This is a genomic window from Myxococcus llanfairpwllgwyngyllgogerychwyrndrobwllllantysiliogogogochensis (genome assembly GCF_006636215.1).
GTDB lineage: Bacteria > Myxococcota > Myxococcia > Myxococcales > Myxococcaceae > Myxococcus > Myxococcus llanfairpwllgwyngyllgogerychwyrndrobwllllantysiliogogogochensis.
The window spans coordinates 1-56,300 of record NZ_VIFM01000026.1; the positions used below are offsets into that span (position 1 = coordinate 1).

50 protein-coding genes (1 of these 50 running past the window's edge) are annotated in these 56,300 nt (G+C 69.7%); 32 read left to right on the top strand and 18 right to left on the bottom strand.

Features of this window, described 5'->3' with window-relative positions; translation table 11 throughout:
* The 7 genes from FJV41_RS08995 to FJV41_RS09025 all read left to right on the top strand — a co-directional run.
* Positions 1-515: zinc-binding dehydrogenase (locus FJV41_RS08995; RefSeq protein WP_141642020.1), on the top strand; the 515-nt coding region annotated here is incomplete at its 5' end.
* Between the two features lie 1,011 nt (positions 516-1,526).
* Positions 1,527-2,138: a hypothetical protein gene (locus tag FJV41_RS09000; protein WP_141642021.1), complete on the top strand. Its 612-nt coding sequence runs from the start codon at positions 1,527-1,529 to the stop codon at positions 2,136-2,138.
* 194 nt (positions 2,139-2,332) lie between these two features.
* A complete protein-coding gene (locus tag FJV41_RS09005; RefSeq protein ID WP_181790503.1) occupies positions 2,333-3,889 on the top strand; it encodes an LVIVD repeat-containing protein in 1,557 nt (518 codons plus the stop codon).
* Positions 3,890-3,941: 52 nt separating this feature from the next.
* A complete protein-coding gene (locus FJV41_RS09010) occupies positions 3,942-5,462 on the top strand; it encodes an acyl-CoA synthetase (RefSeq protein WP_141642023.1) in 1,521 nt (506 codons plus the stop codon).
* A 224-nt stretch (positions 5,463-5,686) separates the two neighbouring features.
* Positions 5,687-7,219: a S1 family peptidase gene (locus FJV41_RS09015; RefSeq protein WP_141642024.1), complete on the top strand. Its 1,533-nt coding sequence runs from the start codon at positions 5,687-5,689 to the stop codon at positions 7,217-7,219.
* Positions 7,220-7,504: 285 nt separating this feature from the next.
* Positions 7,505-8,233, top strand: a complete 729-nt coding sequence (locus FJV41_RS09020) for a response regulator transcription factor (RefSeq protein ID WP_174459413.1) — start codon at positions 7,505-7,507, stop codon at positions 8,231-8,233.
* Entirely contained in the window at positions 8,230-9,618 is a 1,389-nt protein-coding gene (locus FJV41_RS09025; protein WP_141642025.1) for a sensor histidine kinase, read from the top strand. The genes FJV41_RS09020 and FJV41_RS09025 overlap by 4 nt, the downstream gene beginning before the upstream one ends.
* Before the next feature lie 27 nt (positions 9,619-9,645).
* On the opposite strand, the gene FJV41_RS09030 is transcribed toward FJV41_RS09025, so the two are convergent.
* Both FJV41_RS09030 and FJV41_RS09035 read right to left on the bottom strand, forming a co-directional pair.
* Positions 9,646-10,248, bottom strand: coding sequence for a DUF2378 family protein (locus tag FJV41_RS09030; RefSeq protein ID WP_141642026.1), 603 nt, complete (start codon positions 10,246-10,248; stop codon positions 9,646-9,648).
* A gap of 105 nt (positions 10,249-10,353) precedes the next feature.
* Complete coding sequence (locus FJV41_RS09035; RefSeq protein WP_141642027.1) at positions 10,354-11,994, bottom strand: methyl-accepting chemotaxis protein; 1,641 nt, start codon at positions 11,992-11,994, stop codon at positions 10,354-10,356.
* A 614-nt stretch (positions 11,995-12,608) separates the two neighbouring features.
* Here FJV41_RS09035 and FJV41_RS09040 point away from each other — a divergent pair.
* Positions 12,609-12,974 carry a helix-turn-helix transcriptional regulator gene (locus FJV41_RS09040; protein WP_141642028.1) on the top strand — a complete coding sequence of 122 codons (366 nt, stop codon included), beginning with the start codon at positions 12,609-12,611 and terminating at the stop codon, positions 12,972-12,974.
* Positions 12,975-13,022: 48 nt separating this feature from the next.
* Here the strand turns inward: FJV41_RS09040 and FJV41_RS09045 are convergent, their stop codons facing one another.
* From FJV41_RS09045 to FJV41_RS09060, 4 genes are read right to left on the bottom strand one after another with little or no spacing between them, the layout of a single operon-like run.
* The gene (locus FJV41_RS09045; RefSeq protein ID WP_141642029.1) at positions 13,023-14,549 is read right to left on the bottom strand and encodes a response regulator; all 1,527 of its coding nucleotides are present in this window, start codon (positions 14,547-14,549) and stop codon (positions 13,023-13,025) included.
* A complete protein-coding gene (locus tag FJV41_RS09050) occupies positions 14,542-16,587 on the bottom strand; it encodes a hybrid sensor histidine kinase/response regulator (protein WP_141642030.1) in 2,046 nt (681 codons plus the stop codon). Before FJV41_RS09050 ends, FJV41_RS09045 begins: the two co-directional genes overlap by 8 nt.
* Entirely contained in the window at positions 16,584-17,288 is a 705-nt protein-coding gene (locus FJV41_RS09055; RefSeq protein WP_141642031.1) for a hypothetical protein, read from the bottom strand. Before FJV41_RS09055 ends, FJV41_RS09050 begins: the two co-directional genes overlap by 4 nt.
* Before the next feature lie 9 nt (positions 17,289-17,297).
* Positions 17,298-17,957 (bottom strand): cobalamin B12-binding domain-containing protein, encoded by a 660-nt coding sequence (locus FJV41_RS09060; protein ID WP_141642032.1) that lies wholly within the window; start codon positions 17,955-17,957, stop codon positions 17,298-17,300.
* A 292-nt stretch (positions 17,958-18,249) separates the two neighbouring features.
* Between FJV41_RS09060 and FJV41_RS09065 the strand changes: the two genes are divergently transcribed.
* Genes FJV41_RS09065 through FJV41_RS09075 form a run of 3 tightly spaced genes read left to right on the top strand, consistent with a single transcriptional unit; the run spans position 18,250 to position 20,162 of the window.
* On the top strand, positions 18,250-18,735 hold the full coding sequence (locus tag FJV41_RS09065) for an RNA polymerase sigma factor (protein ID WP_141642033.1): 486 nt from the start codon (positions 18,250-18,252) through the stop codon (positions 18,733-18,735).
* On the top strand, positions 18,732-19,541 hold the full coding sequence (locus FJV41_RS09070; RefSeq protein WP_141642034.1) for an ActD-like protein: 810 nt from the start codon (positions 18,732-18,734) through the stop codon (positions 19,539-19,541). Before FJV41_RS09065 ends, FJV41_RS09070 begins: the two co-directional genes overlap by 4 nt.
* Positions 19,542-19,547: 6 nt before the next feature.
* On the top strand, positions 19,548-20,162 hold the full coding sequence (locus tag FJV41_RS09075) for a peptidase (RefSeq protein ID WP_141642035.1): 615 nt from the start codon (positions 19,548-19,550) through the stop codon (positions 20,160-20,162).
* A 7-nt stretch (positions 20,163-20,169) separates the two neighbouring features.
* On the opposite strand, the gene FJV41_RS09080 is transcribed toward FJV41_RS09075, so the two are convergent.
* The gene (locus FJV41_RS09080; RefSeq protein WP_141642036.1) at positions 20,170-20,673 is read right to left on the bottom strand and encodes a DUF6748 domain-containing protein; all 504 of its coding nucleotides are present in this window, start codon (positions 20,671-20,673) and stop codon (positions 20,170-20,172) included.
* 266 nt (positions 20,674-20,939) lie between these two features.
* Between FJV41_RS09080 and dnaN the strand changes: the two genes are divergently transcribed.
* Together dnaN and FJV41_RS09090 are read left to right on the top strand one after the other, a co-directional pair.
* Entirely contained in the window at positions 20,940-22,046 is a 1,107-nt protein-coding gene (gene dnaN / locus FJV41_RS09085; RefSeq protein WP_141642037.1) for a DNA polymerase III subunit beta, read from the top strand.
* Positions 22,047-22,352: 306 nt separating this feature from the next.
* Positions 22,353-23,570, top strand: coding sequence for a hypothetical protein (locus FJV41_RS09090; protein WP_141642038.1), 1,218 nt, complete (start codon positions 22,353-22,355; stop codon positions 23,568-23,570).
* 24 nt (positions 23,571-23,594) lie between these two features.
* Here FJV41_RS09090 and FJV41_RS09095 read toward each other — a convergent pair whose 3' ends face one another.
* Both FJV41_RS09095 and FJV41_RS09100 read right to left on the bottom strand, forming a co-directional pair.
* Positions 23,595-24,857: a DUF1990 family protein gene (locus FJV41_RS09095; protein WP_141642039.1), complete on the bottom strand. Its 1,263-nt coding sequence runs from the start codon at positions 24,855-24,857 to the stop codon at positions 23,595-23,597.
* A complete protein-coding gene (locus FJV41_RS09100) occupies positions 24,850-25,548 on the bottom strand; it encodes a DUF1990 family protein (protein WP_246137099.1) in 699 nt (232 codons plus the stop codon). Before FJV41_RS09100 ends, FJV41_RS09095 begins: the two co-directional genes overlap by 8 nt.
* Positions 25,549-25,614: 66 nt before the next feature.
* Between FJV41_RS09100 and FJV41_RS09105 the strand changes: the two genes are divergently transcribed.
* Complete coding sequence (locus tag FJV41_RS09105; RefSeq protein ID WP_141642040.1) at positions 25,615-25,905, top strand: hypothetical protein; 291 nt, start codon at positions 25,615-25,617, stop codon at positions 25,903-25,905.
* Between the two features lie 21 nt (positions 25,906-25,926).
* Here FJV41_RS09105 and FJV41_RS09110 read toward each other — a convergent pair whose 3' ends face one another.
* Positions 25,927-27,039 (bottom strand): DNA alkylation repair protein, encoded by a 1,113-nt coding sequence (locus FJV41_RS09110; protein WP_141642041.1) that lies wholly within the window; start codon positions 27,037-27,039, stop codon positions 25,927-25,929.
* 204 nt (positions 27,040-27,243) lie between these two features.
* On the opposite strand from FJV41_RS09110, the gene FJV41_RS09115 reads away from it, so the two are divergent.
* Together FJV41_RS09115 and recF are read left to right on the top strand one after the other, a co-directional pair.
* Entirely contained in the window at positions 27,244-29,187 is a 1,944-nt protein-coding gene (locus FJV41_RS09115; protein WP_246137100.1) for a sensor histidine kinase, read from the top strand.
* Between the two features lie 61 nt (positions 29,188-29,248).
* The gene (gene recF, locus FJV41_RS09120) at positions 29,249-30,391 is read left to right on the top strand and encodes a DNA replication/repair protein RecF (RefSeq protein WP_141642042.1); all 1,143 of its coding nucleotides are present in this window, start codon (positions 29,249-29,251) and stop codon (positions 30,389-30,391) included.
* A gap of 1 nt (position 30,392) precedes the next feature.
* Here the strand turns inward: recF and FJV41_RS09125 are convergent, their stop codons facing one another.
* Complete coding sequence (locus FJV41_RS09125; protein ID WP_141642043.1) at positions 30,393-30,791, bottom strand: hypothetical protein; 399 nt, start codon at positions 30,789-30,791, stop codon at positions 30,393-30,395.
* 395 nt (positions 30,792-31,186) lie between these two features.
* On the opposite strand from FJV41_RS09125, the gene FJV41_RS09130 reads away from it, so the two are divergent.
* The 6 genes from FJV41_RS09130 to FJV41_RS09155 all read left to right on the top strand — a co-directional run bounded on the left by FJV41_RS09130 (position 31,187) and on the right by FJV41_RS09155 (position 37,054).
* Positions 31,187-31,687, top strand: coding sequence for a hypothetical protein (locus FJV41_RS09130; protein WP_141642044.1), 501 nt, complete (start codon positions 31,187-31,189; stop codon positions 31,685-31,687).
* Positions 31,684-32,496 (top strand): MlaE family ABC transporter permease, encoded by an 813-nt coding sequence (locus FJV41_RS09135; protein WP_141642045.1) that lies wholly within the window; start codon positions 31,684-31,686, stop codon positions 32,494-32,496. Before FJV41_RS09130 ends, FJV41_RS09135 begins: the two co-directional genes overlap by 4 nt.
* A 6-nt stretch (positions 32,497-32,502) precedes the next feature.
* Positions 32,503-33,324 carry an ABC transporter ATP-binding protein gene (locus tag FJV41_RS09140; RefSeq protein ID WP_141642046.1) on the top strand — a complete coding sequence of 274 codons (822 nt, stop codon included), beginning with the start codon at positions 32,503-32,505 and terminating at the stop codon, positions 33,322-33,324.
* A complete protein-coding gene (locus FJV41_RS09145) occupies positions 33,321-34,550 on the top strand; it encodes an MlaD family protein (protein WP_141642047.1) in 1,230 nt (409 codons plus the stop codon). Before FJV41_RS09140 ends, FJV41_RS09145 begins: the two co-directional genes overlap by 4 nt.
* A 102-nt stretch (positions 34,551-34,652) precedes the next feature.
* On the top strand, positions 34,653-36,872 hold the full coding sequence (locus FJV41_RS09150; RefSeq protein WP_181790507.1) for a peptidase domain-containing ABC transporter: 2,220 nt from the start codon (positions 34,653-34,655) through the stop codon (positions 36,870-36,872).
* Complete coding sequence (locus tag FJV41_RS09155) at positions 36,869-37,054, top strand: hypothetical protein (protein ID WP_141642049.1); 186 nt, start codon at positions 36,869-36,871, stop codon at positions 37,052-37,054. Before FJV41_RS09150 ends, FJV41_RS09155 begins: the two co-directional genes overlap by 4 nt.
* Positions 37,055-37,129: 75 nt before the next feature.
* Here the strand turns inward: FJV41_RS09155 and FJV41_RS09160 are convergent, their stop codons facing one another.
* Positions 37,130-38,083: an ATP-grasp domain-containing protein gene (locus FJV41_RS09160; RefSeq protein WP_141642050.1), complete on the bottom strand. Its 954-nt coding sequence runs from the start codon at positions 38,081-38,083 to the stop codon at positions 37,130-37,132.
* 52 nt (positions 38,084-38,135) lie between these two features.
* Positions 38,136-38,300 (bottom strand): hypothetical protein, encoded by a 165-nt coding sequence (locus FJV41_RS52130; protein ID WP_174459025.1) that lies wholly within the window; start codon positions 38,298-38,300, stop codon positions 38,136-38,138.
* Positions 38,301-38,459: 159 nt separating this feature from the next.
* On the opposite strand from FJV41_RS52130, the gene FJV41_RS09165 reads away from it, so the two are divergent.
* From FJV41_RS09165 to FJV41_RS09180, 4 genes are all read left to right on the top strand, one after another.
* Positions 38,460-39,371 (top strand): zinc metalloprotease, encoded by a 912-nt coding sequence (locus FJV41_RS09165; protein WP_141642051.1) that lies wholly within the window; start codon positions 38,460-38,462, stop codon positions 39,369-39,371.
* A 113-nt stretch (positions 39,372-39,484) separates the two neighbouring features.
* Positions 39,485-40,780, top strand: a complete 1,296-nt coding sequence (locus FJV41_RS09170) for a M20/M25/M40 family metallo-hydrolase (protein WP_141642052.1) — start codon at positions 39,485-39,487, stop codon at positions 40,778-40,780.
* A gap of 109 nt (positions 40,781-40,889) precedes the next feature.
* Positions 40,890-42,050 (top strand): pyridoxal-phosphate-dependent aminotransferase family protein, encoded by a 1,161-nt coding sequence (locus tag FJV41_RS09175; RefSeq protein WP_141642053.1) that lies wholly within the window; start codon positions 40,890-40,892, stop codon positions 42,048-42,050.
* A gap of 269 nt (positions 42,051-42,319) precedes the next feature.
* Positions 42,320-42,931, top strand: coding sequence for a TIGR02265 family protein (locus FJV41_RS09180; protein ID WP_141642054.1), 612 nt, complete (start codon positions 42,320-42,322; stop codon positions 42,929-42,931).
* 51 nt (positions 42,932-42,982) lie between these two features.
* Here FJV41_RS09180 and FJV41_RS09185 read toward each other — a convergent pair whose 3' ends face one another.
* Together FJV41_RS09185 and FJV41_RS09190 are read right to left on the bottom strand one after the other, a co-directional pair.
* Complete coding sequence (locus FJV41_RS09185; RefSeq protein ID WP_141642055.1) at positions 42,983-43,708, bottom strand: ferritin-like domain-containing protein; 726 nt, start codon at positions 43,706-43,708, stop codon at positions 42,983-42,985.
* A 14-nt stretch (positions 43,709-43,722) separates the two neighbouring features.
* Complete coding sequence (locus FJV41_RS09190; protein ID WP_141642056.1) at positions 43,723-44,424, bottom strand: ferritin-like domain-containing protein; 702 nt, start codon at positions 44,422-44,424, stop codon at positions 43,723-43,725.
* 606 nt (positions 44,425-45,030) lie between these two features.
* Between FJV41_RS09190 and FJV41_RS09195 the strand changes: the two genes are divergently transcribed.
* The 3 genes from FJV41_RS09195 to FJV41_RS09205 all read left to right on the top strand — a co-directional run bounded on the left by FJV41_RS09195 (position 45,031) and on the right by FJV41_RS09205 (position 48,499).
* Complete coding sequence (locus FJV41_RS09195) at positions 45,031-45,399, top strand: response regulator (protein ID WP_141642057.1); 369 nt, start codon at positions 45,031-45,033, stop codon at positions 45,397-45,399.
* 131 nt (positions 45,400-45,530) lie between these two features.
* On the top strand, positions 45,531-47,675 hold the full coding sequence (locus FJV41_RS09200; protein WP_141642058.1) for a cation:proton antiporter domain-containing protein: 2,145 nt from the start codon (positions 45,531-45,533) through the stop codon (positions 47,673-47,675).
* Between the two features lie 5 nt (positions 47,676-47,680).
* Positions 47,681-48,499, top strand: coding sequence for a helix-turn-helix domain-containing protein (locus tag FJV41_RS09205; RefSeq protein WP_141642059.1), 819 nt, complete (start codon positions 47,681-47,683; stop codon positions 48,497-48,499).
* 10 nt (positions 48,500-48,509) lie between these two features.
* Here FJV41_RS09205 and FJV41_RS09210 read toward each other — a convergent pair whose 3' ends face one another.
* Positions 48,510-49,262 carry a GNAT family N-acetyltransferase gene (locus FJV41_RS09210; RefSeq protein ID WP_181790511.1) on the bottom strand — a complete coding sequence of 251 codons (753 nt, stop codon included), beginning with the start codon at positions 49,260-49,262 and terminating at the stop codon, positions 48,510-48,512.
* Positions 49,263-49,362: 100 nt separating this feature from the next.
* Between FJV41_RS09210 and FJV41_RS09215 the strand changes: the two genes are divergently transcribed.
* Together FJV41_RS09215 and gyrB are read left to right on the top strand one after the other, a co-directional pair.
* Entirely contained in the window at positions 49,363-49,821 is a 459-nt protein-coding gene (locus tag FJV41_RS09215) for a hypothetical protein (RefSeq protein WP_141642060.1), read from the top strand.
* A 157-nt stretch (positions 49,822-49,978) separates the two neighbouring features.
* The gene (gene gyrB / locus FJV41_RS09220; protein WP_141642061.1) at positions 49,979-52,432 is read left to right on the top strand and encodes a DNA topoisomerase (ATP-hydrolyzing) subunit B; all 2,454 of its coding nucleotides are present in this window, start codon (positions 49,979-49,981) and stop codon (positions 52,430-52,432) included.
* 276 nt (positions 52,433-52,708) lie between these two features.
* Here gyrB and FJV41_RS09225 read toward each other — a convergent pair whose 3' ends face one another.
* Entirely contained in the window at positions 52,709-53,740 is a 1,032-nt protein-coding gene (locus FJV41_RS09225; protein WP_141642062.1) for a hypothetical protein, read from the bottom strand.
* Between the two features lie 134 nt (positions 53,741-53,874).
* Here FJV41_RS09225 and FJV41_RS09230 point away from each other — a divergent pair, with 134 nt between their 5' ends.
* Positions 53,875-54,504, top strand: a complete 630-nt coding sequence (locus FJV41_RS09230; RefSeq protein ID WP_141642063.1) for an FMN-binding negative transcriptional regulator — start codon at positions 53,875-53,877, stop codon at positions 54,502-54,504.
* 767 nt (positions 54,505-55,271) lie between these two features.
* On the opposite strand, the gene FJV41_RS09235 is transcribed toward FJV41_RS09230, so the two are convergent.
* On the bottom strand, positions 55,272-56,300 hold the end of the coding sequence (locus FJV41_RS09235; protein ID WP_141642064.1) for a serine/threonine-protein kinase. 1,857 nt of this gene lie beyond the right edge of the window; the window shows 1,029 of its 2,886 coding nt (coding positions 1,858-2,886); its start codon lies off the right edge, out of view; it ends in the stop codon at positions 55,272-55,274.

The window sequence follows — 56,300 nt, forward strand, 5'->3', positions numbered from 1 at the left end:
TGGTGGGTGGGACGCACAAGGTGGAGGCGGCGCGTGCGTTGGGCGCGGACGTGGTCATCGACAAGAGCAGCGAGGACTTGTGGAAGGCGGCGGAGGCGGCGTCACCGAAGGGGTACGAGGTGGTGCTGGATGCGAACGGGCCGTCCACGCTGCGCGACAGCTACCGGCATCTGGCGTCACCGGGGAAGCTGGTCATCTACGGGTTTCATTCGATGTTGCCGCGCACGGGTGGGCGACCGAACTACGCGAAGCTTGCGTGGGATTGGATGCGGACGCCGCGCTTCGACCCGCTGACCTTGACGAATGACAACACGAGCGTGCTGGCGTTCAACCTGTCGTATCTGTTCGAGCAGCGCTTCGTGTTGGAGGACAGCATGGCGAAGCTGCTGGCGTGGGTGGAGGAGGGGAAGTTGGTGTCGCCGCAGGTGACGAAGTTCCCGTTGGACTCCGTCGCGGAGGCGCACAAGGCGCTGGAGTCCGGGACGACGGTGGGCAAGCTGGTGCTGGTGCCCTGAGCGCGGTGGGGCTCACGGTGTCGTGCGCGAACCGTGAGCCTTCCGTGAGGATTGTTGGAGCGTTGCTCCTCAGAGTGCCGCCATGTCTTCGCCCTCGGTTCGCAGTGGCACCTCCACGAGTGGGATGTGGCGGGGCGTCATTTTCTGTCTGGCCATGATGCCCGTGGGATGTGCTCCGCGAGGAAAGGTGGATCAGGCTCGGCGGGGAGAAACATCTGCCTCCACAGAGGTCCCGGTGGAACCTGAAGCTCATTGTGTGCGGGGGCCGGAAGAGCAATCTCAGTGGCCTGTCCTCTTGCCTGCGGGCGCACTGGCCGTCACCTTCAACTCTGAATTCGAGCCAGACGCCAATAGGGGCGCGCATGACAAGTCGTCGCGCTGTATGTGCTCTGAGTTCCTGCATCAGCTGGGCGAGAGACCTCTTTGGCCCGCGGCACCAGGGACGGAGGTCTACCGGTTCACCTGGGTACACTCCCTTCCCAAGCCCGTGAGCGTCCGGGTCGAGCGCTTCGGAGACATCCATCGACTTCAGGTGAGCTGGGAGCGCAGAGAGGCTGATATCCATGCCTCTGGGCCCACGCTCCATCGCACCCGCTTTCTACTGCCCAGCGAGTGGTCCGAGGTTCTGCGCAGGTTGGACGACTTTGGTTTCTGGAAGTACAGGACGCGAAAGACGCGTGGGGAGGTGATTGATCTGGATGCCTCCATCTGGTTGCTCGAAGGTGTCCGGCAAGGGCGCTATCGGGCATATCAGGTGTGGTCACCCAATGACGAAGGAGAGGGCAGGGCTTTTCGCGACGTGTGTCTCTATCTGTTGGACCTCTCAGGCCTGTCTGTTCCTCCCGACGAAATCGGCCGGCCACGTGGTCCGACTGACAGCCCAGATGCGGGTGCCGTGAATTGGACAGGCCCACGGGCCAGTGAAAGGCTTTCATCACGATGAAGAAATCGTTGCCTGTGGTGACGGGAGTCCTGGGGCTTGTCCTGGGTGCTTGGGGAAGCGCTGTGGTGATGTCCAGCCGTCACAACCAGGCGCCACCTCCGCCCGAGCCCGCTGCGGTCGCCCAGGTGGTTGTGGACGACCGTTGCCCGCGAGAGCAGGCACTCGACGGGCGTGTCGCCACGCTCGAACGTCAATTGAAGGAGGCCCAGGACGCACGGCGCTCGGCCGAGACGCGCCTTCAGGCTGTCGCGCCTTCGCCCTCACCCGCGCCACCGGCTCCCGCACCCGTGCCGCCCTCCGAGGACAGTCTCCCATTGCCCTTCCCCGCCAACGCGCCCCCTGCCTTCACGCCCAAGGGCTTCCAGGCCCTCGTGGAGCGCTCCATCCAGGAGTGCGGCCTGAAGATGAAGCTGGAGGCCATGGACTGCTCCGAATACCCCTGCATCGCCTGGACGGACTCCCAACAGGAGCGCATCAACATGGCCGAATGCGCCCCCTGGGCCGAGGCGTTCGGCCACAAGACGTCCGTGGTGGTGCAGAACGTGATCGGCGCGGACGGAGGCACCCGCGCCCTCGTCGGACTGATGGCCGTGCCCGAGGACCCCACGGAGCGACGCGTGGCCTTCCGACGCTCCAGAGAGCGGACGAGCTCCCTGCTGCAGACCTACGTCCAGCCCTGAGCCGCGCCGTCCAGGGCCTCGGTGCGCCTCACCCCTGAAGGCGTGTGGGTGTCTGGAATTGAATGGCACCCCATTTCGTCACGATATGGGAAAGGCCCGCGGTCGTTTGGTGAAAGCTATCCGGGCCGGTCTCTCTTTGATTGCGCTTCCAGATTTCGCCGGCCCCTTCCCCGGGGGCTGCCATGGTGAAGTGGATGTGCCGTGCTGTCGTGACGCTGTTCTGCATGGGGGCGCTGGGGGCTTGCAGCAGCAGGGATGCTGAGGTCGTGGAGGTGCCGGTGGACATGTCGCCCGGCGCGCCCATCGAGGACCAGGGGGACTGGGTCCCAGAGCCCCTGGCCGCGTGCAAGCTGCGGCCCGAGGCGAGCACCACCGCGGCGTGTGGCTCCCTGGAGTCTTTCGACCTGTCCGGCTGCGACGTGGAGAGCTTGCGGGGACTCACCGCCGGCGGTCCTTTCAACATGCGCTACTACGGACAAAATGTAGCGACCGACGACCAGGACCAGTTCTTCGGCGTCAATTCCTTCACGCCCAGTCCGAACCGTGATGAGCACCCGCTGTACTGGCGCACGACCCGGACGAACCGGACTGGCAAGGTCTTCATCGACGTCGAAGTGGGTTGTTCGGCCCGGGGCGCGGACCAGGTGACAGGCTGCTACGTGTCCTGTTCCCTGGGGGAGCCGGCCCAGCAATACACCTTCGAGGGCGAGCGCATCCGCTGGCTGTCCGGAGACCAGGAGTCTTCGGGAGGCTTGCGACTGGTGGGCGAGGGCGGTCTGCAATCCGGGCGGGGCGTGGATGTCTTTGTCGCCAAGGGACATGCCTACGTCGTGTCCATCGACGACTACTTCATGGGGCCAGGCGGTCTTCACGTCTATGACCTCCAGGACCGGAAGGCTCCCCGGCTGGTGAAGTTCATCCAGTTCCCCGAGGAGAGCTACTGGAACGGCGTGTGGGCCAAGGACGACGCCCTCTATGTCGCGAGCGCCGACCGGGGTGTCCTCGTGTTCGACATCACCCAGCCCGCGGACCCTCGCTTCCTGCGCGACTTGTCCGGAGGGAGCCGCAGCAATGTCCATACGCTCTTCGTGGATGGCTCCCGGCTGTACGCCATGGCCGTGGGGCCCGCTGGCGAGGTGCATGCCTATGACGTGAACAACGCACGGGAGCCGGTGCTGCTCGGTCGCTACCTCGACCCCAGCATCGGCACCGAACCGGGCTCCTACCCGCACGACGCCACGACCCTGAACTCCACGCTCTTCATCAGTCACTGGCGCGCGGGACTCGTCATCGTCGACATGAGTGACCCGGCGAGCCCGAAGCGATTGGGCGCATACAAGTACCCGCGAGCCAGCAGCCACACCTCTCGCGTGGCGTACTTCCACAACAACCGCATCGCCTTCGAGGCAGGAGAGGACTGGGGCGCCCACCTGCGCGTGCTCAACCTCAATGACCCCGCGAATCCCACGCTCATCGGCGAGTACCGTCTGCCGGGCTGGGCCTCCATCCACAACCTGGAGCTCAAGGGCAACCGTCTCTACATCGCCCACTACCAGCACGGCGTGCGCGTCCTCGACGTGTCCATCCCCAAGAGTCCCCGGGAGCTCGCCTACTTCAACACCTGGCGCGCGACGGACCCCCTCCGAGGCACGTCCTCGTGGGACGGAGCCATCGGCATCCGCGTGCCGGGCGACGGCTACGTCTATACCGTCGACTCGGTGCGCGGCCTGCTCATCCTCCCGGAGCTCTGAGGCGTGTCGGGAGCCGGGCACATCTCCCGGCGCTCGGCTAGCGTGCGGGACCATGCCCATCGTCCATGACTGGCTGGCCCGCCGCGCCGCACTGGACCCCGACCACGCCGCCCTCGTCGACTCCACCCGGGGCAGCCGCCGCATCACCTATCGCGAGTGGGACGGCGCCGCCTCGCGCACCGCCGCGTACCTGCACCACGTGCTCGGCGTCCAGCGCGGAGACCGCGTCGCCGTGCTCGCGCACAACTGTGTGGAGACGCTGGACCTCCTCTTCGCCTGCGCGAAGCTGGGCGCCATCCTCCAGCCGCTCAACTGGCGCCTCAGCACCACGGAGCTCGTCGGCATCCTCGCGGACGCGGAGCCCGCTGTCCTCGTGTATGGCCCGGAGTTGCGCGCCCAGGTGGACACCGTGCGCGCCCGCGCGCCCTTCGTGCGCCACTGGCTGGGCCTCGCCGAGCCCGACCCGGCTGAGCGCTCCTTCATCACGGAGCGGGACGCGGCACCTGCCTCCTCGCTCCCCGTGCTGGAGCTGGAGGCCGAGTCGCCGTGGGTGCTCTGCTACACGGGCGGCAGCACCGGCGTGCCCAAGGCCGCGGTGCTCACCCATGGCTCCGTGACGGCGAATGCCGTCAACACCGTGGTGAGCTGGGGCCTGACGTCGGACGACGTGGCCGTGCTCAACGCGCCGCTGTTCCACACCGGGGGCCTCAACGTCTTCACGTTGCCGCTGGTGTACGTGGGCGGCGCCTCCGTGGTGTGCAAGGGCTTCGACGTGGAGCAGGTGTTCGAGCTCATCCATCAGCGAGAGGTGAGCCTCGTCTTCGGCGTGCCCACCATGTTCATCGAGATGCAGCGCCACGCGCGCTTCGAGTCGGCGGACTTCTCCCACCTCAAGCTGCTCGTCAGCGGGGGCGCGCCGTGTCCGCTGTCCGTGTTCGAGCGCTTCTTCACCAAGGGCGTGGCCTTCAAGACGGGCTATGGCCTCACGGAGGCGGGCCCCAACAACTTCTGGCTCCCTCCGTCGGACGTGCGCCGCAAGCCGGGCTTCGTCGGGGTGCCGCTCTTCCACGTGGAGGCGCGCATCGAGGACGAGCGACAGCCGGGGGACGTGGGGGAGCTGCTGCTGCGCGGCCCCCACGTGTGCGCCGGCTACTGGCGCCGTCCCGAGGAGACGGCGCGCACCTTCGTCGGAGGCTGGCTGCGCACCGGAGACCTGGCCCTGCGTGACGGGGACGGCTGCTTCCGCATCGTGGGCCGCAGCAAGGACCTCATCATCTCCGGCGGGGAGAACATCTATCCCTCCGAGGTCGAGAGCGTCCTGTCCGGTCATCCCGACGTCGCCGAGGTCGCCGTCATCGGCGTGCCCGACGCGAAGTGGGGCGAGACGCCGCGCGCGCTCGTGGTGCTCCGTGGGGGCGCGTCGCTCACCGCCGAGTCCCTGCTGGCCTTCTGCGATGGCCGGCTGGCCCGCTACAAGATGCCGCGCTCCGTGCGCTTCGTGGAGGCCCTGCCTCGGACCTCCGCCGGCAAGGTGGACCGCCGCGCGCTGGCCTCCGCACACAGCCTGGCCTGAGAGGGATTCATCTTTGTCCATGTATTGGAGAAATGTCCGCGCAGCGGAAATGACTCCGCGCGTCCAATGTGTCGACGACTTTATTCTTCGTCCGACAAAAGTGACGTGATTTTCTAGGAATGCTTGAATTGTTTGACTTGGCTCCTGAATCCCGCTTCCGTGGATGCGCGGACCGGCCCGTTCGCCGGTGCGCTTTCCCCGTGTCGAGTCGAAAGGAAGCCCCCATGAACCGAAGACTCCAGGCGCTCTCCACCGCGACGGCGCTGTTCGCTGGTGCCGCCGTCCTCCCCATGTCCGCGCTGGCGGCCCCCACCGAGGAGGCTTCGCTCGCGCAGGAGGTGTCTCCCGAGGTGCTCCAGGCGATGCAGCGGGACCTGGGGCTGACGGCCGTGCAGGCGCGTCAGCGGCTGGCCACGGAGGCGCTCGCGGTGCGCACGGAAGCGTCGCTGCGCGGGGAACTGGGCGCGTCTTTCGGTGGCGCGTGGCTGAGCGAGGAGGGGGACCGGCTCATCGTCGGTGTCACCACCGCCGAGGGTGCCGAGGCCGCGCGCAGGGCGGGCGCGGAGCCGCGCTGGGTGACGCGCACGGAGCGCGAGCTGGACGCGCTGAAGGCCGCGTTGGACAGGGGCGCGGACGTGGCCAGCAAGGACATCCATGGCTGGTACGTGGACGTCATCACCAACAGCGTGGTGGTGCTCGCCAAGGACGCGGCGGTGGTGAACGCCGAGCGCTTCATCGCGGAGAGTGGCGCGGCGGACCGCGCGGTGCGCGTGGAGGTCTCCTCCGAGCAGCCCAGGCCCATGTATGACCTGCGCGGGGGTGACGCTTATTACATCAACGGAAACGTGCGCTGCTCCGTCGGCTTCTCCGTCGCGGGAGGCTTCGTCACCGCGGGCCACTGCGGTGGGGTGAACTCCAGCACGGCCGGCTTCAACGGCGTGGCGCAGGGCACCGTGCGCGGCTCGTCCTTCCCGAACAACGACTATGGCTGGGTCCAGGTCAACGGCTCGTGGGCCTCGCAGCCGTGGGTCTACAACTACGCGGGGGGCAACGTCATCGTCTCGGGCTCCGCCGAGGCGGGCATCAACGCGTCCGTGTGTCGCTCCGGCTCCACCACCGGCTGGCGCTGTGGCGTCATCGAGGCGAAGAACGTCACCGTCAACTACAGCGTCGGCCCCGTGTATGGCCTCACGCGGAGCAACGCGTGCGCGGAGGGGGGCGACTCGGGCGGCTCGTGGATGTCGGGCAACCAGGCGCAGGGCGTGACGTCTGGCGGCGTGGGCAACTGCTCCACCGGCGGCACCATGTACTACCAGCCGGTGAACGAGATTCTCTCCGTCTACGGCCTGTCGCTCACGACCAACGGCGGTGGCGGCGGGGGGCGCGCCATCGTCGGGCTCAACGGCCGGTGCATCGACGTGGACCACTCCAACACCGCCAACGGCACGCCCATCCAGCTCTGGGATTGCAACGGCAGCGCCGCGCAGAGCTGGACGTTCCACGGCGACGGCACGCTGCGCGCCTTCGGCAAGTGCATGGATGTCACCTGGGGCTCCACGGCGAACGGCGCGCTCATCCAGCTCCACGACTGCAACGGCAACGCGGCCCAGCAGTTCGTGCTCAGCGGCGCGGGGGACCTGGTCAACCCGCAGGCCAACAAGTGCATCGACGTGAAGGACTGGAACCCCAACAACGGCGCGCGGCTGCAAATCTGGGAGTGCGCCGGCACCGCGAACCAGAAGTGGACCCTGCGCTGAGGTCAGGCGCCTGCCTCGCGGGGTGAGGGGACCCGACGGGGCTCCGCCCGGCTGTCCGGTGGCCGGACGGGCCCTGTTGCTCGCTGTAACAATCCGTCATGCGAGGGACGCATCCCGGACACATCCCGGTGCCACCTTCACGGTGTGGCCCGGGAGCATGATTGCCCTCGGTGGACCCGGCCGGAGTCCCATGGGGCGCCAGACTCCTCCCTGCTTGCTCCTGGGCCACGGCTCCGCTGTTACTTTCCGTCTGGAAGGTCCGCGGAAGGCAGGAGGAGCACGCGCATGGAGCAGCTCAATCGTCCCCACCTGGAGGAAGCCACCATCCAGGTCCTGCTCGTCGAAGATGACGAGCGACTGGCCCGGCTCACCGCCCGCTACCTCCAGGAGCATGGTGTCGTCGTCACCCTGGCCCACACGGGCAACGACGCGCTGGTGGAGTCCAGCCGCCATGTGTTCGACGTCGTCTTGTTGGACCTGATGCTGCCCGGACGGGACGGGCTGGAGGTCTGCCGGGATTTGAGGGGCCGCACCGACGTGCCCATCATCATGGTCACCGCGCGCGGAGAGGAGGCGGACCGCGTGCTCGGCCTGGAGACGGGCGCGGATGACTACCTGCCCAAGCCCTACTCGTCGCGCGAGCTGCTCGCCCGCATTCGCGCCCAGGTGCGTCGGGCCCGGGGCAAGGCGGGTCCCTCCACGCAGCCCGTGCAGGCGGGGCGACTGCTGCTGGACCCTCGCAGCCTCCGCGCGACGCTGGATGGGCGGCCGTTGCAGCTCACCACGTACGAGTTCAGCCTGCTGCGCGTGCTCGCCGAGCGCGCGGGCCGCGTCCTCAGTCGTGAGCAGCTGCTCGACCTGGTGAAGGGCAGCGCGGACGAGGTGTTCGACCGCTCCGTGGACGTGCACATCTTCCGGCTCCGTCAGAAGCTGGAGGTGGACCCGCGCAATCCCCTGTTGCTGAAGACGGTGCGCGGCGCCGGCTACATGCTCGCCACCGGAGAGGAAACGTGAGTCGTCTGCGGACGCCTGGCCGGCTGCTGCTGCGCATCTATCTGGTGGGAATCGCCCAGCTGGTGCTGGTCGTCGCCACCCTCTACATCGCCCGCTTCTTCATCCTGGACAAGCCACTGCGGCACGGCTTCGCGCGCAATGCCGCGTACAACATCCGGGAGTGGGAGGAGCTGCTGGGGGACCCGGTGGCCCTCCAGGCGTCGCTGGACCGCGCCGCGCGGCTGCTCGAGGCCCGGGTGACGCTGCGAGATGTGTCCGGGCGGCTCATCGCCACGAACTCCGCGGCACCGTCCCCCGCCCTGGGGCCCGTGGAGCTGGAGCAGCTGGCCGCGCGGGGTCAGCGGTTCTCGGGAGGGCCTCCTCCGCACTCGCTCACGTTGCCCATTCCCGAGGAAGGGCCGGTGGAGGCCTACGCCACCATCATCACCCGTCCCCCCGAGCCTCCTCCGGGAAACACCGCGCTCGTGCTCGGCGCGGTGCTGCTGTGTACGGCCATCACCTCGCTGGCCTTCGCTCGCACCCTGGCCGGTCCGCTCCAGCGACTGGCGGAGGTGGCGCGCGCGCTGGGCGAGGGGAAGCTGGACACGCGCACGGGCATCCGTCGGCGTGACGAATTGGGACAGGTGGCGGAGGCCTTCGACGAGATGGCGGGGCGAATCACGAATCTCTTGCGCTCGCAGAAGGAGCTGCTGGCCAACGTGTCGCACGAGCTGCGCACGCCGCTGGCGCGCATCCGCGTGGCGTTGGACCTGGCGGAAGAGGGTGACGCGGCCACCGCGCGGGAGATGCTGACCGACATCACCGGAGACCTGTCGGAGCTGGAGCGGTTGGTGGACGACGTGCTCACCACCGCGAAGCTGGACCTGGCCTCGGAGGGCGCGAGCACGGGGACTCCGCATCTGCGGCCCGAGCAGGTGGAGATTCAAGGACTGGTGGAGAAGGCGGCCTCTCGCTTCCGCTCCGCGCGTCCGGAGCGCGTGTTGGAGGTGAGCGTCGATGGCACGATGCCCACGCTGGAGGCGGACCCCGTGTTGCTGCGGCGCGCGCTGGACAACCTGCTCGACAACGCGGGCAAGTACTCCGAGTCTCCGACGCCGGTGCGCCTGCGCGCCCAGGCGGACACGTTGGGGGCGCTGTCGTTGGAGGTCTGCGACGAGGGCATCGGCATCGAGCCGGAGGACCTGTCCCGCGTCGGCACGCCGTTCTTCCGCACGGACCGCAGTCGAGCGCGCCGCACGGGCGGCGTGGGCATGGGCCTGGCGCTGGCCCGCCGCATCGTCGATGCGCATGGCGGGACGTTGACGCTGGAGAGCCAGCCGGGCGTGGGCACCACGGCCCGCATCCTGCTGCCCGTCCCGTACGCCGAGTCGCGCATCGAGGGGTAGCTCGCCTCCTCCCCGCCGCGGCCGTGATTAGAGGCCGACGTGAAACGTCGTCACTGCCTGGGCCTCGTCGTGTTTCAAGAGCGTCACCCGGGCCGTGGGCGCGCCGCTGTGCTGGAACGCGAAGGTGAGCAGGCCGCGCATGAAGTGCGGCGGGTCCGCCTGCCGGCGGGGATGATCCAGGAACTCCCGCACCGGATACAGGCTCAGCTCCCAGCCGCCGTCATCGCCCCGAGGCGTCACCGAGACGTCGAGGAAGTTGTTGATGGAGCGCAGGTTGCGCGCCATGCGCAGCAGCATCTTCTCCGGGCCCACCACCTGGGCGAAGTCCACGAGCGCCGTGCCCATGCGCGCCTGGATGAACCGCTCACCGAAGCGCAGGCCCAGCGCGTACTCCGCCGTCTCGCGGTCCGTGTGGGGCGGGCTGTTCGCCGCCGCCAGCAGTTGGATGGCCTTGGGCCACACCGCGCACGGGTAGGCGGTGTGCAGGGGGCGGTGCGCGAAGAGGCCCTGTCGCTCCAGCGCCTTCAGGGTGAGCGGTGTCAGGGGCGCCGCCGTCGACAGCAGCGTCTCCAGCGCGTATCCGAACACCACGGGCTCGCGCCCGGGGGCCCGCGTCAATGCCAGCGCCATGTGTCCTACCTCCGAATGAGGGGACGGCGAGAAGCCGCGTCCCCGTGAGGAGGTGGAGACTGCCCCCCGCCGCTGTCCTGGGCGTTGCGCGGGTGTGAAGAAAGGTTAACGAGGCCCGGGCGTGGTGAAACGCGCGGCGAGCTCCTGCAGCCGCGAGGCCCTGGCCCGCAGGTCCTCCACCGAGCGGGCGATCTGCTCCACGCCCGACACGGACTCCGCCGAGCGCACCGAGAGCGCCTGGATGCGCCCCGCGATGGACTCGCCCGACGCGGACTGGCGCGCGTTCTGCTCCGCCATCGTCTCCACGCGCTCGCCCAGCTCCTTCACCCCGGACAACAGCCGCGCCAGCGCCTCGCCCGCGGCCGAGGACAGGCCCATGCCCTCGTTCACCTTCGACGTGCCCTTGCGCATCAACTCCGCGGCCGCCGCCGTGTCCGCTTCGTTCTTCGTCAGCAGCACGCGCACCTGGCTGGCGGCCTCGTGGGTGCGCTCCGCCAGCTTGCGCACCTCGCCCGCCACCACGGAGAAGCCCTTGCCGTGCTGCCCCGCGCGCACGGCTTCTATCGCCGTGTTCACCGCCAGCATCCGCGTCTCGTCCGCCACCGCCTGGATGAGCTGGAGCATCCGCTCCGTGGCCCGGCCAGACGCCTGGAGCTGCTCCACCGTGCGCGACGAGCGCTCCACCACGTCGACGATTTCCACCATCTTCCGCGACGCCTGGTCCACCGCCATGCCGCCCGCGCGCGCCACCTGCCCGTGGCCCGCCGCCGCTTCCGCCGCGTCTCGCGCCGCCGCCGCGCCCCGCGAGACATGCAGGCTCATGTCCTGCACCGACTCGGCCGCGCGCTGGAGCGACTCCGACTGCTCGCGCGTCGTGCGCGACAGGCCGTCCGTGGAGACGCGGATGCGCTCGGCGTCCGCCGCCGTGGCGCCCGCCGCCTCCACCAGCGCGGCCACCACTTCGCGCAGGCCCGTCACCATGCCGTTGAAGGCCAGGGTGAGCTCGCCCACCTCGTCCGCGGTGCGCACCTCCACCCGCACGGACAAGTCACCCTTTGCCACCTGGCGTGCCGCCGCCGCGAGCGCGCGCACCGGCCGCACCACCCGCCGCGACACATAGGCGCCCGCCAGCACCGCCAGCACCAGCGCGCCGCCCACCGCGACGAGGATGCGCTGTCGCACCGCCGCGACCTCCCGGTCGATGTCCTCCACGTACACGCCCGTGCCGAGCACCCAGCCCCACGGCTCGAAGAGCTTCACGTAGCTCTCCTTGGGGATGGGCTCCGGCGAGCCCGGCCGCGTCGCCTCGTAGCCCAGCGAGCCTTCGCCGTGCGCGCGCACCAGGGTGACGATGTCGACGAACACCGGACGCCCGCGCACGTCGCGGTAGCCCTTCATGTCCTTGCCCACCATCGTCGGCAGGTGCGGATGCATGATCAGCCGCGTCTCCAGGTCGTTCACCCAGAAGTACTCGACGCTCGAGTAGCGCAGGGACTGGAGCAGGGCGGAGGCCTGCTGTTGCGCCGCTTCGCGCGTCAGCGCTCCGGAGCGCTCGCGCGCCTCGTACTCCCGCAGGACTCCGTAGGCCGTCTCCACCGCCTGCCGCAGCCCGCGAACCCGGTCCGCGTGGAGCTGCGCGCGAAGCTGCGGCAGCACATAGCCAAGGATGGCGACGAGCAGCGGCAGGGCCACCACGCCCATCGCCACGCAGAGCTTCACCAGCAGGTTGCGCCGTCCGAGCGCCATCGCCGCCGCAGCCTAGTCCCCCCGCCCCCGGCGCGCGCGACTCCCAAGGTCGTCCTCCGCTCGAATGCCACCGGTTGTCGCAGGTCCTGCCTCCCGCTGCGTACCCCGCGTGCGGCAGGGCGAGCTCAAGAGGCGCGCGGTCCGTCGTCCTCCTTGCCCGCTCGCGGACGGCCTCGGGCACTCATCGAACGGACCCGACATGCGCCCGCGAAGCCACTCCCACGTCGCCGACGCGCGAGCCCGACATGCCACGCTCGACGTGGCGGGCGCACCCTCGCGGACTCATGACGTGGCGATGCGCCGGACTGGGGATACAACCTTGGGGGGAGGCCCTCGCGGCAGGACTCTCCGGCACCGTAGGAAAATTGCCGCCCGACGTCACAGGTCGTCCGAAAAGGGGGCCTCTCCCTCTGTATTCAGGGGGCCGGGGTGCCCCTGGAAGACCGGTCTTCCGTCGAGGAAAAGGGGCGGGTATGGAGGCACTCCGAACCCCGAAAGTCTCCCTCTGGGACGGTAACCCGCTGGGTGAACAACCTGAGGCTGACCCGACAAGTTCTGTCTGTCTGCCTCTATACGTCCTATGCCAGCGGCCAAACGTTTCGGGTCGGTAAGGCATGGACAAGAAACTGGCAACCACCATCGGAGCGGCTGCGCGAGTCGCGCGGAACCGGCTGGAGCTCACACAAGCTGACGTGGCCGAACGCATCGACGTGGCCACCGAGGTTTATGGGCGTCTGGAGCGCGGCGGCATGCTTCCCAGCGTGCAGACGCTGCTGAAGCTGTGTCACGAGCTTCATGTCTCCGCGGACGAGCTGCTGGGGCTCGTCTCGCACGGCACCGCGTCCGCGCGCACCAGCGAGCCGTCGTCAGCACCTCCCGAGCGACCGGAAGTCCGTCGCTTGCTTCGCACCGTGCGTCAGCTCGAAGCCCCCCACGTGAAGCTGCTGGGGCTGGTGGCCAACGCCCTGGGCCGGCGCTAGCGCGCCGCCCATTTCAGGGCGCCGGCCCGCGCCCACCTCCCGCCTCACTCACAGACTCGACAACAGGCGATCCAACTCGTCCGGCTTCACGGGCTTGACGATGTGCAGGTCGAAGCCCGCCTTGAGCGCCCGGTCGTGTCCCTCTGGCCCGCCGTAGCCCGTAATCGCGACGAGGCGGATGTCGCGGCCCACGCGCGAGCGCAGCTCCTGAGCCACCCGGTAGCCGTCCAGCCCTGGCAGGCCAATGTCCACCAGCGCCAGCTCCGGCCGCCGTTGCACCGCCAGCTCCACGCCCCGCAAGCCGTCCGGTGCCTCTTCCACCTGGTGGCCCCACAGCTCCAACAGCTCCCGCATGGCCTGACGCGCGTCCGGGTTGTCCTCCACCAGCAGGATGTGCCGCCCCGCGCGCGTGCGCCGGGGGAGCGGCGCGGGCGCTGTCTCCTCCATGAAGTGCAGGAGCGGCAGCCTCACCTCGAACTCGGAGCCCTTGCCGGTGCCGTGGCTGCGCGCGGTGACCTGACCCCCGTGCAACTGCACCAACTGGCGCACCAGCGTCAGGCCAATGCCCAGGCCCCCGCGCGTGCGCTCCAGGGATGTGTCCGCCTGGGCGAACAGGTCGAAGATGCGGGGCAGCACGTCCTGGGGGATGCCGATGCCCGTGTCGCGCACGCGCACCACCGCCTGCGCGCTCCCATTCACGCCCTCTTGCTCCACGCGCAGGGTGATGTGGCCGGTGTCGGTGTACTTGGCGGCGTTGTCCAGGAGGTTGGTGAAGATCTGCTCCAGCCGCGTGGCGTCGCCCGTCAGCCACAGCGGGCTGTCCGGCAGCGACACCTCCAGCCCCAGGCCGCGTGCCTCGGTGCCGGGGCGGATGACCTGGATGACCTGGAGCAGCACCGCGCGCAAATCCAACCGGCCCGTGCGCAGCTCCACCTTGCCGCGCGTAATCCGGCTCACGTCCAGCAAGTCATCCACCAGGCGCGCCAGGTGGTGCGTCTGACGGTGGATGATGCCGCGCATCCGCGCTTCCTTGAGGTTGTCGGTCGGGTTGCGCTCCAGGATGCCGATGGACGTCATGATGGCGGCCAGGGGATTGCGCAGCTCGTGCGCCAGCATGGCGAGGAACTCGTCCTTGCGCCGGTCCATCTCCGCCAGCTCGTTGGCGCGCCTGCGGGCCGCCTGCTCCGCATGACGCAGCCGCTGGAGCGAGCGCACCGTGGCGACCAGCTCCGAGGCGTCGAAGGGCTGGGTGAGGTATGCGTCCGCGCCGGCGTCCAGGCCCCGCGCCTTCTTGTCGGAGGTGACGAAGGTGGCGGACGTGTGCATCACCGCGATGGACGCGGTGTCCGGGTTGGCGCGCAGCCTCGCGCAGACCTCGTAGCCACTGATGTCAGGCAGCTTCACGTCGAGGACGATGACGTCCGGCCGGTGCTGCTCGGCCATGAGCAGCGCGGCCATGCCGGTGGCGGCCTCCAGCACGGTGTAGCCCGCCATCTCCAGGATGCGGTTGACCAGGTAGCGGTTGGCGTCGTCGTCGTTGACGTTGAGGACGGTGGCCAGTCGAGGTTCAACCACGTCTTCCCTCCTGTGGCGTGTGGGAACCCAGACCCGCCTTGGCCAGGGCGTCGCGGATGCGGCTGATGGCCACCTCGCGACTGAGCGTGTGCTTGGAGAGGATGGCGGACGTCTCGTTCGCCAGTCGGGCGCGCTCGTCCTCGCGCAGCTCGTGCGAGGTGTGGAGGATGATGGGAATCTCGCGCGTGCGTGGATCCGCCTTCAGTGCGTCCAGCACGTCGAAGGCGGTGATGTCCGGCAGGATGAAGTCCAGGAAGATGAGCTGCGGCACCTGCTCGCGCGCCAGCCGGACACCGTCGACGCCGCCCGCGGCCTCCAGCAGCGCGTAGGGCATGTCCTTGAGCAACTGCTTGAGCAGGTAGCGGTGCACGTCGTCGTCATCGATGATGAGGATGCGCTCCACCGGCCCGCTGCGCGCCAGCTCCTGGAGCTTTCGCTGCAGGCGGCCCTCGTCCACCGGCTTGAGCCAGAACTCGTCGGCGCCCAGCGCGCGCGCCTTCTGCTCGCGGTCCGTCACCGTGACGACGAGGATGGGGATGTCCCGCGTGGCCTCGCCGTTCTTCATCTCCGCGAGGAAGTTCCAGCTCGTCTCGCCCTCCAGCATGACGTCCAGCACCATGGCGGCGGGACGCACGCGCTGGAGCACCCGGCGCGCCTCGTCCGTGCTGCGCACCGGCAGCACCTGGAAGCCCGAGCGCGCCAGGTACTTCTCGTAGAGGAACAGCGTCTGCCGGTCGTCCTCCAGCACCAGCACCGGCGCGCGGCCCGGCTCCAGGTGCTGGCTGCGCTCGGCCAGCCCCGCCATCTCCGAGACCTCCATGTGGACGCGGGGAATGGTGACGGTGAACGTGGAGCCCGCGCCCGGCTGGCTCTGGAGGGTGAGCGTTCCGCCCAACAGCTCCACCAGCCGGCGCGCCAGCGGCAGGCCCAGGCCCGTGCCCTTCACCTTGCGCTGGATGTGGCTGTCTATCTGCGTGAACTCCTCGAAGACGCGCTCGTGGTTCTCCGGAGCGATGCCGATGCCCGTGTCGCGCACGGTGAAGATGACCGTGTCGCGTGGACCCGGGGCCGCGGACACGGTGACGTGGCCGGACTCGGTGAACTTCACCGCGTTGGACACCAGGTTGCGCAGCACCTGGCTCAGCCGCGTCTCGTCCGTCTCCAGCTCCAGCGGCTCGGCCGGCTCCACCAGGCGCAGCTCCACGGGGGCGTCGGCGGGCACCAGCGGACGCATCATTCCGCGCAGCGCGCCGAGCAGGTCGCGCACCACGAAGTGGCTGTGGCGCAGCGTGGCCTTGCCCGCCTCCACCTTGGACAAATCCAACAGGTCGTTGACCAGCTCGAAGAGCGACTCGGCGGAGTTGCGGATGAAGGTGACCTGCTTCTCCTGCTCGGAGGACAGCGGGCCGTTGATGGGATTGAGCAGCACCTTGGACAGGCCGAGGATGGAGTGCAGCGGCGTGCGGAACTCGTGGCTGACGTTGGCGACGACGCGGTTCTTGATTTCGGCCGCGCGGTGCAGCCCCTCCGCCTTCTCGTCCAGCGCGGCGTGCAGGCTGCGCATGCCCCGGTTGGATTCGCTCAGCTCCTGGTTGAGCCGCGCCAGTTCGTCCGCGCGGCGCTTGAGCTCGCGGCGCTGCCCCTCCGTCTCGCGGTGCAGCGCGGACAGCTCGCTCATCGAGGAGCTGACCTGCTCCAGCGCGTGGCCGTAGTCCTCCGGCACCAGGCTGCCCACCAGCAGCACCCCGCCGTCGTGTGGGCGCGCGCGGAAGGCGAACGTGCCAGGCACGTCGTCGCGACAGAGGATGAGCTCCCAGCCGTCCACGCGCTCGTCGCGGGCCTGCACCAGCAGCTTGTCGACCTTGTCCTCGGTGCCCTGGGCGGCGAGCGCCCGCAGCGTCTTGCCGGGCTTCGCGTCGAGCACGTCCCGCGCGCGGGCATCCACCCAGGTGAGCGTCCCTTGCGCGTCACACACCAGGGCGACCTCGCGGCTCAGGTCGTCGAAGGCGGGGCGGTCCTCGGGCGTGGCGCCGCTCATGAGCGCGTCTCGTCCCAGGAGACACCGGCGGTGGCGAGCAGCACCCGGGCCTGGGGATGCCGGCCCCCGAGGACCAGCTTCAGCATCCCGAGCACGGAGGGAAACGCCAGCAGGCCGAAGCCACGCCGAGGCCAGAAGCCCAGGTACCAGCGCACGTGGTCCGCCATCAGCGCGGGCTTGCCGGCGTCGAGTGCGTCCGCGAGGTATGACAGCTGGAGTCGCAGTTCATCCTCCAAACGAGGCCGGTCCTCCGGCGTGAGGTAGAGGGCCAGGCGTGCAGTGGCGGCTCGGGACAGCTCCGAGGCGTCATCTTGCAGCGCACGCGAGGGCCCTTCCGGATAGCGCAGGGCTTCCCGGGCGGCGCGTACATGCTCGTACGGCTCGGTGCCGGGGCCCCAACCCTCGGCCTCCAACGCGGTGGCCAGCCCGGCGAAATTCAGGTCGAGGTGGAGGGTGGCCATTCCTCTCGACACCAGCAAGGTGCGAAGCCACCGTGCATAGCCCTCCATGACGGAGGGTCGGTGCTCGTCGAGGGATTGCACAAGGTAGCGCACATGGAAGCGGGCATCCTCGTCGCCGAAGCGGCGGGCCCGCTCGGCGCCGTAGCGCGCCTCCCAGAAGGGGTCCTGATACATCGCCTCGACGGAGGCGTGTGCGAGGGCATCGGCGCGCGCTTCGACCAGGCGGCTCGGTGTCTCCATGTGGGTTCCTCAAACTCCCAGGGTGCGGCAGGCGGCGGAGACCAGCTCACGCGCGTCCTTGCCGTGAAAGCTCACGTCCAGTTCCTTCTCCAGCCCTGGCGCCCAGCGGAACGCGTGCCCGCCCACGGCGATGGGCACGTCGGGCAGGGCTTCGCGCGCGTGCTCCACCGCTCGGCGCAGGGCTGGCAGGTGGTAGGACATCGTCACGGAGAGCGCGAGCAGGTCGGGCCTCACCTCGCGCAGCAGGCGCGCCAGGTGCTCGGGCGGCACGCTGGCTCCCAGGAAGCGCACCTCGAAGCCCGCCATCTCCAGGAAGTCGCTGGCCATGCGCGCGCCCATCTCGTGCAGCTCGCCCTCCACGCAGGACATCATGACGAGCTTGCCGTTGGGCGGGTCCCTGGGGAGGTGGCGGTAGAGGTGCGCGAGCGCGAGCTGGGAGATGGCGGTGGCCAGGTGCTCCTGCGCGACGGAGATGACGTTCTCCTGCCACAGCCGGCCAATCTCGTACTGGGCCTGCTGGATGACGTCCAGGTGCAGCACCTGGAGCGGGACGCCCACGAGCAGCCCCTCATCCACGAGCAGGCGCAGGGCTTCCCTCCGGTTGCCAGCGAGCTGGGCGGTCAGATACCGCGCCCGAAGGTGGGAAAGGGTGTCTTCGGTCTCAATCACGGATGTCACGAGCTCGGCAGGGAGGTCGAGTACCGGAAAGTAGTGACGGGGTCGCGTTTCGTTACAGTCGAGTACAGCGGAGCCCGGGTGTTTTCATCGACAACCCGACACTCGAAGGGGGCGCGGCCGTGCGGTTGCCGCCCCGGCGGCCCTGTAGATTTTGCAGACGGCGCCGGCGGATGGGTTTTGCCTCCTGGGTGAATCGGGGTAGGGACGAATTCGGGAGGAGGCCGGTGACAGTTTCGTGAGGCACCGGTGTTCCCTTCACCGAAACGAGGGAGGCGCGACTCCGGTGTCAATCGATGTGGAGGCCTATTACCGCCGCTACGGCCCCCAGGTGCTCCGGCGCTGCCGCTTCCTCCTGCGTGACGAGGAGAAGGCCGTGGACGCCATGCACGATGTGTTCGTGCAGCTGCTGCGCTACCAGGGGGCGTTGAAGGACGCCGCTCCGTCCAGCCTGCTGCACCGCATCTCCACCACCGTGTGCCTCAACCGGCTGCGAGGGGCGAAGCGCAGGCCCGAGGACCGGGAGGATGAGCTGGTGTTGCAGATCGCCTCGGCGGACGACACCGAGTCGCGCGCCAGTGCCCGAGGGATGTTGGACAAACTCTTCGGCCGCGTGCCGGCGTCCAGCCGGGACATCGCCGTGCTGCACCTGGTGGATGGGATGACGCTGGAGGAGACGGCCGCCGAGGTGGGCCTGTCCGTGTCGGGCGTGCGCAAGCGCCTGCGCGCGCTGACGTCGGCGCTGCACGAGCTGGAGCTGGAGGCCGCATGAATTCCCCCTCACGCATTCCGGACTGGCTGTTGGAGCGAATCGCGCTGGGCGAGCTGCCGCCCGAGGAGCTCGCCGCCGCGCGCGCCCGGCTCGCGCAGGAGCCCGGGGGCCCGGAGCGGCTCGCCGCGCTGGAGGCCGACTCGCGCGTCACCCTGGAGCGGCTGTCGCCCGAGCGCGTGGCCCGCGAGGTGGACACCCGCTTTCGCCGCGGCGCTCCCGCGCGCGAAGCTCCGGCTCGTTCCCCGTGGCTGACGTCGGCCATGGGCCTGGTGCCGGTGCTCGCGGCGCTCGCGCTCTTCGTCGTCGTGCAACCCGAGTCCGGCTCACCGACGCGGGAGCCGACGACGGGGGCGCTCGCGGGCCTGGAGCCGGAGCCCACGCGCTCCAAGGGACTGACGCCCCGGCTGGAGGTCCACCGCCAGCGTGCCCAGGCGGACGAGCTGCTCGCCGAGGGCGCCGTGGCCGTCGCGGGTGACGTGGTGCAGCTGGCGTACGTGGCGGCGGGGCAGACCCACGGCGTCATCCTCTCCGTGGACGGACGCGGCTCGGTGACGCTGCACGCGCCGGAGCACGGGGCCCAGGCCGCGACGCTCGCGCCCTCCGGCACCCAGCGGCTCGCCGGGGCCTACGAGCTGGATGACGCACCGCGCTTCGAACGCTTCTTCCTGGTGACGTCGGGCCAGCCCTTCGACGTGGCGCCGGTGCTGGAGGCGGCCCGGACGCTGGCGGCGTCTGCCGACGCGCACACCGCGTCCCTCTTATTGCCCGAGGGCTTGACGCAGGTGTCCTTCACGCTTCAAAAGTAAGGGGTGATGAAACCCTGCGCCCTTCTCGCACTGTGGCTGTGGGCGGGGGCGGCGGCCGCGGAAGTCGGCGCGGCACGCCCCCTCGCGCTGGTGGAGGGTGAAGGTGTGTTCGCGCAGAGCGCGCCGGAGCCGGGGCTGACGCCGGGCCGCCGGGGGCTGCGCAAGGGCAACGTCCACATGGAGCTGTGGGCCAGCGACATCCAGCTCGCCAACCTCGCGGTGAAGGTGGGCGGAGGGCCCGTCTACCTGACGCTGCTCGCCGGCATCGAGCCGGGCAGCCGCAACGAGGCCCGCTTCAGCTTCGGCCTGGGTGTGGGCGGCCACGTGGTGATGTCGCACCGCTTCTGGCTGGACCTGGACGTGACGGGCGGCGCGGTGCAGCCGGTTCAGAAGCCGCTGGAGGGCGACGGCGGCAACGTGCTGGGCCAGGCCCGGGTGATGCTGGGGGTCCAGGTGCTGCCTCGCCTGGCCGTGTTCGTCGGCCCCACCTACAACCTGTGGTTCGTGTGGGGACAGCCGGACTTCGCGTCGGTGACGCGCATGTCCGTGAGCCAGAGCCAGCCGAAGGCGGACCAGCGCCTCCAGCACTGGCCCGGACTCCAGCTCGGCCTGCACTTCTAAGCGGCGCCTACTCCAGCTTGCTGGCGCGCAGCACGGTGGCGTCGCCCGCGGGGCCCGCCTTGGGCCGCGTCTCCAGCGAGCCGCGGAGCTTGAGGCCGCCCGCCGTCGTGCGCTGCATCAGCGACTCCATCTGCTGCTCGTTGCCCCCCGTCACCGCCGACAGGTCCAGCTCGTGGATGGGAATCGCGTCCATGTCCGGCTTGTCCGCCAGCACGGCGTTGTAGGTGGGGCAGGGCGGGGCGAAGCAGCGCACGCCGCTGTCCTTGACGATGTAGACGGCGCTCTCACCCGCCTTGGCCTCGCCGCCGTTGCCCGGGGTGGGCGGAGGCGCGACGGGGGTGCCGCTCTGGTCTCCACTGGGGGCGGCGGCCGTCTCCGCGGAGGGCTGCCGGGAGTCGCCGCTGGGCGTGCCGGGCTCGTTCGAGGGCGTCGAAGAGGAGGCGGACGGCTTGCTACAGCCGGCGGCGAAGCCCAGCGCGAGGGCGGCGAGCAACAGCGGGCGGACGTTCATGGGAAGCTCCGGAAGGCGAGTAGACAGGGAGTGTCCATCGCCCACGCGGCAAGGGCCAGTCCCCTGTCTGGCCAGCTGACCACCAGTCAGTTGAACTGGGGGTGACTGAATGCCCGTGCAGCGCGACTGGGAGTCTCATGAGAGGCGTCGAGGACCTGTCGGGCGCGAAGACGGGGGCTCGCGCGTCGTTGACGCTCCCTATGCCACGGGCTACATCGGCCCCCTGATCGGCCCCTCGGGGCCGAGACCTTTAAGGACGCCCTCCGATGGAATTCCGCATCGCCGCCGACGAGCTGAAGAAGGCCCTCTACCGCGCTCAGGGCATCGTGGAGCGCAAGACGACGATGCCCATCCTCGCGAACGTGCTCGTCAACGCGACGAAGGGGGGCATCACCGTCACCGCCTTCGACCTGGACATCGGCATCGTCTCCGAGCACCCCGCCGAGGTCATCAAGCCGGGCGCCGTCACGCTCAGCGCCAAGTACGTCTTCGACATCGTCCAGAACCTGCCCGACGCGCAGGTGACGTTGAAGAAGCTGGCCAACAACTACGTGGACATCTCCAGCGGCTCGGCCCACTTCAAGATTGTCGGCATGGCCGCCGAGGAGTACCCGAAGCTGCCCAAGGAGGAGAGCGCTCCGCTGGTGCAGGTGGGTGGCAACACCCTGCTGGAGATGATCAAGAAGACCCAGTTCGCCATCTCCAGCGACGAGACGCGCTACATCCTGAACGGCGTCTTCTTCGAGCCGCAGCCCTCCGGCAAGGTCCGCATGGTGGCCACGGACGGCCACCGGCTGTCGCTCATCGAGCGCGAGCTGACGGGTGACTTCAAGCTCAAGAGCGGCGTCATCATCCCGCGCAAGGGCCTGATGGAGCTCAAGCGCCTGTTGGACGAGGCCCCGGATGCGGAGTGCCACCTGGGCTTCGCGGAGAACTCCGCCCTGTTCAAGAAGCCCGGCCTCACCATGGTGATGCGGCTCATCGACGGGCAGTTCCCCGAGTACCAGCGCGTCATCCCCAAGGAGGGCGAGAAGGTCGTCCTCGTCCCCAAGGTTCGCTTCCTGGAGGGGCTCAAGCGCATCGCGCTGTTGTCCGCGGACAAGAGCAACGCGGTGCGCATTGGCCTGGAGGAGAACAAGCTGGTCATCACCGCGAGCAACCCGGACCTGGGTGAAGCGCGCGACGTGGTGGAGCTGGCGTACCGGGGCAATGACATCACCGTGGGCTTCAACGCGCGCTACCTCACGGACGTGCTCGCCGTCACGGACACGGACGAGGTGAGCTTCGAGCTGGGTGACGAGCACAGCCCCGGCGTGCTGCACGCGCCCGGTGACCGCACGTTCACCGCGGTCGTCATGCCCATGCGCGTCTGAGTCGCTTCACGGCCGGGAGCCCCGCGCTCCCCAAGTCGTCCCGCGCCCATGCGAGTCCGCGCCGAGTCCTGGCCGGGTCGCATGGGCTTTTTGTTGCCGGGCGGCACAGGCGCCGTCGAGCGCGCGTGCCGTGGGGTCGCGGGACGGGCTGGCGCCAGCGGGATGCCGCCTTCTGGACGGGAAGGGTGACGTCGGAGCGGGGCGCCTGTTGGGTGGAACAGTCATGGGCGACCCATCGTTCACTCTCGCGAGGGGGCGTGGGCTCGGGGGCCTGCCGGAAGCCGGGGCCGCTTTTATAGTGAGGCCGTGGCCACGCACCCGGACAACCTGCGCGCACGACTCGAGGACCGCGCGGACCTCCTGGAGGCCACGCGCCTGCGCTACCAGGCCCTGCGGGGGATGCTGGAGGCCTTCTTCTGGAAGGACCGCGTCCGCGCCCACTTCGAGCTGTTGCGCGAGGTGGCGCAGGTGCAGCCGGAGGTGGATGCCACGCTCGCCGCGCTGAAGCGTCGCGCCGCCGCCGAGGCGTGGCCCCTCGACGCCGCGCCCATGAAGCTGATGGCGGAGGTGGAGCGCCTGCGGGCGGCCGTCCAGCACGCGGCCCTGCGCAGGCTGCCGGAGTCGGAGCGCTCGGTACCGCTGGGCGAGGCGCTGCTGCGGCTGGAGGAGGTCGTGCTGGAGGCGGGGCCGCTCTTGGGCAGGCGCACCTGGGCCCGCGCCGTGGAGCTGTTGCCCCGCAACCTCCCGGAGCTGCGCGCCGCGTGCGCCGCCGCCGAGGTGTGTGAGCGCGTCTTCAAGCGCCCCGCGCCCCAGGGGGTGCTGCCCTTCAACGAGGCGGAGGCCGATGAGCTGCGCCGCGCCCTGCCGCTCGCCGATTCGGCGCTGGCCGCGCTGTGGCAGCGCCTGGAGCATTTCGACACCAGCGGGCGGGTGAAGGACTTCCTGGCGCGCCGGGCTTCTCGCGTGCCACTGCACGTGCCTCGAAGTGGACCGGAGCTGGTGCTGCACGCGGCCTTCTGGCACGGCGTGGCGCGGGCGCGGTTGCGCGCGCTGCTGGACGACCGGCTGGCCCCCGTCATGCCGCTGGAGCAGGAGGTCCCGGAGCTGTTGCCGTGGCTGGCCGCGCGAGAAGGGGCCGCGACGAGCGGACGGGGTGATTCAAGGCTCGCCGCGGGCGAGGTCTTCGATGAAGGACGCGCGGGCCTGTTCGAGCTGGCAGCGGAGCTGGCCTCCCTGTCGCGCGAGCGTCCCACCGGGGCCTGGAGCGAGGAGTCCGCGTGGGCCCGGTTGTGGAGCGCGGCGCAGCGGGCCCGCGACGAGGGCGGCACCGACGTGGAGCGCCTGCGCGACGCCCTGCGCCTGTTCATCATCCTGCACGGCAAGGCCCAGACGCCGGCCCGGCTGTTCTCTCCCTCGCGCGCCCAGCCGCGTGCGTCCGAGGACGGGGGGCCGGACATGACGCACGTCAAGGACCTGCCCGCGCTGGTGCAGGCCGCGAGGAACGCGGCCTCCCGCCCGGGTTGAGCGGGAGGCGAGGGACGTTTCTCTTCAGCCCGTCGCGGGCGTGTCGTCCACGAGTGGCATCAACCGCGAGGCGAGCGCCGCCAACAGGGCATCCTCCGCGAAGGCCGCCGCCAGGGCGGGCACGTGGAGCTTCCCCGTGGCCAGTTTCCTCAGTGAGTAGAAGGCCCAGGTGGAGGCCATCGCCGCGAGGCCGCCCAGCGCCGCCGCGAGCACGACGCGCCGCCGCGTCTGCCCCGACACCGACGACGCCGCCGCCACGGTGCCCATGAAGATGCGGCCCGTCATGGGCACCCACTTCACGCGCGCGGGCGTCTTCGGCAGCTTGTCCGCCACCAGCTCGCCCAGCGCGAGCACCTCCAGCACCCGGGGCACCCACGGCTTCGACAGGGCGACGGACAGCGGGTCCGTCCTCGCGTCTGGAGACTGGGCCAGCCGGCGACTCACCAGCGTGGGCGCACTCAGACTTCGCATGCCCGCGAGCACTCCCAGCCCCACGGGGGTCAACCAATGTCCTCGTTCCACGGCTTCCACCTCCTCCTCCACGTGTGACTTCAGTCGTCCTGGCGCGCGCTGCGCGAAGATGCGCACCGGGCCCAGCTCTTCCAGCGCATGTCCCGAATGGGCCATCGTGCCCTGGTGCTCCGGCAGGCCCGCGAACTCCGGGTGGTTCCACGTCAGCTCGCGCAGGCGCGCATGTGTCAGCCGATGCCAGGCGCGTTGATAACGTTTGCCCACGAGCGCGAAGCCCAGGCGGCTCCACGCGTTGGGGAACTTCCCGGGCCGCCAGCTCGCCTCGATTTCGAAGCGCACCTCGCCGGTGTCGTGGTGCTTGCGCAAGAGGAACCACTCGCGCCCCTCCTCGATGTGGCCCTCCAGCGTTTCGAAGCTGAAGCCATACACGCTGCACGTCTCGCCAATCTCCAGCCGCGTGTCGCCCACGCGCACCGCGCACAGGAAGCGCAGCCGCTCGGCCAGGGACTTCAGCTCCAACAGCACCGTGCGCCCATGCAGCGGCGTGTCGGAGGAGAAGTGCCAGCGGACGATGCGAGGGTCGGAGAAGTCGAAGGTCTCCAGCACGCCCCGGGCGCGCTCGAACAGCCCCGTGGGAGACGGCGGGCCCGGCTGCTCACGGCCCAGCGCGGACACCGAGTGCACCTGGTTCCAGCCCGCCTCCAGCGTCATCTCCCCCGACGCGGCCGTGAAGTTGCGCGCCAGCGCTCGCGCCTGCTCCAGAAGGGGGGCCAGCTCGTCGTCCGTCCAGCCGGAGAACCAGCGCCACTCAATCATCGGCGTCGTCTCCTCGCGCGAGGAACGTGGGCCCCGACATCACATCGCCACCCTCCGGCTCCTCGCCCAGCTCCCGGGTGTCCGCGTGGATGCCACCCACCACGCCCTCGCCCGCGGAGAGGGCCACACGCAGGACGAACTCCGTCCAGGTGTTGGTCTGCATCGCCTCGCCCGCGGTGACGAAGCCCCAGTGGTGCATGTGCGAGCCGGAGCGCGCGCGGCTGCGGATGTGGAAGAGCACGTCCCCGTACTCGTTGCGGTACGCGCCGAAGGTGATGCGCCCCGCCTCCGGGTGGCCCGGCAGCGTGGCGAGCGTCAGGCTCTGACGGTCCTTGTGGATGACGCGCACGCCGAACGTCCCCGCGCCGTGGATGCGCACCGTGAGCATCTCGCCCATCGCCAGCGGCTGGTCCTCGCGGGACGGGGACTCGCGCTCGAACACACACAACTCCTCCGGCGCGAACTCGGAGAACCTCCGCGCCACCCAGTCCAGGAGGTCGGCGGGCCGGTGGCGACAGTGCCGGATGAGGGCCCAGTAATCGCGTTGCAACAGAGGGCCCGCACCCGCCTCGGGGAGCTGGAGTCCTCCCGCTTCGCCGCCCGCCGTGTCCGGTGTCGTGTGGTGGTTCACCCTCTCGCCCTTCGCGTGGTCCGGTCCCACCATGATGGGGACCGCGACGCCGGGAGGCATGGGGCTTTCCCGTGAGTGCGGGAGGGCGTCCGGCCGACCTGTCCGGCCGCTCGGGGAGCAAGCGCGATGAGCCTGGACGTCAACCCCGCGAGCGCCGAGTCGAAGCGCGAGTACGAGCTGCCCCCCGTGTTACGGGCGGAGCACGCGGACAGCTCGTTCACCCGCTTGCTGGAGCAGCAGGCGGCCAAGATTCCCTCTCACATGTTCCTCTTCGCCAGCCTGTGCTCGATGGGCGTGTCGCTGAGCCTGGAGCTGATGGGCCGCACCCAGCCCGCCCGCTTCATCGGCTCGTGGGTGTCGCCGCTCCTGGTGATGGGCGTCTACAACAAGCTGGTGAAGCTGCTCGGGCCTCGCTGAAGGAAGGACGCGCCGCTTGAGTCACTCCACCACTTCCACCTCGCCCAGCGGCAGGTCCACGCCATTCACCCGCGCCTCGAAGCGGTGCGGGCCCGGGTAGTGGCGGCGCGTGGTGAGCTGCGCCAGGGACACGCGCTTGCCCAGCGTCTCCTCCTGTCCGGGCGAAAGCGTCAGCGCGCGCACCTTGAAGACCTTGGGCTTGGGCGCCTCGCCGCGCGCCTTGAAGAAGTGCACCGCCAGGTCCACCACGAGCGACTGGGTGCGCTTGGAGCGATTGGCCACCACGAAGCGCACGTCCACCGCGCCGCCCAGCTTCGCGCGGCGGGGCAGCTCCGTGGAGCGGGCTTCGATTCCGGTGGGCTTGCCGGCGCCCAGCACTTCCAGGGCGGCGGGCTCTCCCCGTTTGACGGCGGAGCGCAGCGCGTGACGCACCAGCCACTCCCGCTCCGGTGAGGCGTCCTTCAGCCACGCCTTCGCCACCTTCACCAGCACGTCGGGGTGGTCCTTGCCGATGTCGTTGAGGTTGTTGGCCACCGAGCGGCGCACGTACAGGTCCACGTCGTCCTTGAGCAGCTCCAACAGCTCCAGCACCGGACGCGGGTCCTGCTGGAAGGCGCGCAGGCGGGAGGCCCACGGCAGGCGCGGACGCGTGCCCTCCGAGACGAGCCTTCGCACATGGACGCTCTCGTCCTTCGTCCACTCGCGCAGCCGCTTCAGCGTCTTCTCCGGATGCCGCTCCAGGAAGGGGCGGATGGAGAACTCCGCCGTGAAGCGCTGGGTGAGCGCGTGCTGCGCCCGCATGGACTCCTCGAAGTGTTCCAGGCCGTGCTCGGACACGAACATCGTGTGGGGGAGGTAGAAGAAGACCTCCATGCCCCCCACCCGGTCCGTCTCCCGGAGCGGGCCGAGCGAGCGCACCACCACCTCCACCGCCTTCGCGTAGTCGCGAGGGAGCGCGCGGTGCATGGCCTGGGAGATGTGCCGCGCGCGGCCAATGAGCTCGTGTCCGTCCAGACCCAGGCGGGCCTCGCGAAGGAAGGTGTCGAGCGGGAAGGACGGCTGCGCGCGGTGCAGCGTGGTGCCCAGTCGCTCCACCAGCCGGGCATCGAAGAAGGTCTTGAGGGGCTCCGCCATGGGGCCGGACCAAAGCCTGTCGCGAGGGGGCCCACAAGGCATGTCCTACCTTTCCGCGCTGCCAGTAATGCCTGTCTTCTGCTAGTCGTGCGGGTTGTGGCGACACGCAAGGGCCAGGGCCCTCGGGGCGGGAAACCAAGCGCGAAAGGAAGCCAGGGTTCCGGCGCGGCTCGGAGCGTGCGCGCGTCGCCGGAAGCGCTCGCGTTGCGCGAGCAGCTGGCCTCGGTGACGGACCCGTTGGTGTTGCTGGAGGGGTTGTTCCTCCACTCGCCGGTGCCGTACGCCATCTTCGACGCGCAAGGCCACTGCCGGCTGCACAACCCGGCCTATGCGGCGATGTTCGGCTCGGTGCCACCGCCCGAGTACAGCCTCTTCCGCGACGAGCTGGTCGCGAAGCTGGGGCTCGACGTGCTGCTGCGCCGGGCCTTCGCGGGCGAGACGGTCCAGACGCCGGTCATCTGGTACGACGTGAAGGAGCTGCGGCACGTCGACGTGAAAGAGGCGCACCGCATCGCCATCGCCTGCACCTGCTTCCCGCTCGCGTCCTCCGGGGGCGAGGTGAGCCACATCGCCCTGGCCTACAAGGACGTGACGGCGGAGCTGGCCGCGCGCGAGGCGGAGCAACTGGAGCGACGGCGGCTCTATCAACTGCTCACGCAGGCGCCGGTGGCCATCAACCTCTTGCGTGGCCCGGATTTGCGCTTCGAGTTCGCCAACCCGCTGCTCCAGACGTTGATGGGCGGCCGGGAGCTGGTGGGGCGCACGTTGCTGGAGGCGATTCCGGACATCGCTCCGGAGCTGGTGAGCCTGTACCGGGGCGTGCTGGAGACGGGGGAGCGGGTGGTGGCCCACGAGTACCCGATGGTGCTCGACTACGCGGGGCGGGGCCAGGTGGAGACGCGGTACTGGAACCTCCTCTATGAGCCGCTGCGCGACGAGCGGGGCCGCGTGGACGGGCTGGTGACGTTCGCCTTCGAGGTGACGGAGCAGGTGCTCGCGCGTCAGGCGGTGGAGAGCCAGCATCGGTGGCTGGAGGCGGTGCTGGACTTGATGCCCATGCCGGTGGTGATGGCGGACCCCGGCACCGGAGACCTCACCTTCTCCAACGCGGCGGCGGACCGGCTGCATGGTGTGAGCATCCCCACGCGGGTGCCGGCATCCGACTACGGCGAGCTGTTCCACATCACGGACCTGGCGGGCCAGCGACTGAGGGCGGAGGAGCTCCCCTCCGCTCGCGCGGCGCGGGGCGAGAAGCTGGAGGGCCTGGAGGTCGTCTGGCACACGCACGGCGGGGAGTTCGTGCTCAGCATCTCCTCGGAGATGTTGCCCGCGATGCACGGGCACCCGGCGGTGACGGTGCTGCCCTTCCTGGACATCACCCGCCTGAAGACGGTGGAGCAGCGGCTCCAGGACGCCATCCGCGTGCGCGACGAGTTCCTGTCGGTGGCGAGCCATGAGCTGAAGACGCCGCTGACGGTGCTGGGCCTGAGGCTGCAGGCCTTCGCGCGCGCGGCGCTGGCGGACCCGGGCTCCGCGTGGGCGCTGCGCCACGGCCGCGAGGTGCAGGGCATGTTGCGGCAGGTGATGCGGCTGGCGGACCTGGTGAACGGGCTGCTGGACGTGTCGCGCATCGGCACGGGGCGACTGCGGTTGGAGTACGAGCAGGTGGACCTGCTCGCGCTGGTGCAGGAGGTGGTGGCGCGCTTCCAGCCGGAAGCGGAGCGGGCGGAGTGCGAAGTGGAGGTCTCCGGCGTGGAGTCCGCGACGGGGCTGTGGGACCGGATGCGGTTGGAGCAGGTGGTCACCAACCTGGTGTCCAACGCGCTCAAGTACGGCGCGGGCCGGCCCGTGCGGGTGCTCGTGGAGCGGGATGAAACGCGGGCCCGGCTGGTGGTGCGCGACGAGGGCATCGGCATCAGCGCGGAGGCCCAGGCGCGCATCTTCCACAAGTTCGAGCGCGCCGTGTCCGAGCGCAACTACGGCGGCCTGGGGCTGGGCCTGTATGTCGCGCGCACGCTCGTGGAGGCGATGGAGGGCGTCATCCGCGTGGACAGCCAGCCGGGCGAAGGGGCCACCTTCACCATGGAGCTGCCGCTGCGTCCCTCCGAGCCCGCCGTCGCCGTCGCCGCCAAGAGCCTGGCGTCCTGACGGACTCCCGCTCTAGATAACCTCCCCGCGACGCCACGGACGCGGGTATACGGTGGGGGCCGTGCGCCTCCTCGCACTCCACGTCCAAGACTTCCGCAATCTCGCGCAGGTGACGCTCACGCCCAGCGCCCATGCCACCATCGCCGTGGGGCAGAACGGGCAGGGCAAGACGAACCTGTTGGAGGGGCTCTACTTCCTCGCCACGCTCAAGCCGCTGCGCGCCGGGCGGCTGTCGGAGCTGGTGCGCTGGGGCACTCAGACGGCGCGCGTGTCCGGCCGCTTCCTCCTCAAGGGGGCCGAGCGCGAAATCGCCGTGGAGGTGGGAGGCGGCACCCGGCAGGCCTTCGTGGACGGAAAGAAGGCGGCCAGCCTGGAGGAGTACTTCGGCGGCGTCTCCGTCGTGGCCTTCACCCCGGATGACCTGGAGGTGGTGAAGGGCGGGCCGGACTCACGGCGTGGCTTCCTGGACCGGGCGGTGTTCAACCGCTTCCCCGCCTACCTGCGGGAGAGCCGCGAGTACGCGCGCGCGCTGAAGAACCGCAACCGGCTCCTGCGCGAGGGCGGCGCGGTGGACCCGGCCTACCTGGACGCCTACGACGAGACGCTGGCGAAGGCGGGGGCCCGCATCTACGCGCGGCGCCGGGCGCTGATGGCGGAGCTGTCGCCTCGCGCGCAGGCGACCTTCGCCTCGATTGGCCGCACGGTGGAGCCGGCCTCGTACGGCTATCACCCGGCGCACCTGGGCGGAGACTTCGCCACGGCGGATGAGGCCGCGCTGGCCCTGGCGCTGCGGGAGTCCCTGGGCGAGCGCCTGCGCCGCGATTTGGACCGGGGCTTCACGTCGGTGGGGCCCCACTCGGACGACGTGACGGTGACGCTGGGAGGGCGCAGCGCGCGGGCCTACGCGAGTCAGGGACAGCAGCGGGCGCTGGTGCTCGGCTGGAAGATCGCCGAAATCGAGAACCTGGAAACGAGCATGGGGTTCCTGCCGCTGCTCATGCTGGACGACGTGTCGAGCGAGCTGGACCCGGAGCGCAACGCCTACCTGATGGACTACCTGGCGAGGAGCGGCGCGCAGGTGTTCCTCTCCACCACGGACGGCTCGCTGGTGCGCGGGGCGGCGGCGGCGGACACGCTGTGGCTCTCCGTGCACGCGGGACAGGTGACGACGCGGGACGCGGAGACGCCCCCCGTCGCGAGCTGACTCACGGCACCGGGCGACGCCGGTGCCAGGGCCAGTGCACGTTCATCCGCCGGGCGTGGTGTTGATGCCGTGGCGGCAGGTCCTCCTGGCGGACGTGCTCGAAGAAGGCGAAGCGGTACTCGGCCCAGAGTACGGCGAAGGCCACCGCGAACAGGAAGGTCCCCAGGGTGAGCCACCACACGGTGCCCGTGGCCAGGGCGATGGTGGCCACCGCCAGGAGTCCGAGGCTCAGGCCCAGGGAGATTTCCCTCAGCTTCTTCGACTCGCTGAAGGCCATGCCCATGGACACGAGCGACATCGCCAGCAGGGCCACGGCCACGCCGTAGGCCGTGCGTGCATACAGGCTCGCAATCGACAGCAGGAAGAGACCGAAGCCGAACACCGCGAGTCCGCCGTCCATGTGTCTCCTCCTCGCGCCGTGTCCTCTCCCTGAAGAGGGAGGAGGGGGACGGGCGGATGCCTCGCATGGCTTCCGTGTCCCAGTGGGGTGCTGGAAGGAACATGCGAACCGAGGGGGCGCACGGGGACTCCCCGCGTGCGCGCGCCGGGTGAGATTGATTGTGGGCGGGGCGGACGGCCTGCCCCTTTCCACGCCGGGAATGCGACGCCGGACGCGCGAAACGGGGTGTGTCGAGCATGTGACCTGGAAGGTTCAGTGGCGAGCATCCACCGTCCAGGGGTGGAGGTAGGGCTGGGTAGTGGACGTTTTATCGCGCGGAATTTCTTGCGGCGCCGCCCCCGGTGTCGCATGACTCGCCCGCAGGGCCGGAAGTGCTGACCGCGAAGAACGGTGCCATGCCGAGGATGACGCTGCTGCTCGTGTTGCTCGCATCCCTCGGGGGCTGCCGCCGCGTGAGCTTCGAGGACTCCGTGCTGTCCAAGCCAGAGGTGCGCTACCGCGTGGGCGAGCTGCCCAAGCACTGGCGCCGTGTCTGGTTGGAGGACAACGACCTGGCCTTCGCCGAGACGGGCACGGGCCGCGCGCTCTCCGTCAACGCGACGTGCAAGGGGCACGACGACCCGCCGCTCCCGGTCCTCACGCGGCATTTGTTGATGGGCTTCACCGAGCGCCAGGAGGTGTCCCAGCACCTCATCGCCATGGACGGGCGGGAGGCGCTGCGCAGCCGCTTCCTGGCGAAGATGGATGGCGTGCCGGTGGAGCTGGAGCTGGTGGTGTTGAAGAAGGACAACTGCGTCTTCGACTTCTCCTACGTCGCGCCGCCCGGGCTGGCCGCGGAGCGGATGGCGGACTTCGACGCGCTGCTCGCGGGCTTCAAGTCGGAGCACTTCGGATGAGCCCCTCGGCGGAAGCGGAGGTGCCGGCGGCGCCGGTGCCGGAGCGCCCCGGGGTGGTGGAGCGCACGAAGCAGCGGCTGGAGTCGCTGGGCGCGATGACCCAGATGACGGGGCAGGTGCTCAGCCGCGCGGTGCGGCCGCCCTTCGACGGCGCCTCGTTCATCTTCCAGGTGGAGACGCTGGGGGTGCGCTCGCTGCCCATCGCGCTGCTCACGGCGACGTTCGCCGGGCTCGTCATCTCGTTGCAGTTTGGTTACTTCCTGGCGCGCTTCGGGGTGCAGTACACGGTGGGGCGCGTGGTCGTCCTCACGTTGTTCCGCGAACTGGCGCCGGTGTTGACGGCGCTCACGGTGGGCGCGCGCCTGGGCAGCGGCATGGCGGCGGAGCTGGGGGCGATGACGGTGACGGAGCAGGTGGACGCCATCCGCGCGCTGGGGGCGGACCCGCTGCGCAAGCTGGTGGTGCCGCGCGTGCTCGCGTGCCTGCTGGTGATGCCGGTGCTCACGGTGTTCGCGGACGTGGTGGGCCTGGTGGCGGGCGCGCTGGTGGTGAACGCGCAGTACGCCATCTCGTTGGACCTGTTCTTCCAGGGCGCGCTGGACGCGGTGTTCATGATGGACTTCCTGTCCGGCGTGTTCAAAGGCGCGGTGTTCGGCTTCATCATCGGGCTGGTGGGGTGCTTCAAGGGCCTGACGGTGGAAGGCGGCACGGAGGGCGTGGGGCGCGCGACGACGCAGACGGTGGCGATTACCTCCGTGGCGGTGTGTCTGGCGGACTTCTTCATCACCAAGGTGACGTTGTACCTGTGACGCGACATGCCCTTCGCCCACCGCAAGGAAGCGCCCACGTTCGAGTTCCACCGGCCCACGCCGGGTGAGCAGCTCATCCACTTCGAGCACCTCCAGAAGTCCTTCGGCGCCAAGCGCGTCTATGACGACCTGGAGCTGGACGTGCGGGCGGGGGAGACGCTGGTGGTGCTGGGGGGCTCGGGCACGGGCAAGAGCGTGCTGCTCAAGTGCCTCATCGGGCTGCAGCGGCCGGACGCGGGGCGCATCCTCTTCCAGGGGCGCGAGGTGACGGGCTTCTCCGAGGAGGAGTTCATCCCGGTGCGGCGGCACGTGGCGATGGTGTTCCAGGGCGCGGCGCTCTTCGACTCGCTGAGCGTGGGGGAGAACGTGGCGTATCCGCTGCGGGAGCACTTCCCGGAGATGCCGCTGGACGAGGTGCGGCAGCGGGTGGCGGAGAAGCTGGCGCTGGTGAACCTGCCGGGGACGGAGCGGCTGATGCCGTCGGACCTGTCGGGCGGCATGAAGAAGCGCGTGGGGTTGGCGCGAGCCATCGCCACGGACCCGGAGGTCATCCTCTGGGACGAGCCCACGACGGGGCTGGACCCCGTCACGACGCAGTCCATCAACTCGATGATCAACTCGATGAAGACCAAGCTCGGCAGCACGTCCATCGTCGTGACGCATGACCTGGTGAGTGCGTTCGCGGTGGGTGACCGGATGGCGATGCTGGCCAACCGGCGCATCGTCCAGGTGGGGACGCGAGACGAGTTCCGTCGCTCCACGGTGCCGGAGGTGCGGGCGTTCCTGGACGCGCGGCGTGTCGAGCTGGAGCCCGGAGGCGTGTCATGAGCCTGTTCACGTCCGCGGCGGGCGAGAAACGGCTGGCGTTGCGCGCGGGGCTGTTCGTGGCCATCGGCCTGGCGGTGGCGGGCGTGGTGGTGTTCTTCATCGGCCAGGAGTCGCGGCTGTTCCAGCGGCAGCACACGTACCGGACGTACTTCGCCAACGTGCAGGGGTTGAGTGACCAGTCCCCGGTGTGGCTGGGGGGCCTGGAGGTGGGGAAGGTGACGGGCATCTACTTCTCCGAGGACCCGAACGACCCCAAGCTGGAGGTCCGGCTGCAGGTGGCGTCGAAGTACGGGGACCGCGTGAAGCAGGACTCGCTGGCGCAGCTGACGAGCATGGGCGTGCTGGGGGACAAGGCGGTGGACATCTCGCTGGGCAGTCCCGCGTCGCCGCCGGTGGAGCCGGGTGGGGTGCTCGCGTCGTCCACGAGTGGAGACCTGACCAACCTGCTCAAGAGCGCCAGCGAGGTGATGGACAACTCGGTGGCCATCAGCAAGTCGTTGCTCAAGACGGTGGATGCGTATGGAGATCCCCAGCTCGCCAGGGACGTGCAGCGGAGCATGGCGTCCCTGCGGGGGGTGCTGGAGCAGGTGCAGAACGGGGACGGGATGTTGCACGCGCTCATCTACGACAAGGATGGCGGGCGCGAGGTGCGCAGGCTGATGGCGAGCGCGTCGAGCGCGGCGCAGCGGGTGGATGGCGCGGTGGGGCACGTGGAGGTGCTGTTGCGCGAGGTGCGCACGGGTGACGGCACGGCGCACGCGCTCATCTACGGGGACGAGGGCGCGATTGCGCTGCGGGAGCTGGGTGAGGCGGCGGGGCAGTTGGCGGGGCTGATTGAGGACGCGAAGAAGAGCCCGAACGGGGCGGTGCATCAGCTGGTGTATGGCGATGCGAGCGGGATGTTCGCGGACCTGGGCAGCGCGGCGGAGGACCTGAAGAAAATCACGGCGACGGTGGCGAAGGGGGAGGGCACGTTGGGTGGGCTCATCAGCGACCCCACGGTCTACGAGGACCTGCGCGAGGTGCTGGGCAACGTGAAGCGCAACCGCATCCTGCGGGCGCTGGTGCGCTTCTCGTTGGATAACAGGAAGGACCTGGAGCAGATGGGCAAGGTGCAGCGCGTGGAGCCCAAGGCCGAGGCGCCGAAGCCGGCCGAGCCCCCGCAGCCCGTGGCGGCGCCTCCGCCCGTGGATGCGGCGCCCCCCACTGTGCCCGCGGCGGAGTGAGGTCGGGTCCGCTGAGCCGGGCCCCGAGTCCCTGGCAGGTCTGCCTGCGTCGTGCCGGGCGGTGGCTGGTTGCCACCTCGACTCCGTGATAGCGATTTGACCGTGCCACGCTCCCGGCTCGCCGTTGCCCTGGAACCGTATCCCCTGCGCCACCAGCTCGAGGAGGCTGACTGTGGCCCCGCGTGCCTGGAGATGGTTTCGGCGTATCACGGCGCCGCGCACTCGCTGGCCGCGCTGAAGGAACTCGCGCACGTCCAGGTCGTGGGCACCTCCCTGCCGGACCTCGCCAGCGCCGCCGAGAAGGTGGGCTTCAAGGTCCGCGCCTTCCATGTCGAGGACCCCTCCGAACTGGAGGACGAAGAAGGCCAGGCGCTCCTCCCCGGCATCGCCCATTGGGAGGACAACCACTTCGTCGTCCTCTACGCCGTCACCGCCAAGGAGGCCGTCATCGGAGACCCCGCGCAGGGCCTCCGGCGCATCCCTCGCGCGAAGCTCGCTGAGCACTGGGACGGAATCCTCCTCTCCCTGGAGCCCACCGAGGCCCTCTTCCGTCCTGTCGCGCTCCCCGTCACCCCCACCCCCTCGCGTCGACTCGGCGCGCTGCGACGCTTTGGCCGGGGACTGCTGCGCTACCGACTGCTGCTGTTCCAGGTGTTCGTCACCACCGTGCTCCTCCAGGCCCTGGCGCTCGCGCAGCCCCTGCTCATCCAGGGGCTCGTCGACAAGGCCGTGGGCGGAAGGAATGTGTCCCTGCTCACCGCCGTCGGCGTGGGCCTGGGCGTGCTGCTCGTCGCCCAGGTCGCCGTCGCCATTGCCCGGGGCACAGGGCTCTTCCTCCTGTCCCGAGGCTTCTCCGCCCTGCTGCTCGCGCAGTTCTGGAAGCGCCTGCTGTCCTTGCCCGTGACGTTCTTCGCCCGGCGCCACCGGGGCGACCTGCTCAAGCGCATCGAGGACCATCAGCGCATCCGTCGCATCCTCCAGGGTGCCTCGGTGTCCGTGCTGCTCGACCTGGTGATGCTCGTGGGCTACGGCGTGGTGCTCTTCCTCTACGACGCCACCGTCTTCGGCATCTTCGCCGCCTGCGCCGCGCTGTACTCACTGTGGACGCTGGTGCTCATGCCCCGGCGCACCGTGCTGGACCACCAGCGCTTCCGCGTCGCCGCCGAGGCCAGTCGCCTGGAATTGCAGATGCTCAGCGGCATCCAGACGCTCAAGGCGTGTGGTGCCGAGCGTCAGGCGCGCACCCGCTGGGAGAAGCTCCAGGCGCGCGAGGCCGAGGCCGCCCGCCGCATCTGGCTGCACGACACCGTGCACACCTCCGGCGCGCAGCTCGTCAATCAAGCGATGTACGTGGGCATCCTCGTCTACGAGGCCCACCTCGTGCTGGAGGGCCAGCTCACGCTGGGGCAGATGGTGGCCACGCTCGCCATCCTCGGCCTCGCGCTGGCCCCGATGCAGAACCTGGTGATGTTCATCCACCAGCTCCAGGACGTCGTCATCTCCCTGCGCCGCGTGGACATCGTCTACGAGTCCCAGCCCGAGCTGCGCGATGACTCCGGGCCCGTCACCCGCGCGCTCACCCAGGCCCCGGAGCTCCGACTGGATGGCGTCACCTTCCGCTACGGCTCTCCCAACGAGCCGCCCGTGTTGGATGGCGTGAGCTTCACCCTGCCCGCGGGAAAGATGACGGCGATTGTCGGCCGCTCGGGCGCGGGCAAGACGACGCTCACCCAGGTGCTCTATGGCCTGTATCGCCCCGAGCAGGGCCGCGTCCTCTACGACGGCCAGCCCCTGGAGACGTTCGACCCCGTCGCGCTGCGTCGCTCGGTGGCCTTCGTCTTCCAAAAGACGGACATCTTTGACGGTACGTTGGCGGACAACATCGCCCTGGGCGACGACGCGCCGGACCCGGAGCGACTGCTGCACGCCGCGCGCACCGCGTGCCTGGACGAACTGCTCGCGCTGCCCAACGGCCTGAAGACCCGGATTGGCGAGGCGGGCGTGCGCCTGTCCGGAGGCGAGGAACAGCGGCTCCAGCTCGCGCGCGCCATCTATCGGGACCCGCGCGTGCTGTTCCTCGACGAGGCCACCAGCCACCTGGACGCGGCGCTGGAGCGCGCGATTACCGAGGCCCTCCAGCGCGAGGCCGCCGGACGCACGCTCGTCGTCGTGGCCCACCGGCTGTCCACCGTGCGTCGCGCGGACAAGATTGTCGTGCTCGACAAGGGCCGTGTCGTCGAGGAAGGCACCCATGACGAGCTGGTGGCCCTGCCCCAAGGCCGCTATCGCGCCCTCGTCGAGAACCAGATGGAGCAGCGATGAAGCCCGCGCAACGGCCTGACGAGGACGACGTGGACGCGGACCCCGCGATGACGGAGGAGCTGCGCGCGGTGATGCATCCGCGTCCCCACCGCGCCCTGCTGTTCACCGCGGTGCTCGTGGTGGTGCTTGGCGCGGTGGCGTGGCTCGCATCCCGCACGGTGCTCGCCTCGCTGTGGCGATGAGGCGAGCGGCGCCCCACTCCGTGCTCGGATGATGCCCGTGTCGTCCAGCCGCTTCGAGCGCCGGCCCTGTCCCTGCTACCCGCGCCGCGCATGACGGACCAGGGCCCGCGCGAAGTGCCCCGCCACGTCCGTGCCCGCGGCCGCGTCGAAGCCGAGGAACATGGGTGAGCCGTTCAGCTCCAGGAACTTCAGCTCCCCATCCAGGCCGCGCTTGAGGTCCAGCCCCGTCCAGCGCAGGCCGAGCACCTCGCACGCCTTCACGCACTGCCGAGCCACCTCGTCCGGCAGCACCATCTGCTCAATCCGCTCCTCGTTCTGCCGGAAGTCCAACGCGGAGGTGACGATGCGCAGGGAGGCGATGATTTCGCCATCCAGCACGTACACGCGGAGGTCCTCGCCCGGCAGCAGCTCCTGGAAGGTGACGGGCGCGGCGGCCAGCGCGGCGAGCCGCTCGTCGGTGAGGTCCTCCGGCAGCAGCTCCCGCGTGGCGGCGCCCCCCATGACGGGCTTGTAGGCCACGCGCCCGCTCGCGGCGAAGCGGCGCACCGCCTCCGCGTCATTCGTCCACAGCGTCCGGGGCACCGGCAGACCCGCGGCCTTCAAGGCGCTGAGCTGCACGGGCTTGTGCAACAGCCAGTCCGCCGAGGGCGGGTTGTACAGCGGCACGCCGAGCTGCTCCCACCGGCCGATGAGCCCCAACAGCAGCGTGCCCTTCTCGCGGAACGCGGTGAGCGTGGTGCGCCAGTCCTCCGCCATGGCCTCCTCGGCGTCCACCATGAAGGCCAGCGGGTGTGAGTGCAGCCCGCGCAGATACGCGGCGGCGGGGCGGCCCACCGCGCGCCCGTCCACGAGGATTCCGTCCAGTCCCTCCGTGAGCGACATCCGCGTCTCGTCCGGGAAGGTCAGCGTGTCCACGATGACGCTGTCCACACCCTCCGCACCCAGCCGTCGCGCCACGTCCTGGATGTGGACGTCCTCGCGAGAACCCACCAGCGCCACCACGCCTGTCCGCGTCGCTTCTTGCGTCATGGTCCGGCAGCGAAACAGATGCGCGGGTGCGCATCCAGCGCCGTGCACCGCGTCATGCGCGCGAGCCCGGGTCCCCGTCCTTCGTCTCCTCACCCACCATCATCGTGGTCACCTGTCGGGGCCCCGGTGCCTGGGCCTTCTCCTCGGGCACGAGCCCTTTCACGAACAGCCCGCGTGAAGCTTTCGGCCCGCGCGGGGATGTTTCATTCGTCTTCATGCGACCTCCTGCGTCGAAGAGTGTGTCCGCCCGCGGCAAGGCGCCACTTCAACCCCAGACACGCACCGCCCGGAGAGGAGGGGCCCGGGTGACCCGTTTGACGTAAGGGAAACCATTCATGAATATTCTGGTTCCCCCGCATTTTCCGAGGAGTCGGGAATGTCCCGTATCATCGTTCGTCGCAGCGGCCGTTTCGCGGTTCTTGTTGGCACCCTCGCCGCGCTCGCCGGTTGTTCCACTCCTCCCCCGGAGGGGCAGGCCGAGCCCACGCCTCCCCCGGCGGAGGAGCAGCCCACGCAGCAGGTGCTCAACGCCCGTGGCTGTGGCGTGAATCCGTCCGCCGAGGAGATGGCGGAGATGGAAGGCCGCTTCGCGATGGAGCGCGCGGTGTCTGACTTCGCGCGGCCGAACGGCTCGGTGACCATCCCCACCTACTTCCATGTCATCAACAAGGGCACGGGCGTGGCGAACGGCGACATCACCGCCGCCATGATTACCAACCAGATGAACGTGCTGAACGCCGCGTACGCGAACACGCCGTTCAAGTTCACGCTGACGGCGACGGACCGCACCACGAACACCACCTGGTACAACCTGTCCTCGGGCTCGTCCGCCGAGCGCGCCATGAAGACGGCGCTGCGCAAGGGCGGCAAGAACGCGCTCAACATCTACAGCGCGAACCTGAGCGGCGGCCTGCTGGGCTGGGCGACGTTCCCTTCCAGCTACGCCAGCAACCCGACGATGGACGGCGTGGTGATTCTGTTCTCCAGCGTCCCGGGCGGCACCGCGTCGCCGTACAACCTGGGTGACACGGGCACGCACGAGGTCGGCCACTGGCTGGGCCTGTACCACACGTTCCAGGGCGGCTGCTCCGGCTCGGGTGACTCGGTCAGCGACACGCCGGCGGAGGCCTCTCCCGCCTACGGCTGCCCCACGGGCCGCAACACCTGCTCGACGGCTGGCAACGACCCCATCACCAACTTCATGGACTACTCCGACGACTCCTGCATGAACACGTTCACCACGGGTCAGTCGGCCCGCATGGACTCGCAGGCCCTCACCTACCGCTGACGCGGGGTGTTGGACAGCCGTTGACGCGGAAGGCGACGCCGGGGCGCTCATCACGCTCCGGCGTCGTCGTTTTCAGTGACTTCCTCCGGAGACTCGGGCTCCAATCCGCGCCCATGCAAGCGTTCGCCCTCCGTGAGGACCGTTTCCTGGATGTGCTCCGGCGTCTCATCGCCCTGACTCCGAAGCTGCAGAACAATCCGAGCGCGGGGCTGGTGCCCGAGGAGCGGCTCGCCGCGCAGGTGGTGCTGGACGTGCTCGCGCCGCACATCGCCAGTGGCTTCATCCATGCGGAGTCGCTGGCCTCCAAGGGCAATGAGTCCCGTCCCAGCCTGGTGCTCACCGTGAAGGGCACGGGCGAGGGCGCGGTGGGCTTCGTGGGCGCGCACTTCGACGTGGTCCCCGCCGACGAGCAGGCCGAGGGCTGGGAGCACAGTCCCTTCAAGCTTCACGAGGGTCCGGACGGGCTGCTCTACGGGCGAGGCGTCACCGACTGCCTGGGCCACGTCGCGGTGGCGACGGACCTGCTCGCGCAGCTGGCGGAGTCGGGCGTGCGTCCGCGCCGCACGTTGAAGGTGGTGCTCATCGCGAACGAGGAGTCGTCGGACCTGCCGGGCCTGGGCCTGGGCTACGTCGCGGAGCAGGGGCGGCTCAAGGACCTGGCGGGGCAGCCGGTGTTCTGGCTGGACAGCGCGAACTTCGGCCCCACGCTGGGCACCGCGGGCATCAGCCTGTGGGCGCTGAAGGCCACGGGCGTGGGCGGCCACTCGGGCATGCCGCAGAACTGCGTCAACGCGCTGGAATTGAGCATGGCCGCGTCGCTGGAACTGGCCCGCTGGTTCCATGCGCGCTACCCGCCCTCGGACGACGAGAAGCGCTGGGGCTTCCTGGCCACCTCCAGCCTCAAGGCCACGGTGGTGGAGGCCACCAACACCAAGGAGACGAAGATTCCCGCCGACGTCACCGTGCGCGGCGACATCCGCCTCACGCCGTTCCACGACCTGGCCGACGTGCGGCGGGCCACCGAGGACTTCGTGAAGGCGCTGGACGCGCGGCTGGAGCGCGACGACGTGCCGCCGGGCTTCCCCCGCACGCGCACCGCGGACGGCCGGCGCGGCACGGTGTCGCTGCGCTTCGACGGAGGAGGCACCGAGGGCATCGCCTGCCGGCTGGACTCGCCCGGCCTGCAAGCGTTGAAGGACGCGATGAAGACGGTGCGGGGCGTGGACGCGGAGCCCTTCTCGCTCACCGGCTCGCTGCCGCTGGTGAGGGACCTGCAGCGTCAGGGCTGCGACGTGCAAATCACGGGCTTCGGGGAGATGAAGTACTACCACGCGCCCAACGAGCAGGCACACCTCCAGGACTTCCGCCAGGGCTTCGCCATCCTGCGCGAGCTGCTCGAGCGGCTGTGAGTGGAGCAGGGCCGCGCGCTCTCGCGGGGGCCCCTGTGTATATACAGTGAGACATGGACCCTGCTTCCGCCCGCGTCGGGCCGGAGCGCTGCCGAGGAGCGGTGACGCCGTGAGAGACCTGCTGATGATTCCGGGGCCGGTGGAGTTCGAGCAGGAGGTGCTTCAGGCCCTGGGGGCGCCCTCCTACGGCCACACGGACCCGGCCTTCATCGCCATCTTCGGCCGGGCGTTGAAGCGGCTTCGCGACGTGAGCCTCGCTCCCGGCGCGCAGCCCTTCGTGGTGTCCGGCTCCGGCACGTTGGCCATGGAGCTGGCGGTGGCGAACCTCGTCGAGCCCGGTGACGCCGCCCTGGTGGTGAATACGGGTTACTTCAGCGACCGGATGGCGAAAATCCTGGAACGGCACGGCGCGAAGGTGACGCACGTGCGCGCCCCTCCTGGTGACGCGCCGACGGTGGAGGAGGTGGAGACGCACCTGAAGCGCGGCGGCTTCAAGGTGATGACCGTCACGCACGTGGACACGTCCACCGGCGTGCTCACGCCCGTGGAGGGCCTGTCGCGGGTGGCGCGCGAGTTGGGCGTGCTGTCGGTGGTGGACGGCGTGTGCGCTACGGCGGGCGAGTCGTTCCACCAGGACGCGTGGGGCGCGGACGTGTACCTCACCGCGAGCCAGAAGGCCGTGGGCGTGCCGCCGGGGCTGGCGCTGCTCACCGTGGGGCCGCGCGCGCTGGAGGCGTGGAAGAAGCGCCGCGTACCGGTGGCCAGCGTGTACTCCGACTGGGCGGAGTGGCTGCCCATCATGGAGGCGTACGAGGCGGGCAAGCCGGCCTACTTCGCCACGCCGCCCGTCAACCTGGTGTGCGCGCTGGACGTGAGCCTGGGACAGATTCTCGCCGAGGGCCTGGAGGCCCGCTTCGCGCGGCACCAGCGCCTGGCCCGCGCCTTCCGCGCCGCGTGGAGTGGGTTGGGCCTGCGCATGCTGCCGGTGTCCGAGGCGGTGACGGCGAACACGCTGAGCGCCGTCTACTACCCGGAGGGCGTGGACGCGTCGCTGGTGGGCCGCGTGAAGGCCGAGGGCGTGGTGGTGGCCGGTGGACTCCACCCGGACCTCAAGGCGCGCTACTTCCGCGTGGGCCACATGAACCGCGTGGGCCCCGCGGATTTGCTGACCACCGTGGGGGCCGTGGAGCGCGCGCTGAGGGCCGCCGGCCACCGCTGTGAGCCCGGTGCGGGCCTCGCCGCCGCCGAGGCCTCCCTCACCGCCCGCTGAAGCCCTCGGGCGGGGTCACCCGCACCCCGGCCCCGCCCGCTCTCCTGGGCCTCAAGAATGAAATGTGCCCGAAATCCAAGGGGTTCGTGTGGTGGGTGAACCCTTCCATGGACCCTGGGGCGTGCCGGAACCATTCGACAGGGGTAGAAAAATATGGGATGGTTGGTAACTAGGAAGTGGGGGGAAGCCGGCGAATCCTGAAAAACCATTGGAAACGCCGGACGTGTCCCCTGAGTCGAGGCAGTGCGAGCCCCCTCGGGGAGACGACCATGTACGTGGGCACCGAAGCGAGCAGTGGGGGTGGGGCGGCGTGGGAGCTGGAGCAGCGGCGTCTGGCCGCGACGGACGAGGACCAGGCGCGGGGCATGTTCTTCCAGGGGGCGCTGAGCGTCATCGCGAACCTGGGAGGAGAAGGCGCGGTGGCGCGGTGCAAGGGCGTGGCGGGGGTGTGGGAAATCAACCCGTTCCACCTGTACTCGGTGTCGCGTTACCTGCGGATGGTGTCCACGGCGGCGCGGCTGCTCGGCCCGCAGCTCAATGGCTTCGACGGGGTGCTGCACCGGATGGGTTCGCAGGCGACGGTGGACTTCCTGGCGTCGCTGTTCGGCCGGGAGCTGCTGGCGGAGGCGGCGGGCAGTCCGCGGCTGTTGCTGGAGTCGCTGGGTGACGCGTACCGCATGGCGGTGAGCTACGGAGAGCGGTATCCGCAGTGGACGGGAGAGCGCAGCGCGCGTTTCATCATGCGGCGCGACTTCATGCCGGCGGCGTATCACGAGGGTGTGTTGCGCGGAGCGTTGGAGGCGGTGGGCGCGCGCGACGTGAGGGTGATGGGCCGGCAGGTGGCACTGCTGGAGAGCGAGTACGAGCTGTCCTGGCGGTAGGGGCCTGACGCGGCGGTGGGGACAGGCCCGCCGCGCCCGGTGTGGAGGACGTCAGCCCTGGTCGTTGACGGCGAGGTCGGGCTGCTCCTCGAGTCCGTTGCCGCCGCCCAGGCTCACGGTGGAGGCGACGAAGGGCTGGGGCACCACCTGCGCGGCATCGAGGGCCGGGGTGACGTCGACCAGGGCTTCGATGAGGGCCTTGAGCACCATGAAGTGCTGCGTGTCCACGCCTTCGATGGAGGCGAGGATGAAGCGGCTGTCGGGTGTCTGGATGCCCTTGAGGACGCGGTTGAAGGTCATCGCGGAGCGGCGCTCCTCGTTGGCGGCGAGCTTGAGGACGTTGCCGACGGAGGGCCTGAAGTTGGGGGGCGGGGTGAACGACACTTCATCCGCGCGGACGGGGGTGGCGCCCAGGCGCGACACGGTCTCCGACAGCAGGGCGGCGTGCGCCGTGTGGTCTTCCTGGAACTGGGTGGCGAGCGCGAGCGCGAGCGCGGCCAGGTCTCGTTCCTCCTGGGGGCGCGAGGTGTCGTCGCGCGCGGCGGTGAGGATGACCGCGCCCTGGGTGTAGGCGTCGACAGTCACGTATTCGGCGGCGACCAGGGTGTTGAGGGCGCCGGCTTCCCGGGCCCGGTCGATGGGGTTGACCTGGTTCTGGGAGTTGGTGCGCTCGTTGAGGCCGCAGGCGGTGAGCGCCGAGGCGGCTGTCACGGTGGCGAGGCCCTGGAGGATTCGGCGGCGCGCGAGGACGGAGTCGGAGGGGTTCTGGGTCTTCATGGTGGTGGGCTTCCTCACTGCGTCACGTCGTAGAAGGGCAGGTCCGTCTCGTCGTCGAGCCCTGGAGCGCCGTCGACGGTGATGGCGAAGGCCCTGGGGACGAACTGGGACGCGACGGCGGTGAGGGCGTCGGCGGGCTGGTTGACGGTGGACGCGGGGGGCGTGACGAAGCCGCGCGCGGCCAGGTTGAGGACGACGAAGTGCTGGGACTCCACCGCGCCGATGGCGGCGGCGAGCTCCGCGTTGTCGGCGAGCACGAGGGACTTCTGGGTGTTCGTGTAGCCGATGGCGGCGGCCTTCTCCGCGTTGGTGGCCAGGTCGATGACGTTCTTGATGCCGGGCACGAAGTCGGTGGGGACTTGCGCCGTGCCCTCGCCCACGTCGTCGACGCCGCCTTGCCGGTCGATGTACCGGGCGAGCTTGTCGGCGTGTTCGGTGTGTTGCTGGCGGAAGTGCAGGGCGATGGCCTTGACGATGCCCTGGAAGGGGAAGAGCGGGTCGGTGCTGGTGGCGGCGTCGAGCACGCTGACCGCGGCGTCATAGGTCTTGATGGCGTTGCGTTCAGCGGTGAGCAGCGCCTTGAGGGGGGTGAGGTCGGCCTGGGTCGTCAGGGCCTGGGCGGGTGTGCCGCGGGTGAGCAGGCCCGTCGCGAGGCCAAGGCTCGCGACGGCCGTGGCGCTTCGGAGCGCGGCACGGCGAGAGAGTTCTTCGGTCATGGGTCCATCCGAGGAGGCGGTCGGAAGTGGTGGGTGCCGGGCGCCCCCTGAAGCCCGGCACGGGCTCGGTACGCCGAAGGTGTGGCGGGGGCTTTTCCGGCGCGCGGGGGAATTGCTGAAGGCGGCGCCTGCGTGACACCCGGCGCGCGGCCCTTAGGTCCCCGGGGCGGCGCTTCGTTCGTCCGTGGACCGTGTCAACAGATTGGAGTCAGCTCCAGGATGCTGGAGTGGGGCGGGGTGGCACCTGGACACTGTCGTGTCACGGGTGCGCGGGCATGACTCCAGGGCATGTGGGGCGTCGAGGTCCGAAGCGCTTGCTCCCTCTGTCGCTTCGCTCGAAGTCTCCGAGCCCGAGACAACTCGCGAGTCTCAATCCACCCGGCGCTCCCTGGAATCCAGAGATGCAATCCGGCGCGGAGCCGCATATTGGCCAATGCTCAACACCTCATGGCCACCGGAGCACGGACGTGGGACGGAGCGGCTGTTTCACGAGCGAGGAATGACGCCCACGTCGGGTGCGCGCGCTAGGCTCCGCTCTTGATATCGCGCGGGAGGTGCACCGCGCGGAGCCAGGGTGTGGCGGGGCCGCGACAAGGAGGCGAGTGAGTGACTGGGCCGTTGCTGGTGGTGGATGACGACGCGGACCTGCGCGAGGCGCTGGAAGAAGTCCTGCGCGACGCGGGCTACGAGGTGATGGGCGCCAGCAACGGCAAGCACGCGCTCGATGTGCTCGGAGCCACCCGTGAACTCCCCATCCTGGTGCTGCTCGACATGATGATGCCCGTGCTGGATGGCGCCGGCTTCGCGCGAGCCATGCGACAGGTGCCCGAGTGGCGCGACATTCCCGTGCTCGTCTTCTCCGCGTCCGCTAACGCCCGTCAGGTCGCCGAGGAAATCGGCGCGTGCGGCCACCTGCGAAAACCCGTGGACGTGGACACGCTGCTGGACGCCGTACGCAAGCACCAGGCCGCGTGAGCCGTCCGCGACGTCTGCTCGCTCTCCGACATGCCGCCTCACCCAGGGCAGCCGAGCGCAATGCCCGTTTGACGCTTCGCGAGGGGTGCTGGTAAGTGCCCACTTAACACGCAAGTTTCGACGGAGGTAGGATGCACACCAACGCGCTCACGCTGCTCATGATGCAGCTCATCGTCATCATCGGCGTGTCGAGATTGATAGGGCGTGGAACGCGCTGGTTGGGCCAGCCGCTGGTCATCGCGGAGGTGGTGGCGGGCATCGTCCTGGGCCCCTCGTTGCTCGGGTGGCTGGCGCCGGATTTGATGAACACGCTGTTCCCCACCGACTCGCTGCCCATCCTGAAGATGCTCAGCCAGGTGGGCCTGGTGTTGTTCATGTTCCTGATTGGCCTGGAACTGGACCCCAAGCTGTTGAAGGGACGCGGCCACGCGTCGGTGGCCATCAGCCACACCAGCATCATCGTGCCCTTCGCGCTGGGCGCGGTGGCGGCGGCGCTGTGGCTGTACAAGGACTTTTCGGACCCGAGCGTGCCCTTCTCGTCGTTCGTGCTCTTCATGGGCGTGGCGATGAGCATCACCGCCTTCCCGGTGCTCGCGCGCATCCTCACCGAGCGCGGCCTGTTGCAGTCGCGCATCGGCGCCATCGCGATTGCGTGCGCGGCGGTGGACGACGTCACGGCGTGGTGCCTGTTGGCCTTCGTGGTGTCCATCGTCCGCGCCTCGGACCTGGCGCAGGCGGGGCTCACCACCGTGTTCGCCATGGGCTACATCGCGTTCATGCTGCTGGCGGTCCGGCCCTTCCTCGCGCGGCTGGGCGCCCGGGTGGCCAGCCGCGAGGGCCTGACGCAGAACGTGGTCGCCGGCACGCTGCTCTTGCTCCTGGCGTCCGCGTGGGCCACGGAGCTCATCGGCATCCACGCCCTCTTCGGGGCCTTCCTCTTCGGCGCCGTCATCCCCAAGGAGGGCGGGCTGGCGGAGGCTCTCTCGGAGAAGCTGGAGGACGTGGCGGTGGTGCTGCTGTTGCCCGTCTTCTTCGCCTTCAGCGGCCTGCGCACCCAGATTGGTCTGCTCAACACGCCCGAGGCGTGGCTCACGTGTGGTGCCATCATCCTGCTGGCCTGCGTGGGCAAGTTCGGCGGCAGCGCGGTGGCGGCGCGGATGACGGGCATGCGGTGGCGCGAGGCGGGGGCCATCGGCATCCTGATGAACACGCGCGGGTTGATGGAGCTCATCGTCCTCAACCTGGGCCTGGACCTGGGCGTCATCTCGCCCACGCTGTTCACGATGATGGTGCTGATGGCGCTGGTGACGACGTTCATGACCACGCCGCTCCTGCAACTGTTCTACCCGACGGAGGAGCTGGCCCGGGACAGGCTGGAGCTGGCCCCGCCCGCGACTCCCGGTTCGACGCCCTACACGGTGTTGATGTGTGTCTCCCATCAGCAGGCGGGCCCCGGGATGGCCAGTCTGGCCAAGGCCCTGGCGGGTGGAGAGGGCGCGCAGTTGCACGCGCTGCATCTGGTCCATCCGGAGCGCGTGTCGCTGCGTGGCGCGGAGTCCGAGCCCCGCGCCTCGGACCAGGACGTGGAGGGGGATGGCGCGCTCGCTCCGCTGCTGGGCCGGGCGAAGAGCCTGGGGCTGGCGGTGAGGCCGCTGTCCTTCGTGTCGACGGAGCCCGCGCAGGACATCCGCCGCACGGCGGAGGCGAAGCGCGCGGACCTGGTGCTGCTGGGCTGGCACAAGCCGCTGTTCAGCCAGACGGTGCTGGGCGGCACGGTGCACGAGGTGATGCAGGCCGCGTCCGGCACCGTGGCGGTGCTGGTGGACCGGGGCCTGTCGGACGTGAAGCGCGTGCTGGTGCCCTTCATCGGCAGCCGGCATGACCGCGCGGCGCTGAAGCTGGCGCGGCGGTTGATGCGGCAGTCCGGCGCGGAAATCACCGTGCTGCACGTGACGTCGCGCGAGAGCAACGGCGCACGCGCGCAGGTGGACGAGCTGTTCCCGGCGGAGGAGGGCTCGGGCGTGCGGCTGAAGGTGGTCCAGCACGAGTCGCCCGAGGAGGCCGCGCTGGAGGAAGCCCGCCACGGTGGCCATGACCTGGTGGTGGTGGGCGTGGGCGCGCCGTGGGGCCTGGAGGACCGGGTGTTCGGCCTCCAGCGCGAGCGCATCGTCCGTGACGCACCGGGCTCGCTGCTGGTGGTGCACGAGTCGGAGCCGGTGGTGGAGGCCGTCGCCACGTCCCAGGCCGCCGCCTCCGCGGTGGCCTCGAGGAGCTGAGCGACATGCACCTGGGGGCGACGCTGCGGTTGCTGCGGGTGGACGCGGGCCTGTCCTTGCGGGACATGGCCCGCCGCATCGGCGTGTCGAGCGCGTACCTCAGCCGGGTGGAGCACGGCGTGGATGCGCCGCCCACGGCGGAGCGACTGACGGCGATTGCCCGCGAGCTGGACGTGCCCCCCGCGTTGCTGATGGACGTGGCGAACCGGATGAGCCCCTACGTCTCCGAGTACCTGGAGGACGTGCCGGGCGCCGGGACGCTCTTCCTGGAGTTGGCGCGGCGTCGCCTGTCGGGGACGCAGCTGGCCCGGGTGCGAGACTTCCTGGATGCGGAGTTCCCCGTGAGAGGGGGCCACTCGGACGCGCCGGTGCCGGCGCTGGCGCCGCTCCTGGCGCCGGAGCGGGTGGTGCTCCAGCTCTCCTGTGGTGGCTGGGAAGACGTGCTGGACGTGGTGGCGGGGCGACTGGCGGCGACGCTGCCCGGCGTGGACGCGGCGCGACTGGTGGAGGGGCTGCGCCAGCGCGACAGCGAGTCCTCGTGCGCGGTGGGCGGCGAGGTGGCCGTGCCCCACGTCTTCCTGCAGGGCGCCGCGCCCGTGGCCGCGCTGGTGACGCTGGCGAAGGGGTTGAAGGTGGACACCCCGGACGGCCGGCCGCTGCGGCTGGTGGTGGCGGCGGTGGACGGCGAGCGGGGCCGCGTGCGGCTGACGCGCATGGCCCACGTGGCCCGGCTGGCGGCGCGTGGGCTGGCGGAGCGGCTCGACGAGTGCCGGCAGCCCGGACAGGTGCTCGCGGTGCTGGAGGAATTGGAAGCGCTGCGCTGACCCGAGGGCCTCAGTCGGCGCGCCGCGTCCAGTTCACCCAGTCCCCCAGCTCGCGGTAGCCCAGCTTGCGGTACACGCTCCGGCCCTGCTCGGTGGCCTGGAGCACGGAGGCCGAAAGGCCGCGTTCCCGGGCGCCCGTGAGCAGCCCTCGCATCACCTCCGCGGCCAGCCCGCGTCCCCGCGCCTCTGGCAGCGTGACGACCATGTACACCCCGGCGGTGTCCTCCACGTCCAGCGCGAAGCCGCACGCCAGGGCCCGGTCCCCCTCGCGCGCCACCAGCGTGTGCACGGGGAGCCGCGGCGGCTGTCTCCACACCGTGAGGATGTCGTCCCACTTCCCCCAGACGCGGATGTTGAGCTCCACCATCTCGTCCTGCGTCTCGGGCGCCACCAGGGGGAACGAGGGCGGAAGGTCCGGCGTGTCCGCCAGGGCCAGTCCCATGGCCGGGATTCGCGAGTCGGGCTGGTAGCCGGCGGCGCCCAGCACGCGGGCGCCCTCGTCGTCCCCGGGCAGCACCGCCACGCGCCAGGCGGGGATGTCCAGGCCCCGGTAGAAGGCCTCCAGGGCGGGGAGTCCCTCGACGAGCGCCTGGGGCGTCCGGAAGTACGCCTGCTGGAAGTGGGCCTCGGCGGGGTACTCGGGCAGGGCGAAGGCGTCCATGCCCGGGGCGCTCCCGTGGCGCAGCAGTCCGCGCTCCCGCTGGAGGTGCTTGAAGGCGATGACGTTGGTGAGAAGTCGGTCGTTCAGTTCGGCATCGGTCATGGCGCGGGTCCATCGTAGGTGGCGCACGCCGGACGGCGAACAACGGCCTGCTCAAAACCGCGCGCGAGCCCTCCAGGACGGCTAGGGTGCGCTGGCACTCATGAGCAGCCCGCGCTTCTACGCCTTCGACCCTCGCGCCACTCGAATCGGCCTCTTCCTGGGCGCCTGTGTCCTGGCGGTGCTGACCGCCTGGGCCCTGGCCAATGCCCGGGACGGAGGGGGCATCCAGGAGATGGCCCGCGCGGGTGTCACGGCGGGCCTGATGTTCGCCTTCCTCGTGGCCATCCACCGCCTGCGACCCCGTGCCGGCTGGGGCATCTCATTGGACACGCGAGGCGTCCGCGTGGCCCGCCCCTTCAGCTCCCGCGAGCTGGAGCTGCACTGGGGGCAGATTGATTCCGTGCGCCGGCTCGGCAGGAGGGGGAACGTGCTCGGTTTGTTCTTGAAGGAGGAGGGAAGGGTGCTCGTCACCCGGCATCTCTTCGCCCGCAAGGCTGTTTTCGAAGAGCTGATCTCGGCGCTGGAGGACCGCCTCCCGCCGTCCCGATTCGACGCCTGACCCCCCGGTTTCCGCAGGCCGCCTCCCCGAGGGGCGGCCAAGCGATTTTCACGAATATTTACGCAGCTTTGCGCGGGCTCGTTACTCTTGTTCAGTGTGCCTCGAGATGGTAGGCACAGCCCTGTTGCAAGGCTCCTTTTTCCAAGGACAGCATCACATGGAAAAGACCCCCGCTACCGGTGCCTCGGTCGCTCCCCTGCCCATGGAGTATGGGACCGATAGCATCACCAAGCTCGAGGGCCTGGAAGCGGTCCGCAAGCGCCCTGGCATGTACATCGGCGACACGATGACCTACGGGCTCCACAAGCTCGTGTACGAGGTCGTCGACAACGCCGTGGACGAGGCGCTCGCGGGCCACTGCACGGACATCGAGGTCATCATCCACGTGGACGGCTCGCTGAGCGTCCAGGACAACGGGCGCGGCATCCCCGTGGGTCCCCACCCGGACCCCAAGTTCAAGGGCAAGGACACGCTGGAAGTGGTCCTCACGGAGCTGCACGCCGGCAGCAAGTTCGGCAACGGGGCCTACAAGGTTTCCGGCGGCTTGCACGGCGTGGGCGTCACCTGCGTGAACTTCCTGTCGGAGTGGTTCAAGGTCCGCGTCCAGCGCGCCGGCAAGGTGTACGAGCAGTCCTACGCCCGAGGCGTTCCCAACTCGCACCCGCAGGAGGTCGGCACCACCGACAAGCGCGGGACGATGGTGGCGTTCAAGCCCGACACCACCGTGATGGAGACGGTGGACTTCAACTTCGAGACGCTCAGCCAGCGCCTGCGCGAGCTGGCGTTCCTCAACGCGGGGCTGCACATCGTCATCCGCGACGAGCGCACGAACAAGGAGCACGACTTCAAGTTCGAAGGCGGCATCTCCTCGTTCGTGGAGTACCTCAACAAGTCGAAGCAGGTGCTCCACGACAAGCCCATCTCCTTCTCGGGAGACAAGGATGGCGTGGCGCTGGAGCTGGCGATGCAGTGGAACGACGGCTACGACGAGCGCGTCTACACCTTCGCCAACAACATCAACACCCAGGACGGTGGCAGCCACCTGTCCGGCTTCAAGGCGGGCCTGACGCGTACGCTCAACAGCTACGCGGAGAAGAGTGGCATCTGGAAGGACCTCAAGGAGACGCCCACGGGTGAGGACGCCCGCGAGGGCCTGTCCGCCGTCATCTCCGTCAAGGTGTCCAACCCCCAGTTCGAGGGCCAGACGAAGACGAAGCTGGGCAACAGCGAGGTGAAGGGCCTGGTCGAGCAGATGGTGAACGAAATGCTCGGCACCTTCCTGGAAGAGACGCCGCTCATCGGCAAGAAGATCGTCGCGAAGATTGGCGATGCCTGTCGGGCGCGCCTCGCGGCTCGCAAGGCTCGCGAGACGGTGCGCCGCAAGGGCGTGCTGGACGGTGGTGGGCTTCCGGGCAAGCTCGCGGACTGCCAGAGCCGCGATCCGCACGAGAGCGAGCTGTACATCGTCGAGGGTGACTCCGCAGGTGGCTCCGCGAAGCAGGGACGGGACCGGCGCAACCAGGCCATCCTCCCCTTGCGCGGCAAGATTCTGAACGTGGAGAAGGCGCGCTTCGAGAAGATGCTGACGAGCGCCGAAATCGTCACGCTCATCACCGCGCTGGGCACGGGCATTGGTCCGGAGGACTACAACCCGGAGAAGGCGCGCTACCACCGCATCATCCTGATGACGGACGCCGACGTGGACGGCAGCCACATCCGCACGCTGCTGCTCACGTTCTTCTTCCGGCAGATGCCGGAGCTGCTCCAGAAGGGCTACCTCTACATCGCGCAGCCGCCGCTCTACAAAGTCACGCGCAACAAGAAGGACAAGTACGTCAAGGACCAGCGCGCGCTGGACGAGTACCTGCTGGGCATCGCCACGGAGCACGGGCGGGTGCTGACGCCTTCGGGCGAGGTGGGTGGCGCGGACCTGAAGGCCCTCCTGGAGAAGGTGATTACCTACGAGGAGCGGCTGGAGAAGCAGGCGAAGCGGCGCGACGCGCGGGTGGTGGACGCGGTGGTGCAGGGCGCGCGGCTGACGGCGGAGATGCTGGCGGACGACGAGGCGCTGGCGGTGGCGGTGAAGGGTGCCCACTCGGAGTTCGAGCGGCGCATGCCGGACGTGCTGGGCCGGGTGAAGTACGAGGTGGAGACGGACCCCGAGCACCAGACGAAGCGGCTGGTGTTCCGCACGGACGTGAATGGCGCGATGCGGTCGACGGTGTTCGACCACACCTTCCTGTCGTCTCCGGAGTACCAGGAGCTGGTGTCGCTGCGGGATTCCTTCAAGTCGCTGGGTGACGCGCCCTACCGGGTGAAGGTGGACGCCGGCCACGTGACGGCGTTCTCCGTGCAGGAGGTCCACGCGGCGCTGCGCAAGGACGCGCAGAAGGGCCTGGGGATGCAGCGCTACAAGGGTCTGGGCGAGATGAACCCGGAGCAGCTCTGGGACACGACGATGAATCCGCTCACGCGCACGCTGTTGCAGGTGCGGGTGGAGGACGCGGTGGAGAGCGACGAAATCTTCTCGCTGCTGATGGGCGAGGCGGTGGAGCCGCGCCGCGAGTTCATCGAGCGCAACGCGCTGGATGTGCAGAACCTGGACATCTGAGCCATTGAGTCCGTCGGGCTCGCGGGCCTGATGGACGACGAAGTGACGGGGCGCGGCGCCGATTCAGGCACCGCGCCCCGTGTCGTTTCAGGAGCTGGGGCAGCTCCGCATGGAGCGCGCTGCCCGGCTCGGAGTTTGTGCTGGGGCCAGGCGGGCCTGGGCAGTGCGCTCGTTAGCGGGCGAGAGCGAGGCCAGGAGCAGCGCGCTCATTAGCGGGCGAGCGCGAGACCTGGGGTAGCGCGCTCGCTAGCGGGCCGAGAACGAGGCCTGGGACTTTTAGCGCCCGCCACCACCCGGGCCGCGCGGCGGCGGCGGGCCACCGGGGCGCTTGCCGCCGAAGCCACCGTCGCCAGGGCCCATGGGCCGCGAGGGCAGGTCGAGGGTCTCGCCGTCGAGCGTGGCCTGTCCGCACTCAGGGCCGAAGACCAGCGTGTGCGTGGTGCCATCGGCGAGGGTGCGCTCCTGCGTGCCGGCGATGGGCCACGCGCAGTCGGAGGGCGGCACGCGCACGATGCCGGATTGCGTGACGGTGGAAACGCTGCCGTCCGCGAGCGTCGCGGTGAGCGTGCCGTGGCTGGTCCGCGTGGGCGCGGTGGCGTCCGGGTCGAAAGTCTCCTCCAGCGTGCCCGTGAGGTGGACGCTGTCCACCACGGTGCCCTGGGCATCCAGGTTCGTGCGAGTCGTGTCGAAGGTGACGGTGCGGCTGAGCGTCTGCGCGCCGGGCACTCGCACGGAGACGGAGGCGATGCTGCCCGTCATCTTCGTGCTCTGGCCGTCCGTCGCCGTATGCGTGATGTCATGCGTGGACTGTTGCTCGAAGCGCAGCGGCGCGTTCTCCGCACACTCTTCCTCGGAGGTGATGGCCGTCACCACGTCGACCGAGCCGGATGACACGATGCCAGTGCCTTCCCCGCGCGGGCCCTCTCCGGACGGCGGCTGCGATGTCGGAGTCCCACTGTCGGGAGGAGGCTGGGGGCGGTCCCATCCGCAGCCCCCACGGCCCCGGGTCCGAGCCTGGCAGTCCGCCCAGGAGAGGTGCAGCTCCGAGGGGAAGCTCTGGCCGCAGACCTCCACCTTCGCCGTCTCCGGCTCCGCGTCGCACTGATAGCCCTCGTGCTCCCAGCGGCGGACCTCCAGAGGGAGTCCCTCCAGGAAGCGGGAGCCGAGGGGGACGTCCGCGGACTGCGCCTCTCCCACGGCCGATGCCACGGCGAGCTGGGATTGCTGCTCGGTGATGCCTGGGTCCTTCTCCGCGCCACAGCCCACGCCAAACAGCGCCGTCGCCAGCAAACCTGCCTTGAGCTTCATGGATGTGTACTCCCCGAGAGATACTTCGGGGCGCGTGGCCGGCCCTGCGCCCAGCCTTCAAGGTAGGGGGCAAACCTTGAGGAGTTCTTAAGCACCCGTTGACGCGCGCCGTCTCCCCGAGGGACGCAGGGTGCATGTACATCCCTCGCCACTTCGAGGAACGGGACGCACAGCGCCTCCTGGAGTTGATGACGCGACACTCCTTCGCCACGTTGGTGACGGTGGGAGAGGACGGAGCGCCTTTCGCCACGCACCTGCCCTTCCTCACGGAACGGGATGAGGCGGGAGCGCTTCGGCTGCTCGCGCACATGGCGTTGCCCAATCCGCAGTGGCGCGCCTTCGCCGCCGAGCGGGACGCGCTCGTCATCTTCCAGGGCCCGCACGCCTACGTGTCGCCCACCTGGTACGCGACGACGCCCCAGGTGCCGACGTGGAACTACGCCACGGTGCATGCGTATGGACGGCCCAAGGTCATCGACGCGGGTGACGAGGTGCTGCGCATCCTCCGCGAGACGGCGGCGCGCTACGAGTCTGGCAACGAGCGGCCATGGACTCTGGAGCAGTCGGAGGAGTACGTGAACCGGCTGGTGGGTGGAATCGTGGCATTCGAGCTGCGGGTGACGCGGCTGGAGGGCAAGTTCAAGCTCAGCCAGAACAAGGGTGAGGCGGACCGCAAGGCGGTCATCGCGGCGCTGGAGCGCAGTCCCTTCGCGGGGGATGCCGAGCTCGCGGTGCTGATGCGTGCGCGTGAGGACGCTGGATAGACTCGTGGGCCCGGTGCCCTCCTCGGCTCCGCGCCCACGTGCCTTTCCCGTCTTGTCGAGCCGGGCCGGCGTACGTCGCGGCCCCCGCTAGCCCTTACGGCGGGAAGCTGTCATCCCGTTGCCCCCTCGTTCGCCGGGCGGCGACTTCCCGCACGGCTCCCTGCTTCTCGGGGCCTGGCTTGTTGGCGACTTGTGCTGACGCCATCGCGAAGCCTCCGATGAAGAGGTCGACACCCCGAAATTAGGCACCTCGAGGCGCGCGAGGCCGGGCCCTCCAGGCATGGCTCCCGCGCAGGCTCGTGGGACGAGCGGACTGCTGAAGGCCTGGTTGTCCGTCTACTCTTAGAGAGCAAAGACGCACAGTGCGCCATGCGAGACACTGGGACTTTCGTCCCGGAGCGGGGCGCCGTGCGTGGCACTGCGAGAGGTGGCCGCGTGCGCACCTTCGCGGGGCGGTGGATGCGCCGCATGCGAATGACTGGCGCTTGCGCACCTGCGTTAGGTAGCGGATGCGCGGCATGTGAGTGACTGGGACTTGCGCACCCGAGCGGAGCGGTCGAGGCGCGGCATGCGGGTGATTGGGGCTCGCGCACCTGTACGGGACAGCCGAGGTGCGGCATGCATGTGAGTGACTGCCTCTCGCGTGCACTGGAAGGGGCGCGATGTGCTGCAACGCACTCGTGCGCGCCGTAGCAGGCCAACTCTACGTGGCGAAGAGGTTCATGCGCGCGGGGATGAGCGTCGCCCGCGCCGCGAAGCGCCGTGCGTCAGCGCTCCGAACGTCGCGAACCGCGAAGCACCGCGGCCCGTTCCTTCCGCGACAGCGTGGTCGCATCCACGATGTCCACTTCGAGCGCGCCCTGGTTGTCGCTCCGCTTCGAGTCAGGGAAGAAGCAGCGCAGGTCCTCGGTGTCGGTGACCTGGTAGCGCTTGCCCGTCTCGAGCATCCGGTGCGAGGTGCGGACGGAGGACGGCGAAGTGCCGCGCTCGATGCACAGCACCTGTCGCACGCGACCGTTGGCGCCCGAGCGCAGCTCCGCGAAGTCGTCCCGCACGGTGAACAGGTAGGTGGAGCGCGGGTTGAGTCCGCGCAGCACGACCTGGTGCTCGGGCTTGAGCTGCACCGCGTGCTCCTTCGCCTCGAAGGTGAGCGAGCGCGGCGGCACGTAGGCGGACTGGCGGATGACGACGCGGATGCTGCCGGTGTTGTCCTCCGGCCCGTTGTCGTCCACCGCGAACACATGCAGCTTCCGAGCGTTCTTGATGGTGCGCGTGGAAGCGCTCAGCAGCCCGAAGCTGCCATCCACGGGACCGTCGCCCTCGGCGAAGTAGACCAGCGTCCCGGATGCGGTCCCCCGGCCCTCGGCCAGTGAAGCGGTGCCCTGCGTCCACACTGAATACGAGGTGCCCGGATTCAGGTCGATGGTGGCCGTCGCGTACTCGGGAATGGGCGCCGCGTTGTACATGGGCCGCAGCACCAGCAGTCGCGTGGGGTAGTCCACCTCATGCAACTCCCGCAGCGCCGCGCTCGGCTCCTTGGGGTCCACCAGCGGCTGCGGATCCTCATCGTCGTCGGTCGTCGTGCCCGTCGCCGTCGCCGCCACCACCGCCGGGTCGACCTTCACTGGAATGCCGCCGTCGTCCGGACCCGTCGCCACGACGGGCTGGGCCTCGCCCACGGGCTTCGAGTCCACGGGCTTTGCCTCCACGGGCGCGGCCACGACAGGCGGCGCATCCGTGGGCGGGGGCGTGGCGAGGAGCTGAAGCTCCGCGTTCATCGGCTCCATCATCATCGA

Coding starts and splice junctions, on each gene's coding strand:
- FJV41_RS09125 (WP_141642043.1), bottom strand. CDS start 30,791: ATGGACGGCGGACTCGCGGTGTTCGGCTTCGGTCTCTTCCTGCTGTCG.
- FJV41_RS09080 (WP_141642036.1), bottom strand. CDS start 20,673: ATGAACGTCCGCCCGCTGTTGCTCGCCGCCCTCGCGCTGGGCTTCGCC.
- FJV41_RS09200 (WP_141642058.1), top strand. CDS start 45,531: ATGCACACCAACGCGCTCACGCTGCTCATGATGCAGCTCATCGTCATC.
- FJV41_RS09225 (WP_141642062.1), bottom strand. CDS start 53,740: ATGAAGCTCAAGGCAGGTTTGCTGGCGACGGCGCTGTTTGGCGTGGGC.
- FJV41_RS09210 (WP_181790511.1), bottom strand. CDS start 49,262: ATGACCGATGCCGAACTGAACGACCGACTTCTCACCAACGTCATCGCC.
- FJV41_RS09020 (WP_174459413.1), top strand. CDS start 7,505: ATGGAGCAGCTCAATCGTCCCCACCTGGAGGAAGCCACCATCCAGGTC.
- FJV41_RS09105 (WP_141642040.1), top strand. CDS start 25,615: ATGAGCCTGGACGTCAACCCCGCGAGCGCCGAGTCGAAGCGCGAGTAC.
- FJV41_RS09135 (WP_141642045.1), top strand. CDS start 31,684: ATGAGCCCCTCGGCGGAAGCGGAGGTGCCGGCGGCGCCGGTGCCGGAG.
- FJV41_RS09230 (WP_141642063.1), top strand. CDS start 53,875: ATGTACATCCCTCGCCACTTCGAGGAACGGGACGCACAGCGCCTCCTG.
- FJV41_RS09055 (WP_141642031.1), bottom strand. CDS start 17,288: ATGGAGACACCGAGCCGCCTGGTCGAAGCGCGCGCCGATGCCCTCGCA.
- FJV41_RS09140 (WP_141642046.1), top strand. CDS start 32,503: ATGCCCTTCGCCCACCGCAAGGAAGCGCCCACGTTCGAGTTCCACCGG.
- FJV41_RS09005 (WP_181790503.1), top strand. CDS start 2,333: ATGTGCCGTGCTGTCGTGACGCTGTTCTGCATGGGGGCGCTGGGGGCT.
- FJV41_RS09010 (WP_141642023.1), top strand. CDS start 3,942: ATGCCCATCGTCCATGACTGGCTGGCCCGCCGCGCCGCACTGGACCCC.
- dnaN (WP_141642037.1), top strand. CDS start 20,940: ATGGAATTCCGCATCGCCGCCGACGAGCTGAAGAAGGCCCTCTACCGC.
- FJV41_RS09000 (WP_141642021.1), top strand. CDS start 1,527: ATGTCCAGCCGTCACAACCAGGCGCCACCTCCGCCCGAGCCCGCTGCG.
- FJV41_RS09040 (WP_141642028.1), top strand. CDS start 12,609: ATGGACAAGAAACTGGCAACCACCATCGGAGCGGCTGCGCGAGTCGCG.
- FJV41_RS52130 (WP_174459025.1), bottom strand. CDS start 38,300: ATGAAGACGAATGAAACATCCCCGCGCGGGCCGAAAGCTTCACGCGGG.
- FJV41_RS09050 (WP_141642030.1), bottom strand. CDS start 16,587: ATGAGCGGCGCCACGCCCGAGGACCGCCCCGCCTTCGACGACCTGAGC.
- FJV41_RS09155 (WP_141642049.1), top strand. CDS start 36,869: ATGAAGCCCGCGCAACGGCCTGACGAGGACGACGTGGACGCGGACCCC.
- FJV41_RS09015 (WP_141642024.1), top strand. CDS start 5,687: ATGAACCGAAGACTCCAGGCGCTCTCCACCGCGACGGCGCTGTTCGCT.
- FJV41_RS09035 (WP_141642027.1), bottom strand. CDS start 11,994: ATGGCGCTCGGACGGCGCAACCTGCTGGTGAAGCTCTGCGTGGCGATG.
- FJV41_RS09180 (WP_141642054.1), top strand. CDS start 42,320: ATGTACGTGGGCACCGAAGCGAGCAGTGGGGGTGGGGCGGCGTGGGAG.
- FJV41_RS09160 (WP_141642050.1), bottom strand. CDS start 38,083: ATGACGCAAGAAGCGACGCGGACAGGCGTGGTGGCGCTGGTGGGTTCT.
- FJV41_RS09070 (WP_141642034.1), top strand. CDS start 18,732: ATGAATTCCCCCTCACGCATTCCGGACTGGCTGTTGGAGCGAATCGCG.
- FJV41_RS09165 (WP_141642051.1), top strand. CDS start 38,460: ATGTCCCGTATCATCGTTCGTCGCAGCGGCCGTTTCGCGGTTCTTGTT.
- FJV41_RS09030 (WP_141642026.1), bottom strand. CDS start 10,248: ATGGCGCTGGCATTGACGCGGGCCCCCGGGCGCGAGCCCGTGGTGTTC.
- FJV41_RS09190 (WP_141642056.1), bottom strand. CDS start 44,424: ATGACCGAAGAACTCTCTCGCCGTGCCGCGCTCCGAAGCGCCACGGCC.
- FJV41_RS09205 (WP_141642059.1), top strand. CDS start 47,681: ATGCACCTGGGGGCGACGCTGCGGTTGCTGCGGGTGGACGCGGGCCTG.
- FJV41_RS09095 (WP_141642039.1), bottom strand. CDS start 24,857: ATGATTGAGTGGCGCTGGTTCTCCGGCTGGACGGACGACGAGCTGGCC.
- FJV41_RS09145 (WP_141642047.1), top strand. CDS start 33,321: ATGAGCCTGTTCACGTCCGCGGCGGGCGAGAAACGGCTGGCGTTGCGC.
- FJV41_RS09185 (WP_141642055.1), bottom strand. CDS start 43,708: ATGAAGACCCAGAACCCCTCCGACTCCGTCCTCGCGCGCCGCCGAATC.
- FJV41_RS09110 (WP_141642041.1), bottom strand. CDS start 27,039: ATGGCGGAGCCCCTCAAGACCTTCTTCGATGCCCGGCTGGTGGAGCGA.
- gyrB (WP_141642061.1), top strand. CDS start 49,979: ATGGAAAAGACCCCCGCTACCGGTGCCTCGGTCGCTCCCCTGCCCATG.
- FJV41_RS09215 (WP_141642060.1), top strand. CDS start 49,363: ATGAGCAGCCCGCGCTTCTACGCCTTCGACCCTCGCGCCACTCGAATC.
- FJV41_RS09075 (WP_141642035.1), top strand. CDS start 19,548: ATGAAACCCTGCGCCCTTCTCGCACTGTGGCTGTGGGCGGGGGCGGCG.
- FJV41_RS09130 (WP_141642044.1), top strand. CDS start 31,187: ATGCCGAGGATGACGCTGCTGCTCGTGTTGCTCGCATCCCTCGGGGGC.
- FJV41_RS09170 (WP_141642052.1), top strand. CDS start 39,485: ATGCAAGCGTTCGCCCTCCGTGAGGACCGTTTCCTGGATGTGCTCCGG.
- FJV41_RS09100 (WP_246137099.1), bottom strand. CDS start 25,548: ATGCCTCCCGGCGTCGCGGTCCCCATCATGGTGGGACCGGACCACGCG.